The 46,137-nt window shown below is 60.8% G+C and carries 37 protein-coding genes and 5 pseudogenes; 21 read left to right on the top strand and 21 right to left on the bottom strand.

All coding sequences use genetic code 11. From position 1 onward, the window contains the following. Positions 1–269: 269 nt before the first annotated feature. Both AC07FD_RS32300 and AC07FD_RS32295 read left to right on the top strand, forming a co-directional pair. Positions 270–455 (top strand): annotated as a pseudogene (locus AC07FD_RS32300) (IS630 family transposase); the annotation flags it as partial. Positions 456–555: 100 nt separating this feature from the next. Beyond that, entirely contained in the window at positions 556–945 is a 390-nt protein-coding gene (locus AC07FD_RS32295; RefSeq protein ID WP_478353133.1) for an MAPEG family protein, read from the top strand. A gap of 480 nt (positions 946–1,425) precedes the next feature. On the opposite strand, the gene AC07FD_RS32290 is transcribed toward AC07FD_RS32295, so the two are convergent. Both AC07FD_RS32290 and AC07FD_RS32285 read right to left on the bottom strand, forming a co-directional pair. Next, entirely contained in the window at positions 1,426–2,136 is a 711-nt protein-coding gene (locus tag AC07FD_RS32290; RefSeq protein WP_478353132.1) for a glutathione S-transferase family protein, read from the bottom strand. 49 nt (positions 2,137–2,185) lie between these two features. Then, the gene (locus AC07FD_RS32285; protein ID WP_478353131.1) at positions 2,186–2,944 is read right to left on the bottom strand and encodes an SDR family NAD(P)-dependent oxidoreductase; all 759 of its coding nucleotides are present in this window, start codon (positions 2,942–2,944) and stop codon (positions 2,186–2,188) included. Positions 2,945–3,107: 163 nt separating this feature from the next. On the opposite strand from AC07FD_RS32285, the pseudogene AC07FD_RS32280 reads away from it, so the two are divergent. After that, positions 3,108–4,005: pseudogene (locus AC07FD_RS32280) on the top strand (AraC family transcriptional regulator). A gap of 235 nt (positions 4,006–4,240) precedes the next feature. Here the strand turns inward: AC07FD_RS32280 and AC07FD_RS32275 are convergent. Together AC07FD_RS32275 and AC07FD_RS32270 are read right to left on the bottom strand one after the other, a co-directional pair. Next, the gene (locus tag AC07FD_RS32275) at positions 4,241–4,702 is read right to left on the bottom strand and encodes an aldehyde dehydrogenase family protein (protein ID WP_478353139.1); all 462 of its coding nucleotides are present in this window, start codon (positions 4,700–4,702) and stop codon (positions 4,241–4,243) included. Between the two features lie 81 nt (positions 4,703–4,783). Beyond that, the gene (locus tag AC07FD_RS32270) at positions 4,784–5,902 is read right to left on the bottom strand and encodes an NADH:flavin oxidoreductase (protein ID WP_478353138.1); all 1,119 of its coding nucleotides are present in this window, start codon (positions 5,900–5,902) and stop codon (positions 4,784–4,786) included. A 103-nt stretch (positions 5,903–6,005) separates the two neighbouring features. Between AC07FD_RS32270 and AC07FD_RS32265 the strand changes: the two genes are divergently transcribed. Continuing rightward, complete coding sequence (locus tag AC07FD_RS32265) at positions 6,006–6,416, top strand: winged helix-turn-helix transcriptional regulator (RefSeq protein WP_478353130.1); 411 nt, start codon at positions 6,006–6,008, stop codon at positions 6,414–6,416. A gap of 656 nt (positions 6,417–7,072) precedes the next feature. Here AC07FD_RS32265 and AC07FD_RS32260 read toward each other — a convergent pair. The 7 genes and pseudogenes from AC07FD_RS32260 to AC07FD_RS32230 form a co-directional block, all read right to left on the bottom strand. Beyond that, positions 7,073–8,095 carry a Gfo/Idh/MocA family oxidoreductase gene (locus AC07FD_RS32260; protein WP_478353129.1) on the bottom strand — a complete coding sequence of 341 codons (1,023 nt, stop codon included), beginning with the start codon at positions 8,093–8,095 and terminating at the stop codon, positions 7,073–7,075. Positions 8,096–8,133: 38 nt separating this feature from the next. Next, positions 8,134–8,934, bottom strand: a complete 801-nt coding sequence (locus tag AC07FD_RS32255; protein ID WP_478353128.1) for a TIM barrel protein — start codon at positions 8,932–8,934, stop codon at positions 8,134–8,136. Between the two features lie 36 nt (positions 8,935–8,970). Continuing rightward, complete coding sequence (locus AC07FD_RS32250; protein ID WP_478353127.1) at positions 8,971–9,930, bottom strand: sugar phosphate isomerase/epimerase family protein; 960 nt, start codon at positions 9,928–9,930, stop codon at positions 8,971–8,973. Continuing rightward, positions 9,927–10,931: a Gfo/Idh/MocA family oxidoreductase gene (locus tag AC07FD_RS32245; protein ID WP_478353126.1), complete on the bottom strand. Its 1,005-nt coding sequence runs from the start codon at positions 10,929–10,931 to the stop codon at positions 9,927–9,929. The genes AC07FD_RS32250 and AC07FD_RS32245 overlap by 4 nt, the downstream gene beginning before the upstream one ends. Before the next feature lie 117 nt (positions 10,932–11,048). After that, a pseudogene (locus tag AC07FD_RS32240) lies at positions 11,049–11,934 on the bottom strand (ATP-binding cassette domain-containing protein). Between the two features lie 8 nt (positions 11,935–11,942). Further along, entirely contained in the window at positions 11,943–12,998 is a 1,056-nt protein-coding gene (locus AC07FD_RS32235) for an ABC transporter permease (RefSeq protein ID WP_478353125.1), read from the bottom strand. Between the two features lie 69 nt (positions 12,999–13,067). Continuing rightward, on the bottom strand, positions 13,068–13,943 hold the full coding sequence (locus AC07FD_RS32230; protein WP_478353124.1) for a substrate-binding domain-containing protein: 876 nt from the start codon (positions 13,941–13,943) through the stop codon (positions 13,068–13,070). A gap of 405 nt (positions 13,944–14,348) precedes the next feature. Here AC07FD_RS32230 and AC07FD_RS32225 point away from each other — a divergent pair, with 405 nt between their 5' ends. Beyond that, positions 14,349–15,392: a LacI family DNA-binding transcriptional regulator gene (locus tag AC07FD_RS32225; protein WP_478353123.1), complete on the top strand. Its 1,044-nt coding sequence runs from the start codon at positions 14,349–14,351 to the stop codon at positions 15,390–15,392. Positions 15,393–15,868: 476 nt separating this feature from the next. Here the strand turns inward: AC07FD_RS32225 and AC07FD_RS32220 are convergent, their stop codons facing one another. Genes AC07FD_RS32220 through AC07FD_RS32210 form a run of 3 tightly spaced genes read right to left on the bottom strand, consistent with a single transcriptional unit; the run spans position 15,869 to position 18,670 of the window. Next, positions 15,869–16,717, bottom strand: coding sequence for an alpha/beta fold hydrolase (locus tag AC07FD_RS32220; RefSeq protein WP_478353122.1), 849 nt, complete (start codon positions 16,715–16,717; stop codon positions 15,869–15,871). Positions 16,718–16,767: 50 nt separating this feature from the next. After that, the gene (gene fabF / locus AC07FD_RS32215; RefSeq protein ID WP_478353121.1) at positions 16,768–18,045 is read right to left on the bottom strand and encodes a beta-ketoacyl-ACP synthase II; all 1,278 of its coding nucleotides are present in this window, start codon (positions 18,043–18,045) and stop codon (positions 16,768–16,770) included. A 46-nt stretch (positions 18,046–18,091) separates the two neighbouring features. Next, positions 18,092–18,670, bottom strand: a complete 579-nt coding sequence (locus AC07FD_RS32210) for a TetR/AcrR family transcriptional regulator (RefSeq protein ID WP_478353137.1) — start codon at positions 18,668–18,670, stop codon at positions 18,092–18,094. 85 nt (positions 18,671–18,755) lie between these two features. Between AC07FD_RS32210 and AC07FD_RS32205 the strand changes: the two genes are divergently transcribed. The 5 genes and pseudogenes from AC07FD_RS32205 to AC07FD_RS32185 all read left to right on the top strand — a co-directional run bounded on the left by AC07FD_RS32205 (position 18,756) and on the right by AC07FD_RS32185 (position 24,199). Further along, a complete protein-coding gene (locus AC07FD_RS32205; protein ID WP_478353136.1) occupies positions 18,756–19,859 on the top strand; it encodes an efflux RND transporter periplasmic adaptor subunit in 1,104 nt (367 codons plus the stop codon). Then, entirely contained in the window at positions 19,859–22,969 is a 3,111-nt protein-coding gene (locus AC07FD_RS32200) for an efflux RND transporter permease subunit (RefSeq protein WP_478353120.1), read from the top strand. The genes AC07FD_RS32205 and AC07FD_RS32200 overlap by 1 nt, the downstream gene beginning before the upstream one ends. A 144-nt stretch (positions 22,970–23,113) precedes the next feature. Then, entirely contained in the window at positions 23,114–23,728 is a 615-nt protein-coding gene (locus tag AC07FD_RS32195) for a TetR/AcrR family transcriptional regulator (RefSeq protein WP_478353135.1), read from the top strand. A 61-nt stretch (positions 23,729–23,789) separates the two neighbouring features. After that, positions 23,790–23,921 (top strand): annotated as a pseudogene (locus tag AC07FD_RS32190) (hydrolase); the annotation flags it as partial. An 80-nt stretch (positions 23,922–24,001) separates the two neighbouring features. Continuing rightward, positions 24,002–24,199 carry a hypothetical protein gene (locus AC07FD_RS32185; RefSeq protein ID WP_478353119.1) on the top strand — a complete coding sequence of 66 codons (198 nt, stop codon included), beginning with the start codon at positions 24,002–24,004 and terminating at the stop codon, positions 24,197–24,199. A gap of 75 nt (positions 24,200–24,274) precedes the next feature. Here the strand turns inward: AC07FD_RS32185 and AC07FD_RS32180 are convergent, their stop codons facing one another. Continuing rightward, a complete protein-coding gene (locus AC07FD_RS32180; RefSeq protein WP_478353118.1) occupies positions 24,275–24,943 on the bottom strand; it encodes a TetR/AcrR family transcriptional regulator in 669 nt (222 codons plus the stop codon). Between the two features lie 157 nt (positions 24,944–25,100). Here AC07FD_RS32180 and AC07FD_RS32175 point away from each other — a divergent pair, with 157 nt between their 5' ends. The 7 genes from AC07FD_RS32175 to AC07FD_RS32145 all read left to right on the top strand — a co-directional run bounded on the left by AC07FD_RS32175 (position 25,101) and on the right by AC07FD_RS32145 (position 32,233). Beyond that, positions 25,101–26,069 (top strand): shikimate dehydrogenase, encoded by a 969-nt coding sequence (locus tag AC07FD_RS32175; RefSeq protein ID WP_478353117.1) that lies wholly within the window; start codon positions 25,101–25,103, stop codon positions 26,067–26,069. Further along, positions 26,066–27,052: a TRAP transporter substrate-binding protein DctP gene (gene dctP, locus AC07FD_RS32170; protein WP_478353116.1), complete on the top strand. Its 987-nt coding sequence runs from the start codon at positions 26,066–26,068 to the stop codon at positions 27,050–27,052. Before AC07FD_RS32175 ends, dctP begins: the two co-directional genes overlap by 4 nt. A 74-nt stretch (positions 27,053–27,126) precedes the next feature. After that, positions 27,127–27,645: a TRAP transporter small permease gene (locus AC07FD_RS32165; RefSeq protein WP_478353115.1), complete on the top strand. Its 519-nt coding sequence runs from the start codon at positions 27,127–27,129 to the stop codon at positions 27,643–27,645. After that, positions 27,642–28,943 (top strand): TRAP transporter large permease, encoded by a 1,302-nt coding sequence (locus tag AC07FD_RS32160; protein WP_478353114.1) that lies wholly within the window; start codon positions 27,642–27,644, stop codon positions 28,941–28,943. The genes AC07FD_RS32165 and AC07FD_RS32160 overlap by 4 nt, the downstream gene beginning before the upstream one ends. A 12-nt stretch (positions 28,944–28,955) precedes the next feature. Next, positions 28,956–29,390, top strand: coding sequence for a type II 3-dehydroquinate dehydratase (locus AC07FD_RS32155; protein WP_478353113.1), 435 nt, complete (start codon positions 28,956–28,958; stop codon positions 29,388–29,390). A gap of 160 nt (positions 29,391–29,550) precedes the next feature. After that, positions 29,551–30,330, top strand: coding sequence for a cyclase family protein (locus AC07FD_RS32150; RefSeq protein WP_478353112.1), 780 nt, complete (start codon positions 29,551–29,553; stop codon positions 30,328–30,330). Positions 30,331–30,343: 13 nt separating this feature from the next. Continuing rightward, a complete protein-coding gene (locus AC07FD_RS32145) occupies positions 30,344–32,233 on the top strand; it encodes a bifunctional sugar phosphate isomerase/epimerase/4-hydroxyphenylpyruvate dioxygenase family protein (protein ID WP_478353134.1) in 1,890 nt (629 codons plus the stop codon). Between the two features lie 586 nt (positions 32,234–32,819). Here the strand turns inward: AC07FD_RS32145 and AC07FD_RS32140 are convergent. The 4 genes from AC07FD_RS32140 to AC07FD_RS32125 all read right to left on the bottom strand — a co-directional run bounded on the left by AC07FD_RS32140 (position 32,820) and on the right by AC07FD_RS32125 (position 39,693). Then, the gene (locus AC07FD_RS32140; protein ID WP_478353111.1) at positions 32,820–34,235 is read right to left on the bottom strand and encodes a tyrosine-type recombinase/integrase; all 1,416 of its coding nucleotides are present in this window, start codon (positions 34,233–34,235) and stop codon (positions 32,820–32,822) included. A gap of 331 nt (positions 34,236–34,566) precedes the next feature. Next, positions 34,567–37,440 carry a beta strand repeat-containing protein gene (locus tag AC07FD_RS32135; RefSeq protein WP_478353110.1) on the bottom strand — a complete coding sequence of 958 codons (2,874 nt, stop codon included), beginning with the start codon at positions 37,438–37,440 and terminating at the stop codon, positions 34,567–34,569. Further along, positions 37,409–38,014, bottom strand: a complete 606-nt coding sequence (locus tag AC07FD_RS32130; RefSeq protein WP_478353109.1) for a calcium-binding protein — start codon at positions 38,012–38,014, stop codon at positions 37,409–37,411. The genes AC07FD_RS32135 and AC07FD_RS32130 overlap by 32 nt, the downstream gene beginning before the upstream one ends. A gap of 572 nt (positions 38,015–38,586) precedes the next feature. Then, positions 38,587–39,693, bottom strand: a complete 1,107-nt coding sequence (locus tag AC07FD_RS32125) for a LacI family DNA-binding transcriptional regulator (RefSeq protein WP_478353108.1) — start codon at positions 39,691–39,693, stop codon at positions 38,587–38,589. 566 nt (positions 39,694–40,259) lie between these two features. Here AC07FD_RS32125 and AC07FD_RS32120 point away from each other — a divergent pair. The 4 genes and pseudogenes from AC07FD_RS32120 (at position 40,260) to AC07FD_RS32105 (ending at position 44,937) form a co-directional block, all read left to right on the top strand. Next, positions 40,260–41,222, top strand: a pseudogene (locus AC07FD_RS32120) (sugar-binding protein). 105 nt (positions 41,223–41,327) lie between these two features. Next, entirely contained in the window at positions 41,328–42,866 is a 1,539-nt protein-coding gene (locus tag AC07FD_RS32115) for a sugar ABC transporter ATP-binding protein (protein ID WP_095084325.1), read from the top strand. Between the two features lie 59 nt (positions 42,867–42,925). Beyond that, complete coding sequence (locus AC07FD_RS32110; protein WP_095083296.1) at positions 42,926–43,921, top strand: ABC transporter permease; 996 nt, start codon at positions 42,926–42,928, stop codon at positions 43,919–43,921. A gap of 116 nt (positions 43,922–44,037) precedes the next feature. After that, the gene (locus AC07FD_RS32105) at positions 44,038–44,937 is read left to right on the top strand and encodes an aldose 1-epimerase (RefSeq protein WP_478353107.1); all 900 of its coding nucleotides are present in this window, start codon (positions 44,038–44,040) and stop codon (positions 44,935–44,937) included. Positions 44,938–44,959: 22 nt separating this feature from the next. On the opposite strand, the gene AC07FD_RS32100 is transcribed toward AC07FD_RS32105, so the two are convergent. Then, complete coding sequence (locus AC07FD_RS32100; RefSeq protein WP_477281304.1) at positions 44,960–45,175, bottom strand: hypothetical protein; 216 nt, start codon at positions 45,173–45,175, stop codon at positions 44,960–44,962. After that, positions 45,172–45,927, bottom strand: coding sequence for a COG4280 domain-containing protein (locus AC07FD_RS32095; protein ID WP_478353106.1), 756 nt, complete (start codon positions 45,925–45,927; stop codon positions 45,172–45,174). Before AC07FD_RS32095 ends, AC07FD_RS32100 begins: the two co-directional genes overlap by 4 nt. Positions 45,928–46,137 lie beyond the last annotated feature (210 nt).

The raw sequence follows: 46,137 nt of genomic DNA, 5'->3' as shown, positions 1-46,137 counted from the left end.
GCTGCCGCGCGACGAGCTCACCTAAAATCTAAAATGCAACTGTAATGCTAGGTCCAGCGCCGAGCAGCGTTGGGCCGACCTGGCCGATCTCATTCTGATCGTTGCCCGCGAAATCCAGTTCCGCGGCTACAGCGACGAACGCGCACTGTCGCTGTCGCAGTCCGAAGGCATGGTGATGCGGTTTCTGACGGGCGAGGCCTCCGCCACGCCGAGCCGGATTGCCGCCGCGACCGGCCTGCAGCGCACCAGCGTCTCGCCGGTTCTGCGTGGCCGTCCTGACCGAGCGCAGGTTCAAGCGCGGCGTCTTCAAGGGCGTCGTCGATCTCGAGGCCGCCATCAACCGCTTCGTCGCCGATCATAACCAAGAGCCACGGCCCTTCATTTGGACCGCTGACCCAGATAAAATCATTGCCGCTGCAAGCCGAGGCCACCATATATTGGCTTCAATCCGCTAGGAGTTCGCTTCACGGCCTCAAGGTGTGGCTATCTTCGACCCGTTGCGGATCGAGATCCGGCGTGCGTTGATGAAAGGCTGAAGGGGCGGATGGGACAGTGATGACGGGCGATCTCTGGGCCTTATTCGCAGCCCTGCTGCTAGCTTCGGTGCAACTCACCATATCAAGCGTTGTGACGCTTCGTCAGCTCGGAGGGGCTTGGGTCGCAGGGCCGCGTGACGAACCGGCTGAGGTGACTGGACTGAGCGGCCGCTTCGTTCGGGCTCATCGCAACCTGCTTGAGATATTTCCGCAGTTCGTCGCTGCGCTGTTTCTCGTGCATGCAGCTCATGCCGCTGGATCACTGTCCGTCGTCGGAGCTTGGATGTTCGTCGTCGGCCGGCTGGCTTATGTTCCCGCATATGCCTTCGCGCCGTCAGGCGTGCGCCCCATCTGCTGGCTCGTCGCACAGGTGGGAATCTTCCTGATCTTGGCTGACCTGTTCGCGTGAGCACACGTCGGCTTTCCTCCCGTCTCGGTCCCCCGGAGGTCCGCTCCGGATGGGGACCATCCGCCAGATTCTAACCACTAGACTAGGGGGCGTCCGTGACAGTCGCCGTGACTGTGCTACATATCGCGATACCTATTGTGCTACAAATCGAGCTTGGTGATTGGCTCGATCCCGGCCAATGGTACGGCGGGTTCTTGGCCCCTTATTTTGAACCTCATGCTCTTGCGTGCCGTGATTTGAACCTGCGGGTTTCTTTCCTGAGAGGTTGAACGAGAGCAACCGATCGAGTGGGCGGATTTCCGGATAGCACGCCTTGCTATCCCTGGTTCTGCGACAGCCCGATTTGATGGCTTCTCTCGTCTCCCGCATGAGCACATCCTGCGAGGCATGGACCAAGGACGTCATTTCGGCAGGCCAGCAATGAAACCCCGGACTCTCCATTGAACTGGAGCAAGAATGGGTCTCAGGTCACTGCGTCCTCTATCTTTTGGAGTGAGCGAAAGGCCGCGATGTCTGGGAGCTTGCAAGCGCGGCCCCATGCTGGAGAAGGTGCTGCTGGAACAGGTCGGCGTAGTCCTCTCGAACGGCCGAGATAACGCTTTGCCGCGACGCCAAGGCGGCTCGCCACGCAAAAACGCGGGGCAGGTCGTTGAAGATCGCCTCCGAGACAGCCGGATCGATGCAATCGAAATAGCGGAAAACAGGTGCGAACACTGCATCGACCATGCTGAACATCGATCCGGAGAAGTACGGGCCTTTGCCTAGTACGGCTTCGATCCGCCGAAACCTGTCGTGGAGAACCACCCTTTTGGCATCGGCTGTCCGGGAATCAGGGTGGTTAAGCCACTGCCAGGTTTCGGAAAGGGCGGCCGTTCCGAATTCAACCCATGCCCGCTGTTGCGCACGGGATAGTGCATTCGGAAAATAGAGGCTCGCCCCTTCTTCGGCTTCTTCGATATACTCGCAGATCACCATGCTTTCGAACAGGATTACATCGGTTCCATCTGCCTGGCGCACCGTCAACAAAGGCACCTTGCCCGTCGGCGAAAGCGCGAGGAACCATTCCGGCTTTGCAGCGAGATCGATGTCGATTCTTTCGAAAGGAACACCTTTTTCAAGAAGAACGATCGCCGCTCGCTGAACGAACGGGCACAGCGGATGGCTGATGAGCGTGAGCTTGCCGTTGGGCATGATTGTCTCTCGATGTCGGGGGAGGAGCGGACCGGGATGGTGCTCCCGGCTAGAGCAGCTGTCCGCCGGAGATGTCGAAAGTGGTGCCGTTCGCCCACCCCATATCGTCGGACAGGATGGCCGCAACCGCGCCGCCGACATCGTCCGGCAGCCCGACGCGACCCAGGGCGATCCCCTGCGCGACGTAAGCGTTCACATCGTCGTTGTCGCGCACCGCGCCGCCGCCGAAGTCGGTCGCGATGGCGCCGGGCGCGATCGCGTTCACCCGGATCCGGCGCGCGCCAAGTTCGACCGCCATGTAGCGGGTCAGCACCTCAACCGCGGCCTTCATCGCCGCATAGAGGCTGTATCCCGGTAGGGTAAAACGCACGAAGCCGGACGACACGTTCAGGATGCGCCCGCCATCCCCGATCAGCGGCAGCAGCTTCTGAGTCAGGAAGACCGGTCCGCGCAGATGCGTGGTGACGAGCGAGTCGAACTGTTCCTCGGTTGCCTCATCGAAATTGGCAAAGAGGCCGTTGCCGGCATTGTTGACAAGAAAATCGAGCCGTTCGCGACCGAAATCGGCCTTGAGCGTGGCGGCCACTGTAGCGGCAAACGCCTGAAAGCTGGTGGTGTCGGTGACGTCGAGCGCGAGCATCGCGGCCTTGCCGCCCTGCGCCTCGATCTCTTGCTGCAGCGTGTCGGCTTCCGCCGCACCGCTGCGGTAGGTGCCGATGATATGGATGCCGCGCTTGGCGAGATGGAGCGCCATGTTGCGGCCGAGGCCACGGCTGGCGCCAGTGATGAGCGCAATTTGATCGGTCATGGTCTGCCTCTGTCTAAGGTCCGCGCCGGAAAGGAAAAACTGCCGACGCTCGATGATCCCGAGATAGTCGATTGGGAGATCGCCGACGCGCCCGATACGCTCAAAGAACTGCCTGATCGTCTCAACCGCTTTGCTCGCCGGCAGGGAAGTGGCATACTGCGGCATGGCCCACGATCTTGCGCAACATCTCGACATAGCCCTTCGCCATGCCCAACGGGGATTGACCGTCACGCCGCTGCCGCGGGTCGGTATCTGCGTCGAGCGTACATCCGTCGTGGCGCCATGCCCGTACCGATCGATGATCTGTTTCATTCTGCAGGGTTCGAAGCAGCTGGCCATCAAGGATGGTCTCCGAAGCTACAACAGCTCCGAATATCTCATCAGCGCTCTCGACCTGCCCCTAATCGGTCAACTCTGGGCCGCCGGGACAGCCCTATGTCGCTGTCTCGATGGACCTCGACCCCGCCTTGCTGGCGGAAATGGTGGCTGCCATGCCGGCGGTGCGGGAAAACGATCTCCAGGATATCGGCATCGCGATCAATCCGATGACCGCTCCGCTTCGAGAGACGTTGCTTCGCCTGCTGTCCTTACTTGACACGCCCGCCGATATCCCCGTGCTCGCACCCATGATCGAGCGGGAATTGATGTATCGTCTGCTGCAGGGTCCGCAGGGCAAGCTGTTGCGTCAGATCGCGCATCCGGACGGCGCGCTGAATCGTGTCCGACGGGCCGTCGGGTGGATCAGGGACAATTACAAATCTCGCTTACGCATCGAGGATTTATGCGATGCGAGCGGGATGAGCCGTGCCAGCTTGCACCGCCATTTCCTGGCAATGACCGGACTTAGTCCGCTCCAGTATCAAAAGCAGCTGCGGTTACAGGAAGCGCGACACCTGTTGCTTGCGGGCGAGCGCAACGCCTCCGACGTGGCGTTCGCGATCGGATACGAGAGCTCGTCGCAATTCAGCCGGGAGTACCTTCGCCAATTTGGCGCACCGCCGGCGCGGGACATTCGCCAGATCAGGCAGGCGATCAATGCGCCAGAAATGGCGCAAGTGTAATTGATTGTAGCTCGATTTTCCTGTCCGCACTTGTTCGTCGCTGACGAAGATCTTCCTTCTCGGCCCATCACGATCGGTAGGTGCCTGGCTGAGCGAACACCTCTCGGCTTTTCGGAAGCTTTGAGGTCCACCGATGCCATCGGGCCTACTCCCGGTCATTGCCCGACTGCTTGTATCCGCCGAAGGGAGCGGCCAGGTACAGACCGACGTTGTGGACGTAGATCTGACCGGCACGCTAGCGCCGCGCCGTCGCCTCGGCATCGCCCCGCTTGCCCTGCAGATAGGCAGCAAGCCCGTAGGTCGTGTCGGTGGCGATCCTCACGGCTTCCTCTTCGTCAGAATAGGCGATGATGACCAGTACCGGACCGAAGATTTCCTCGCGCGAGAAAGCCGGTCGCAAGCCCATCCGGGCGGCAAGCCCGCCGGTCACCAACGCGGCCCCTTCATCAACTCCAGCCTGGATCAGACGCTGGATCTTGGTCCACTGCGCCTCGGAGGCCACCGGCCCCATCTTCGCATTGGATGAAGGATGTCCGACCGACCAGCCTTCGGCCGCCGTGCGCGCATAGCCGATCGCTTCGGCGACCTGATCAACGTGAACCGGCATCCGCGATGGCGCGCTGCAGGACTGCCCGCAGTTGAGCATCATCTGGGCCACCCGGCCTTTGACAGCAGATGCGAGATCGGCGCTACGCAGGATGATGTTTGGCGATTTGCCGCCGAGTTCCTGATAATTGGAGGGACGGCAAGAAGTTATTGTCCAGCCGTCCCGCCCACATCAGACCAGTTCAGCCAAGGCGGCGGCGTCGAAGCCCTTCAAGGCCGTATGATCGCCGTTTTCGACCTTGGCGGCCCAGTTGGGATCGCTGAGCAGAGCCCGGCCCACAGCGATCAGGTCGAACTCATCCCGCTCCATTCGCTCGATGAGGCGGTGCAGGCTGGCTGAGGTTGAGCCCTTACCGGCAAAGGCGTTGGTGACGTCGTTGTCGAGGCCGACCGACCCGACACTGATCGTCGCCGCTCCGGTCACTTTCTTGGCCCAGCCTGCGCCGTTGAGACCGTTCTCGCCGTCGACCTCGGGAAACTCGGGCTCCCAGAAGCGACGCTGTGAAACGTGCAGGACATCGACGCCCGCCTCGACCAACGGCAGCAGCCAGTTCTCCATCTGTGCGGGCGTGTCCGCGACGCGCACGCTGTAGTCCTGCTGCTTCCACTGGCTGACGCGCATGATGATCGGGAAATCGGGACCAACTGCTTCGCGCACCGCGCTGACAATCTCACCAGCAAAGCGCGAGCGGTCCTTGATTGTCGGGCCGCCGTAGGGGTCGGTACGCAAATTTGTTCCCGCCCAAAAGAACTGGTCGATAAGGTAGCCGTGCGCGCCGTGAATCTCGACGGTGTCGAAGCCAAGCCGCTTGGCATCCGCCGCCGCTTTGGCAAAGGCTGCGACCGTATCGGCAACGTCTTCCTCGGTCATGGCGACGCCGCGGGGATCACTCGGGGCATCGAGGCCGGACGGGCTTTCTACCGGCGCATCGGGCTCCCAGCCGTTGATGTAGCGGGCGGCTCCGGTGTGCCAGATTTGTGGTCCCATGCGGCCGCCAGCACCGTGAACCGCATCGATCACGTTCCTCCACCCTGCCAATGCTTGGTCACCGTGAAAGAATGGAATCCCGGCATCATTGCGCGAGGCGGGGCGATCGACCACGGTGCCCTCAGACAATATAAGCCCGACACTGCCTTCCGCCCGCCGCCGGTAGTAGGCGGCACTCGCAGGGCTCGGCACGCCTTCAGGCGCGAAGAGGCGCGTCATCGGCGCCATTACGATGCGGTTTTTTAATTCAAGCGACCGGATGGTGAGGGGACGAAACAAGCTACTGGTATCGGGACGAGGCATGAACAGGAACTCCATTGTGTTCGATGGGCCCTACAGGTATATTATGTAGACCTAGCGTCAATTAGGCACCTCAAGTCGCCTACGTATATCGAAGGAAACCGGCATGCTTGACCTCGAACCGCTTTGCTTCTCGTCGGACTGCCCCAGCCGGGCCCTGTTCGATCAGATCGCTGATAAATGGTCGATGATGGTGCTGGCCGTGCTTGATGACGGTCCGCAGCGCTTCAACGCGATCCGTCGCCGGCTCCAAGGCGTGAGCCAGAAGGCGCTCACCCAGTGCCTCCGCCGGCTGGAGCGCAACGGCCTGATAGCCCGAGAGGTGATTTCGCTTTCCCCGGTCGCGGTGCAATATCAAGTCACGCCGCTAGGACGCACGTTGCGGGAGCCGCTTCGGGAACTGCACAAGTGGACACTTGTGAAACTGCCGGACGTAACCGCGGCGCGACAGACGTTCGACGCCACGGGTAGCGGAACGACAGTCGCTGACAGGTCGCTGCTCCAGTCATCCACATGAACGCAACGCTGACCGTCAGCGCTGGCGGAGCGACGCATGAAGTGGCGTTGTATTCGGGGCGATGGTTCTCCAGACCCGATAATGCCGCCTGCTACCGTTCAGGGTGTCCAGTATACTTTGCCTTACCAACGCTCCTATAAGCCCCTGTGCGCCAATTCGACACGACATTGATCGGACCAACGTTCCTGGCGCGGATCCAGCCTGGCCGCTCAACCGGTTCCATGCTTATGGCTGCCAACGGCCGCCCACGGCGCCAGAGGGACGTAGGACGCGATACATCCGCTGTGCACCGTGCACGACCATTCAAGAGATCAATTTTGCGCAAAACCTAACCCGCTCTCTCGCCAGACGCCTATCTATTGCGTCGCCGCAGTTCGTCGCGAAAGATGCGCCTGGCCTCTTTAAGGTTTCGATTGCCGAGGAGTCTGGCGAATCGAGCGACTGTCGCCTTCGAGACGCCTGTTTGCGCAGCGATCTTGTTCGCACTCTCAAAGGCCAGGAGCTCAGGATGTGCGAAGGCGGCCGCCGCCAACTTCTTGACTTGCGGCGGGAAAACGATCTCGCGACCAGCGACCCATCTTTTCAGGTCTGCGAAACTCGCCGCCCGATTGGCTCCATCTTCCGAAACGGACATGTTCCGACCTCCGCGCCATCCATCAGATTTCACTCATCGAGACGGTGCGCCTCTCGTCCACCGACTTGATGCATGCAAGAGCGATCGCAAGCGCGATGCGCGCATCCTGACCGGTTGGCCCCTTGACCACGCCGCTGCGAACTGCGCCAACAAAAGCTGCGAGCTGCGCGGTGTAGCCATGCACGAAATGATCGGTGTCACGCCGCCAGGTATCGCTGGAGACGCCATTCCTGTCGAAGAGGGTCATGCTCGAACGGCGCACGTCGCCCATGGTGATCATGCCGCCTGAACCGAAGACTTCGCCGCGAATGTCGTAGCCATACATGGCGGAGAAATTGGCTTCGGCTACGGCGATCGAACCATTGTCGAAACGGATGGTGACGACAGCCGTATCGTGAAAGGCCTTGTCCTTGAAGTCGGGACGCACGAGCGCATCGGCTATTGCCGTCACCTCGACGGGCCGGGCTTCGGGATTGAGCCAGACAAGCGTGTCGAAGTCGTGGATCAATGTCTCGTAGAAGATCGTCCAGCGTGGCGTCCTTTCCGGACTGCCGCCATAGGGGCCGGGATCGCGCGTCAGCGACCGGATCAACTGCGGGGTTCCCACCTTGCCCGCATCGATCGCGGCGCGCCCTTCGGCGAATGCCTGATCCCAGCGGCGGTTGAAGCCGACCTGCAGCGGCACGCGGGCACTGGACGCGGCGGCAACGACGCGATCGGCCTCTTCGAGGGTCAACGCCATCGGCTTTTCGCAGAACACGGCCTTGCCGGCCTCGGCCGCCTGAACGGCAAGACTGGCGTGGAAGCGCGCCGGCGATGCGATGACGACGGCTTCGACCGCCGGGTCGGAGAGCACCGCCGAGACGTCGGTCACGGCGGTCGGAACCTCCAGCTTCGCGGCAAGCGCTTCCGCCGCGCCCTCGGCCGGATCGGCGATCGCGATCAGGTTTGCGTCGACAAGCCGGCGCGCGATGGTTTCGGCGTGAAAGGAACCGATGCGGCCAGCCCCTATTAGGGCGACGTTCACAGGGCGTTGGGCAGGCATTTGATGCTCCGAAACTTGATCGATGAAAGAGTGGCTGACTAAACGGTGAAAGCCTGGCGGAAGCGGCTGAGCGCGAGCTCGTCGTCGCCCGACGGCCATGCCTCCATGCCAATGACGCCGCGATAGCCCATCGCGTCGAGGGCGCGGGCGATGGCCGGATAGTTGATTTCCCCGGTGCCGGGCTCTGTGCGTCCCGGAACATCGGCCACCTGGATCTCGCCGATATGGGGAAACGCCAGGCGGCAGAGTTCGATCAGATTCCCTTCGCCGATCTGCGCGTGATAGAGGTCGAGGTTGAGCTTGAGCGACGGCCGGTTGACGGACGAGACCAGCGAGATCGTGTCGGCGGCCTTGGCGAAAGGCGTTTTCGGGTGGTCGACGGCCTCGTTGAGGTTTTCGAGGACGAAGGTCACGCCTTCCTGCTCGCCAAGGTCGGCGATGCGCTCGAGCGTATCGCGCGCCTTGAGCCACATCGCGCCGGTCACCCCCTCGGACTTGACGACCGGAAGACCCTGGCCGTCGAGCCCGGTGCCGTGCAGATTGAGCCGCGGGCAGTCCAGTTCCTTGGCGACTGGGATCGAGAGTTTCGCTGTCCTGATCAGCTCGTCCGCGCCTGCGTCATCGGCTAGTGTCCCCGTGACATAGCCGGTCATCGAGGAGAACGAGGTGCCGGACCTGGCCAGCGCCGCGATGTCGTGCTTCGTCCAGTCCCAGATTTCAGCGACGAAGCCGAGTTCGGTGATCCGCTTGAGGCGGTCGACCACGGGCAGCGAGCGGAACACCATTTCCGCGCAAACCGCGAGCGTAAAAGGTCCCGAGGTTTCAGGGGCCGTTGTCATCATCAGTATCCTGGTTCGAGAGTTAGATTGTTGGTCTCAAATATCTTGTGGTTTGTAGTCGGCCGGAGCGGCAGGCATGACACCCTTGAGCAGCGCAACGGATTTTTCGAGCCCTTCCAGCGAGTTGAGGACCACGTCCTCGTGCTCGATGGAGAGCCAGCCGTCGTAACCGGCCATTTTCAGCCGGTAGCAGAACTGCCGCCACCATTCCTCGCCATGGCCGAAGCCGAGTGTGATGTAGGACCAGGAACGGGCGGGAATATCCATCAGGCTGCCGTTTTCGAGCAGGCTGGCAACCGCCTGCTTGGGAGCGTTGAGGAATGTATCCTTGGCATGGACGTGATAGATGGCATTCCCTAGTGCCTCCGCCGCAACCAGCGGATCGGCCCCCATCCAGAAGAGATGCGAGGGATCGAGATTTGCACCGATGATCGTGCCCACTTCGTTCCGTAGCTTGAAGAGCGATGGAACATTGTAGACGCACTGGTTGCCATGCAGCTCCAGCGCGATCTTCTCGACGCCGTTTTCCCTGGCCAGCGCGACAATCTCTGTCCAGAAGGGAAAGAGCTTTTCTTCCCACTGGTATTTCAGGATGGCTTGCGTTTCCGGCGGCCAGGAGGAGACGACCCAATTCGGCATGGTATCGGTAGCGTTTCCAGCGGGAAGACCCGACATGGTACAGACGGTCCCGATGCCCAGCTCACCCGCCACGCGAATGGTGTCCCTCAAACCCTCGCCCTGTGCCGGGTCAGTCGGGTGCAGCGTGTTGCCATTCGCATTGAGGCTGATCACCTGGAGCCCGCGATCCGAAAAGGCCTTCAGAAAATCGCGCTGCGCGGCCTTGTTGCCAAGCATGGACTTGAGATCGAAATGTGGAGCGGTCGACCAGCCACAGGTATTGACCTCGACGCCGGAGACGCCCAAGCGCACCGCATGGTCGAGCAGTTCGTGGAAAGGGAGTTCGCCGAGGCTGTCGGATACGAAACCCAGTTTCATGCGTAGAACTCCGGTTTTTCAATCATGGAAACGGGCTGCCTGCGCCCTTCGATGAGGGCTTTGACGCCCGCTTCGGCTACCACGGCGGCGGCATAGCCTTCCCAGCCGCTCGACGCGATGGCGGGGAATTCGCCCGTCTCGACAAAGCGCAGGAAGGCGCGGTTCTGGCGGCGATAGGCTTCAAAATAGCGGCCGCGCCAGTCTGCCTCGTAAGCCGCATGGGTGCCGAGCGCCCGGTCCAGTCGGGTATAGGCCACATGGTTCGTCGCGATGCTGGCCTTCTCGCCGACAAGTTCGGCGCGCACGTCATAGCCATAAGCCGCGTTATTGTTGATCTCGATATTGACGATCTGGCCATCGGTCGTTTCCAGAACCATGACGACCGGAGCGACCAGCCCATCAGAGCGCTTCGCCTGGAAGGCCGAGATTGCGGCATATTCCGTGCCCAGCACGTGTCGCACCACATCGAATTCGTGGGGAGCGGAATTGGAAATCGCCATGGCGCCGGTGAAATCGGCGGCAGGCGTTTCCACATTGCGGTGGAAATTATGCATCATCAGCGGGCGGCCCAGCGTGCCATCCGCAATGGCGCGCCGCATCTCGATATAGGACTGGTCGAAGCGCCGCATGAAACCAAGCTGCACAAAGCGCTGGCCGGCTTTCTGCTCGGCCTGCATGACCGCGAGGCATTCGGCGGACGATTGCGCAAGGGGCTTTTCGCAGAGCACCTTCTTGCCGACCCGGATGCAGGCGAGCGACAGGGGCGCATGGGTGAAATCGGGGCTTGCCACGATCACGGCATCCACATCGCCGCGGGCAATCACGCCTTCCGGATCGCTGGCAACATCCGCCGCGCCAAAGGCATCAGCAACCTTGCGGGCACGGGCCCCATCCGTGTCGCAGACCACCTGTAGGCTCGCGCCTGGAAGTTCCTCGGCGACGATTCTCGCGTGATCGGCTCCCATCAATCCTGTGCCGATGACGGCTATTCTCGTTGTCATACTATTCGCCCTGAAACCGGGTTTGAGAGAATTTGAGACCTGACCGCTGCTTGCAACCCGGTCGCTTCGCTTCGAGGGGAGTGTGGAGCACCTCCCGTGCCCGCGTTGCAGGTGGGCTTACAAAATAACGCCCTGCGGGAACTCAGCCGCCGGCAACTGGCGGAGTGTTCCCCCCGGCCCATGAGTTGGCGGCGGTGGTTTAACCACCTTGGGTTTCCATATTTCCTTCGATACTTGCTTCAAGATCCGCCATGGATTCGCCACCCGCCATGAGGTCGGCAATGTGCTCCCGCGTCTTCTCGCCCTTGCGGAAGTCGGCGGCGATGGCGCCACGGATAAGGACAGCGAAATGATCCCCGACAGCCATGGCATGCATGACCTGATGGGTAATGAAGACGACGGCCAGGCCACGGCGCTTGGCCTCGTTGACGATGCGAAGCACATGCGCCGCCTGCTTGACACCGAGGGCTGCCGTTGGCTCGTCAAGGATCAGCACGCGGGCCCCGAAATAGACTGCCCTTGCGATGGCCAGCGACTGCCGTTCACCACCGGAAAGCCCGCCGACCAGGCGATCACCGTCGGTGATCCGTGTAATTCCCATCTTCTGGACTTCCTCAACGGCGACGCGGTTGGCTCTTTTGCGATCGAACACCCTGAATGGACCGAAACCCTTCGTCGGCTCGGCGCCCATGAAGAAGTTCCGCCCGATGGACATCAGGGGGTACGTGCCGCCAAACTGATGAACCGTCGCGATGCCGCGCTCTTGCGCCTCGCGCGGGCGGGAGAAAACTGTTGTCTCGCCATCCATCAGGATTTCGCCGCGCGTGGGCTGACAGACACCAGACAGCGTCTTGATGAGGGTCGACTTACCGGCGCCGTTATCGCCGAGAAGGCACAGCACTTCGCCTTCACCCACTTTCAGACTAATATCGTTGAGAACGTCAATCGGACCGAAGGACTTGTCGACATTGCGCAGTTCGAGAACGGGTTTCTTATCGGACATTGTCGTTCTCACTTCTTCTTGGTCCCGGACCAGCTGGTCGCCAGATGACGGAAAGTGTCGTTCAGCAGAACCGCGATCAGAAGCATGACGCCGATAATGAGGAAGGACAGGTTCCGGTCGATCTCGGTAAAGCCGATTGCTTGAGTGACGATTGACAGGGTCAGCACGCCGAAGACGATGCCCATCACCGTTCCGAAGCCTCCAGTCAGCAAAACGCCGCCCACGACGACAGAGATGATTGTGTTGAAGATCAGCCCGAAGTTTGCCTGTGACGTGGCCGAACTGAAGGTCATGACCTGCAAGACGCCAGCAAAGGCGGCCGAGGTCGAGCACACCATGAAGAGCGCAATCTTCAGCCGCGCGACCGGAATGCCAGCATTCCGTGCACTTTCCTGATCGCCGCCCAAGGCGAAAACCCAGCTGCCCTTGGGCGAATAATGCAGGAAGAATGCGAAGGCGGCGATGAGGCCTGCCCACCAAAACACTGAGGAATTGAAGCCATAGACCTTGCCGCCAAAGAGCGATTTCGCCCACTCTGGAGGATGGTGGAAAGAATTCGTGTTGTTGATAAAGAAAATAGACAGAAAAAGGGTCAAACCGGCAACTGCAAAGAGCGTAGCCAACGTCACGATGAACGACGGTACCCGGGTACGCGTGACGATAAAGCCGTTAATGAAGCCTATGAGCGCCCCAATGGCCAAGGCCGCAGCCACACCGATTACCTCAGGCAGATGATAGTGTTCACAAACGATGGCTACCGTCATCGTCGCGGCAGGCAGGACCGCTCCGGTCGAGATATCAAGCTCGCCGGCGATCATCAGAAATCCGACCGGGATGGCGATCATGCCGATGAGAGACGCAAAATTCACCCAGGTCGTGAGCCCTGCGACGGACAGGAAATTACGGCTGTACCCGAAGATCGAAAAGAGGATGAAAACAGCCACAAATCCCATGAGAGCACCGGCAGCAGGACTGCGGAAAAAGGCCTTGAATGAAGAACCGGCTGATGAACCTTCAGCGCTTGTGGTGTTAACGGGATCATTGTTTGAGTTTGGTTCGGTCATTGGGCCTCAGTCCTCATGTTGCTTTGAATAGACCCGACCAACCGCGTGGCCGGGTCCCCACAAGCAGGCTCAGCGTGCGCCGAGCTTCACGCCCTCGATGGCCGAAGCTACATTGGAAGCATCGACGATAGCGGGACCGGTCAGAACAGGTTTCGTTGCAATCGCCGTACCAAACTTGAGGTTGGCGAACAGCATGGAGGTTGCAAGGAACCCTTGCAGGTAAGGCTGCTGGTCGATCGCGAAGGTCTGGGTACCCTTCGAGATGCGGTCCAGAACCGAGGCCGACATGTCGAAAGTTCCGAGCTGGATCTTGCGGGCCTGGCCCTGCTGTTCGATGGAATTGGCTGCAGCGTCAGCCGCCCATGCAGCCAGGGTAATGACCGCGTCGATCGAGGTATCCGCGATCAACTCGGACTTGATGGCTTCCGAGGTGCCGTTCATGTCCTGATCGAGGTTTGCAGGAACGCGCAGGATGAAGGTGTCGGCCCCAGCTGCCTTGGCACCGTCCTGAACGCCCTTGCAGCGAGTTTCCAAATTTACGGCGCCTGGGTTCTGAATATGGCAAAGGATCTTCTTGGCACCGTGTGAGGCAAGGTACTTGCCGCCTTCGACACCGGCGAGATACTCGTCCGAACCGAAATAGTTCAGTGCGCCGTAGTTGCCCATTTCGCTTTGACCAGCGTTAAAGGACACGATGACGACGCCCTTGTCTCGGGCAGCCTTCAGAGCCGGAGTTTCCGATTCCGGCAGCCAGTTCGGGATAGCGATTCCCTTTGCACCCTGGGCCACGGCCTGCTCGATCAGCGAGGCCAGGTCCGGGCCAAAGTTGTCGTAGTTCTGAGTCTGCATGAAGTTGACGGTGCCGCCATTGGCCTTGACCATCAGCGTCGCGTCATCGACACCCTTCTTGACCATGTTCCAGAAACCGTCCTGGGCCGAGCCCACGATGACAGCGATATCCTTGTCTCCGGCATAGGCGCTGGAAGCGAACATTGCGGCCATAACCGCTGCTGCGATCTTTTTGGTGAAATTCATGTCGAAATCCTCCCTCAGGTTAAAGCCACATCATTGCGGCTCGAGATATAGTTTTTGCCGATCGGCCGTTTAGGCGTGCAGGCACTCACACTTCCGCAATCCCCGCGCACAGGCGCTGGATTACATCCTTCAGTTTTTGCGATGGGCCTCCCCCAAAGCGTTGACGGCTTGAGATCGTCGAGTGCTGTCAACGACACTTGCATGCATCGTTGACATCTTTCAGGTCAACGCAGATCATAATAACTTCAAAAATTCGTCTCAAATCACTTCGCAACATTCAGTTCATGAAATGATTTGAAGGTTTCTTCGCCTAAAATGGAATTATTTGATATGAAGAGGCCCACGATCCCAGACCTCGCGAAGGCTGCAAGCGTGTCTGTGTCAACAGTAAACCGCGTTCTTTATCAGCCGGGGTCAGTCCGGACCTATACTCGGGAGCGTGTGTCGGCAGCTGCCGAAGAGATCGGGTTCTACGGGCTGGGTACGATCAAACATGCTGTTAAAGCGCCGCAAATCACGCACCGACTGGGCGTTCTCCTGCAGCGCAAGGAGCGGACTTTCTATCGAATCTTGGGCGATGCGATCACCCAAGCCGCCGAGGCCTATTCGGCGGGCCGTATCGACTTGACGCTGGAGTTTCTTGAAGACTTAACCCCTGAAAAGGTCGCGTCGCACATCATATCCTTGGGTGAACGGTGCGAAACCCTTGCGATCGTTGCGCCACAGCACCCGGTTGTCGCCGATGCCATCGACAGCGTTCTGGAGAAAGGAGTCCCGGTTGTTTCCCTCATCGGTCCACTGACGGCAAAAGGGAATATCAGTTTTGTCGGCCTCGATAACTGGAAGGTGGGACGTGCTGCGGCGTGGGCTTTCGACCGGATGGTGCGGTTTCCCGGAAAGATCGGCATACTCGTCGGAAGCCATCGGCTGCGCAATCAAGAGATGAACGAAAGCGGGTTCCGTTCCTACTTCCGCGAACACAATTCTGGCTTCACGTTGCTTGAACCGCTGCCGACTTATGAATCCGCAGTGGTTGCGAGAGAGCACGTGGAAAAGCTACTGACAGACCATCCGGACATGTGTGGACTGTTTATTTCCGGCGGAGGTGTTACCGGCGCCATCGCTGCACTTCGTGCCACCCCCAAGCGAGACGACTTTGTCGTGGTGGGTTATGAACTCTTTGAAGATACGCGTGCCGCATTAATCGATGGCACGATCTCCCTGATCATATCGCATCCCATCGAACGCTTCGCGTTCGAGACGATCGCAACTCTGATGAAGGCGAAAAGCGCCGGTCGCGACGCAGGCGTATTCCGGGTAACCTTCGGGTTCGATATGTACAGTCCAGAGAGCGTTTGAAGATATTCGGCATATTCTCTTCGCCCCAAAATGGTCGCTCTCAATACCTTGCTGGGGATGTTCTGTAGTAAGGGACGGCATCAGGATGTAGCAGCCCACTGTCAGCGCAACCGTTGAGAGTTAGGAAAAGTCCTCCGGGCCCACCAACGACAACCGCCTCCAAGCCCGATGCGAACAGCAGCTCTGCGCCCAATGTCGGCCGTTGAGCTGAGCTTCGCACTTGCCTGAAAGCCGACATGGCCGGCCCGGTTATCGCGGCGGACTGAACGCCCTGACTGGTGCCGGGCAGGATCCGGCCATGGGTTGGACCGCCGGCGTTGCAGCGAAGGTCGCCGCGACGGTCTAGACATGACAACGGTAGGGCTCGAATTTTCTTGCATCTCATGATGCAGCAAAGCTCATGTCCGCGACGCGTCCCCTGCTGGGCCAGCCGAGGCGTCGCCATCTCCCGTCATGAGGCTGTCGAGGTTCGGCAGCTAGCTCCCCAGTATGATGCGTGCCAGGCCCAATGGATTCTCCACCGCTGAAAAGTGTCCGGTATCCTTGAGCGTGAACATGCGCGCGTCGGGGAGCAGTGCCCTGGTCCGCTCCCTTTCGTTGGGGCGCGACCAGTCGCTGTCGCCATAGATGAGCGTTACGGGCGTTGAGACGAGCCGATACCGGTCCCGCGCCTCGCTCCAGGATCGCCAACCTGCCAGCACTTTGCGCGCGATGCGCTTATATCCAGGGCGTTGCGCTACCCGGCCGAACTCGGCCAGAAGCTCGGAAGGCAGTTTACGCCGATCGTGATATCCGCCACCCATGATCTTGCCGAGTATCATCTGATTTTCCATCCACGCATTGAACTGGCCAAGAATTGGGATCTGCAAACTTCCGATGATGAGGTTCGCGAGCCAGTTGCCACGTCGCAGGCCATCGCCATAACGGGTTTCGTAGTCGTAAGGATTGCTGGCGAAGACGCGCTCGACCCGCTGCGGAATGGCGGCAGCGACCGTCAGAGCCAACGCACCCCCGATCGATTCACCAACAAGCGTGACGCCGGTGAGGTTGAGCTTCTCGATGAAGCCGATGACACTTTGCCTGAAATACGGCTCATCGAAGGGTGCGAGCGGGTCGATCGGCGAATGACCGTGTCCAGGCAGATCGATGGCATAAACCGTATACGACTTGGCGAGGAGGGGCGCCAAGTCGCGAAAATATTCAAGCTGTGTGCGGATCGTATGCACAAGGATCAATGGCGGGCCATTGCCGCTCTTTTCATAACGCAGACTGAGCGCGTCCGATATTTGCAAGAGGCTTGGCTGGGATTTGGTGGACGTTAGCATTTCATATCTCTTCTTTGTTTGCGACGGCAAATGAGGAAAGGGCATCTCAATCAACCGGCGCGCCAATCCCACCGTTGGAACAGCGCGCTGGCGTTGACCCCTCCGAAGCCAAAGCCGTTGGAGATTGCGTACTCCATCTTCATTGGCCGGGCCCGGTTGGCGACGAAGTCGATCCCTTCACCCGCTGGATCAGGGGTGTTCAAATTGAGTGTAGGCGGTGCCACCTGATCCCTGAGCGCCAGGATCGCGAAGATCGCGCCAAGCCCGCCGGCGGCTCCAAGCAAGTGTCCGGTGGCCGCCTTCGTGCCGCTGACCGCTATGCCGTAATCTTCCCCGAAGACGCTTTTGATCGCGGCGATTTCCCCCAGGTCGCCGACTGGCGTGGAAGTCGCGTGCGCATTGAGGTGGCTGATCTCGCGTGCCGAAATACCGGCCTGGGCAATCGCGATCTCCATGGCTCGACGCGCGCCATCGCCGTCCTCGGGACCGGAAGTGACGTGATGGGCGTCCGCCGTCGTGCCGTAGCCGACGAGCTCGGCGAACGGCTTGGCGCCGCGCGCAAGCGCGTGGCTCAACTCTTCGATCACAAGAATGCCGGCGCCTTCGCCCATGACGAAGCCGTCGCGCGACATGTCGAACGGGCGGGATGCCTCCTCAGGACGATGATTGAAGGACGTGGAAAGAGAGCGTGCCGCGGCAAACCCACCGAGACTGACCGTATTAATGCAGGCTTCCGTTCCGCCGCACACCGCGATGTCAGCTTCATCGGCGCGGATAAGACGAGCCGCGTCGCCGATCGCTTGAATGCCGGCCGCGCATGCCGTCACTGGCGCGCCGAGCGGACCTTTGAAGCCGTGACGGATCGAAATCTGTCCTGCCGCCAGGTTGACCAGGAAGGATGGCACCGTGAACGGTGAAAGACGTCGAACACCGCGCTGATCGACCGTTCGCACCGCTTCGGTTATGGCGGGGAACCCCCCAATCCCCGAGGCGATGATTGTTGCGGTGCGGACCCTGTCATTTTCCGAGACCGGCTTCCAGTTCGCCTGGGCAATCGCCTCTTCCGCTGCCGCCAGTGCGAAGAGAATGAAGCGATCCACCTTGCGCTGGTCCTTCGGCGCCAGGACGGTATTGGGATCGAAGCCGGCTTCGGGATCCTCTTCCAGGGAAGGAACCGTGCCGCCTATCTTCGCCGGCAGGTCTCCCACGACATCGTCCGGCAGCCTGCGGATGCCCGAGCGACCGGCCAGCAGACGCGACCAGGAGGCTTCCACATGTGCGGCAAGGGGCGTGACCGCTCCCATGCCCGTAACAACGATCCGTCGCATCTATTCTCCTATCACTTGGGTGCGTCGCCGGCGCTGCGTGCGGCTTTCAAGCCGCGACTGCTTCGCGAACTTGATCGGACGCTGCACCCAGAAAAGCCTTGGCGAGGTCGGGATCATTGACGGCGCGCGAGAGGACAACCGCACCGACCATTGTCGAGAGAACGGCCATGGCCTTGTCGCCGGGTTCCTCGCCGCCGGCTTTGCCAACCCATGAGCCGAGCATCTTGAGGTATTCTCGGATGCCGGCCTCAAATGATGCCTTCACCTCGGCGCCTTGCCTGGCAGCATCCGAGCCAAGCGCAACCACCGGGCAGCCGTCCATCCTTTCCTCGCGATGCCCTGCGCTGAGATAGAAGTCGATCACGGCGCCAAGCGGATCCTCAGGGCTCGCCGCGGCCGCCATCGACCATCGGTTCGCAGCGCTCTCCAATGCCCGTCTGGACGCCTGCGCGACCAAGTCGTCCTTGGACGCGAACTGCTTGTAGAACCCGCCTTGGGTCAGCCCGGCGCCCTCCATTAGATCCTTGACGCCGATGCCATCGAATCCGCGCTCCCGAAAAAGCCGGCTGGCTACATCGATCACGGTTTGCCGGTTCTGTTCAGCTTGGCTGCGAGTCACACGCATCATCCGTCTCCTTTTTTGATTGCGTTCGTAATCTATATCAGCTATAGAGTACGAATGCAATCTATTTTCACAGAAGGCGATGGGCATGAAAAAGCGATTTGTTATCGGATTGGGGAGCATCTTGGTCGTGGGGCTAGGGGTGGCCGCATTCATTACGCTTCGCACGCAGACGGCCACTGCCGCGGCTGACCCGAGGCAGGAACCTCCGATGGTCAGGCTGGTGACGGCAGCGGGGGTCACCGGATCTGACCGCAGCTTCACGGGCACAATTGCGGCGAGGGTTCAGAGCAATCTTGGGTTTCGCGTCCCCGGCAAGATCATCGAGCGGCTTGTGAACGTCGGCGAACAGGTCAAGGCAGGCCAACCGCTGCTGCGGATCGATGACACCGATCTCGTTCTTGCGCTCACCGCGAAGCGCAACGCTGTCGCTGTGGCACGCGCTGTCCTGGTTCAGACGAGCGCCGACGAAAAGCGCTATGCCGTCCTGGTCCAGAAGGAATTGGCTGCAACTCCGCAGCGTTACGAGCAGGCGAAGGCAGCACTTGATACCGCGACCGCACAGCTCGCGGCCGCGGAAGCGGAAGCGAAGGTCGCGCAGAACGAGGCGGCCTATTCCATTCTGGATGCGAACGCAGATGGAACGGTTGTTGAAACGCTTGGCGAGCCGGGACAGGTTGTCACCGCGGGACAGACCGTGGTTCGGATCGCGAACGCCGGTCCCCGCGAAGCGGTTGTCGCGCTTCCCGAAACGATCCGGCCGGCGATAGGCTCGGTAGCCGAGGCGGGGATGTACGGGGCCGATGGGCAGCATACGGCGCATCTGCGACAGTTGTCGGATGCTGCCGATCCCCAGACCCGCACCTATGAGGCCCGCTATGTGCTCGACGGTGAGGCCGCGGCAGCACCGCTTGGCGCGACGGTAACCATTCGGCTTGCAAGCCAGGCGAGTGAACCGGAAGTCCAGGTGCCGCTTGGAGCCGTGCTGGATGATGGCCAGAAGACCGGCGTTTGGATTCTGGACGGCGCAACCTCGACCGTACATTTTCGGCCCGTCAAGCTTGTTCGTTTGACCAGCGAAACCGCCGTGATCTCCGGGTTGAGTTCCGGTGATTCGATTGTTGCGCTGGGCGCTCATCTCCTGCAGGAGGGCACCCGCGTCAGAACCGCTTCCGGAAGCGGGAGCAACTGATGAACCTCAATCTTTCCGCGATCGCCGTTCGCGAGCGAGCCGTAACCCTTTTCTTCATCATTCTGCTGGTCGCCGCCGGCGCCTACGCCTTCCTCATGCTTGGACGTGCCGAAGACCCCAACTTCACCATCAAGACCCTGACGGTTACGACGGTATGGCCGGGCGCAACGGCGCGCGAGATGCAGGACCTCGTCGCCGAACCGCTGGAGAAGCGGCTTCAGGAGCTGACCTGGTACGATCGTGTGGAGACGACAACACGGCCAGGCTATGCGTATCTGACGGTCACGCTGAAGGACAGCACACCGCCATCCAGCGTGCAGGAGGAGTTTTACCAGGCCCGTAAGAAGCTCGGCGATGAAGCCCGCAACCTGCCGCCCGGCGTGTTCGGTCCCTTCGTCAACGACGAATACTCCGATGTCAGCTTCGCCCTTTATGCCCTCAAGGCGAAAGGCATGCCGATGCGGGAGCTCGCCAGGCAAGCCGAGACCATTCGCCAGGACCTTCTGCATGTGCCTGGCGTCAAGAAGATCAACATCCTCGGCGAACGTCCCGAGCAGATATTTGTCGAGTTTTCCTATGCTAAGCTCGCAACCCTCGGCGTGTCGGCACAGGACATCATTGCCGCCTTGCGGCGGCAGAACACCGTCACGCCGGCGGGCTCGATCGACACCAAGGGGCCGCAGGTCTACATCCGGGTCAACGGCGCCTATGACAGTATCCAGACGATCGCCGACACGCCGATCGTCGCCGCGGGACGGACGCTGAAGCTCTCCGACATCGCCGAGGTCCGGCGCGGCTATGAGGATCCTGCCACCTACGTCATCCGTCACCAGGGCGAGCCGACCATCATGCTCGCGGCGGTGATGCAGGAGGGCTGGAATGGTCTTGAACTCGGCAAGGCGCTGGAGGAGAGATCGGCGGCGATTGCACAAACGCTGCCTCTCGGGATGACGCTGGCCAAGGTCAGCGACCAGGCGGTGAACATCGGCTCGTCGGTGAACGAGTTCATGCTCAAATTCGCGATGGCGCTCGGCGTGGTGCTGCTGATCGCCCTGATCAGCATGGGTTGGCGCGTCGGCATCGTTGTGGCGGCCGCCGTTCCTCTGACGCTTGCGGTCGTCTTCCTCATCATGCTGGAAACCGGCCGGTTCTTCGACCGCATCACGCTCGGCGCCCTGATCCTGGCACTTGGACTTCTCGTCGACGACGCCATCATCGCCATCGAGGTGATGGTGGTGAAGATGGAAGAGGGTATGGACCGCATCAAGGCGGCGGCCTATGCGTGGAGCCATACTGCGGCGCCGATGCTGTCAGGCACGCTCGTGACGATCGCCGGCTTCCTTCCGGTGGGCTTTGCGCGCTCGACGGCCGGCGAATACGCCGGCAACATCTTCTGGGTCGTGGGGTTCGCCCTCATCGTCTCCTGGGTCGTCGCTGTGGTCTTCACCCCGTATATGGGCGTCAAGATGCTGCCCGCGATCAAACCGGTCGAGGGCGGCGTCCACGCCATATACGATACACCGAACTACCGGCGCCTTCGCCGGCTCATCACCTTTGCCGTGCGCCACAAGTTTGTGACCTGCGCTGCCGTCGGCATCGTCTTCGCACTTTCGGTTGTCGGCATGAGCGGTCTCAAGCAGCAGTTCTTCCCGACATCCGACCGCCCCGAAGTGCTGGTCGAGGTTCGCCTGCCGGAAGGCACCAGCATCGAGACGACGACCGCCACGGTCGAGAAGCTGGAACACTGGCTTGGCGGCCAACCCGAGGCCAAGATCGTGACCAGCTATGTCGGCCAGGGCGCTCCCCGCTTTTTCTTCGCCATGGCGCCGGAACTGCCGGATCCAGCCTTCGCCAAAATCGTCGTGCTGACACCGGACGCGGAGGCGCGCGAGGCCTTGAAGCGCCGGCTGCGTGAAGCGGTTGCGACAGGGCTTGCCCCTGAAGCGGGCATCCGCGTTACGCAACTCGTGTTCGGACCTTACACCCCGTTCCCTGTCGAGTTCCGGGTCATGGGGCCAGACCCGCAGCAATTGTACACCATCTCCGAGAAAGCCCTCGACGTCATGCGAGGCGTCCCAGATGTGCGCCAGGCCAATCGCGACTGGGGCAATCGCACGCCAGTACTGCGCTTCATCCCGGATCAGGATCGGCTGAACCTCATCGGCCTTTCGCCGACGGAGGTGGCTCAGCAGCTCCAGTTCCTCCTCACCGGCATCCCCGTCACGCAAGTGCGCGAAGACATTCGCAATGTCCCCGTCGTGGCGCGCAGCGCCGGCGGCGAGCGGCTGGATCCATCGCGGCTGGCGGATTTCTCGCTGATGAGCCGGGATGGCCGCCAGATCCCGCTCGATCAGATCGGCCATTCGGAAGTCCGTCTGGAAGAGCCGATCATGAAGCGCCGCGATCGCACGCCGGTCATCACGATCCGCTCGGACATCAACGAGGCGACCCAGCCTCCGGAGGTTTCCAAGCAGATCATGACGGCCCTTCAGCCGCTGATCGCATCCCTTCCGGCCGGCTATAGCATCGAATTGGGCGGATCTATCGAGGAGGCGACCAAGGCCAACACCGCGCTGGGTAAAGTCTTCCCAGTCATGATAGCCGCCATGCTGATCGTCATCATGCTGCAGGTGCGATCCTTCTCGACGATGGCGATGGTCGTGCTGACCGCACCGTTAGGCTTGGTTGGCGTCGTGCCGATGCTGCTCGCCTTCAACCAGCCGTTCGGATTCAACGCCATTCTGGGCCTGATAGGATTGGCCGGCATCCTGATGCGCAACACGCTGATCCTGACGGAACAGATCAAGGAGAACCGTACCGGCGGCCTTGACGACTATCACGCCGTCATCGAGGCCACGGTGCAACGCACAAGGCCGGTGATTCTGACCGCACTTGCCGCCGTGCTGGCCTTCATCCCCCTCACGCACTCCGTCTTCTGGGGTTCGATGGCCTATACGCTAATCGGCGGCACGGCGGCCGGCACGGTGCTGATCCTGCTGTTCCTTCCAGCGCTCTATGTCGCGTGGTTCCGGATCAAGCCGACCGCGGATGAGGTCCAGGAGGTTTCGATACAGGAACCGGCGGTGCCAGCAGCAATGGCGGCTGAGTAGGGGCCGGTTATCGCAGGACACGTTCAAGTTCCCGCCGTTGGCTTTGCCCGACCAAGGCAAGGCCAACGGCTCGAACTTGCCACTTACCGGTGATCGTCCATGCCAGTCCGGCAGGTTCGTGCCTCATCAATTCTGGAGACATCCATGAATCGTCCGCTCCGAGCGCGAACTGATCCCGATGAAATGCGCGCACACATTCTGGAGGTGGCGGACGAGCAGTTTCGCCGCATCGGCTACCATAAGACGTCGGTGGCAGACATTGCCGCGGAGCTCGGCATGAGCACAGCAAACGTCTACCGTTTCTTCCCCTCCAAGAGTGCGATCGTCGAAGCCATTTGTGGCCGGGTAGTCAACGAGGTCGCCGAGATCGCCTTTGCGATCGCACGCACGAGCGCGCCAGCCTCCGAGAAACTCAACCGGCTTCTGACCGCCGTTCACCACCACGGCAAGACTACCCTGATCAAGGAAAAGCGCATGCACGACATGATTGTCGCCGCCATGCAGGAGAACCGGGCGATCATCAAGGCGCATATCGAGCGGCTGATCTCAATCTTCGAGGCGACCATCCGCGAGGGCATCGAAGCCGGCGAATTCAAGGTCGAGGATCCCGCCGAGGCGGCACGCGCGGTCAAGACCGCGTTCATACCGTTCTTCCACCCGATTCTGATCGAGCACTGTCTTCAACATGGCGAAGACATCGAAGCGGGCCTGCGCGAGCAGGTTCGCTTTATCCTGAAAGCTCTCGGCAAGTCGTACTAGCGGCGTGCCGAAACAAACGTCATGCAATATGCAGCAACCAGGCCGACGCGGCCTTGCGTCGCGCGACTGGGCCCGGACCGAGCACGCTGCAGAGTTGACTGACGTGCTCAAGCACCACGCCGCTGGGAGCGGCATCGCGTTCCAACGGAAGCAGCTGCTGCTCAACACGCCGGTGTCAAGCGCCGAGGGCTAGAACATTCAGAACAATGCGTCGTAAGGAAGTGGAAACACTCATCGGGCCTCGTCATCCCACACTGCTGGGCGGTTCTTGTCATGTCAGAAATAGAAGCAATGAACGGAAAACTGAACCCGCTGGCCTTGGCACCAGCATTTGATGCTGACCAGGGAGTGCAGGGGATGTTCTCATATCCCGGCGGGCTTGCCGGCAAATGCGAACTCAGTCTGATAGGAACCACGACCCTGGAGCACGGAGTTGTCCATCTTCGCTATCGGGTTTCAAAACCGAAATAGAGAGGCAGCCTTTTTTGCGCTGGTGCCATGCTAGCTGGTTCTGCCTACCATCTGATGTTACTTCGTCCTCAAGGATCAGCGACGTAAGCGCCGGTCTGGCTTGAGCGCAAGGCCGACAACCATCTCGACCATATGTTGCTTCAATGCATCCTGGCCTTTGGCGCCAAACAGGTCATGACCGAAGATGCGCGAGAAGGTGGCACGGTTGGAAACATTGAAGAAGCTCGACGCGCTGATGTGCCAGTGCAGTTCGAGCGGCGTCACGTCGTCACGAAACAGCCCCGCCTCGCGGCCACGCCGGCAGATCGCCTCCAGCTTTTGGATGGCGCCTGCATTGAGCAGACGTATCAGCTCAGACTGCCCCATGTATTCCGCGTGGTGGATGTTTTCGATCATGACGATCCGGATGAAGTCCGGATGTCGGCTGTGGTGGTCGAAGGTGAACTCGGCCAGTCTCGTTAGCGCTTCGATCGGGGGCAGATCGTCGAGCTCGAGCTCTTGTTCGCCGGCCCGGACCTCGCGATAGGCCTCTTCCAGAACCTTGCCGTAGAGCCCTTCCTTGTCGCCGAAATAATAGTAGATCATGCGCTTCGACGTATTCGTCTTGGCCGCGATCTCGTCGATGCGCGCGCCTGAGAGACCGTTGGCGGCAAACTCCGTCATCGCGACGGCAAGGATGTTCTTGCGCACCCCCGCCGGATCCTGCTTCCAGCCGCTTCGCCCGTTTGCCGGTTTGTCGTCCATGACAGACTAGTTCTCCCAGTGCAGGCTTACTCCAGCACCAGCTATTAGCAAATTAACTGTCTCGTACAAACTTGTTGACGAAATTAACCAGACGGTACAAAATTCATGTGATGCCGGGAGGAACTTGCCAGGAGCAAGGCGGCGTCCGGGAGGTCGATTGGCGTCAGTTTCTGCCAGCATCGAGACCGATCGGCATGCGGCTGCCGATCCGCGGCCCACATTGGTCGGCTTGATCGGGCGCGGCATCCAGCTGTCGCGAACGCCGGCAATGCATGAGGCCGAGGGCAGGGCGCGGGGTATCCCCTATGTCTATCGCCTGCTCGATGTCGATCGCATGGGCGACGGCGTCTTGCGGCTGGAGGACATACTCGCATTCGCCGCGCATTTCGGCTTCGACGGGCTGAACGTCACCTTCCCATACAAGCAGGAGATCATTCCGCTGCTCGACGAATTGTCGGAGGCGGCGGAGGCAATCGGATCTGTAAACACCGTCGTGCTGAGCGACGGTCGCCGCATCGGTCACAACACCGACTTCTGGGGCTTCAAAGAGAGCTTCCGGCGCGAGATGTCAGAGGTGGCGCGTGACGCCGTTTTGCTGCTTGGCGCAGGCGGAGCCGGGGCGGCGGTTGCTCAAGCCCTGCTTGAAACTGGAGTCGGACAGTTGCGGCTCTTCGATATCGGGGAAGCGAGAGCCGCCGCGCTGGCTGTGCGGCTCGCATCGCGGTTCGGCGCCGACCGCGTGAAAGTTGCCTCCGACCTCGTAGCGGCAGCGGCACGCGTCGACGGGATCGTCAATGCAACGCCGGTCGGCATGGCCAAAGTGCCGGGCATCCCCCTCCATCCGGCGTTGCTGAGACCAGATTGCTGGGTTGCCGACATCGTCTACTTCCCGCTTGAGACGGAGCTGCTCGCAGAAGCGCGGCGGCGGGGTTGCCGCACGCTGAGCGGCGAGGGCATGGCGGTCCATCAGGCGGCGCGCGCTTTCGAACTTTTCACCGGCATTGTGCCGGACATCGATCGAATGAGGGCTACTTTCGCGGCCTTCGGCGACGCGCCTGCTCCGCGACGAGCAGGGGTTGGCGAACCCCATCAGACACATGGAAATGAAACAGGGAGGAAGACATGACGTTGAACGCAACCCGACGCCAGTTTCTGGTCGGCACCGGTCTCATCGCGACCGCCACTGCCTTTCCGGCCTTTGCGCAGGACAAGCCGAAGCTGCGCTTCTCGGCGGTGTTCTCGGAGCAGGACATCCGCGCCGAGATGATGAAGAAATTCGCTGACGCCATCAAGGACGACTTCACCTTCGAGGGCTACTACGGCGGCAATCTCTTCAAGCAGGGAACGGAGCTTGTCGCCATGCAGCGCGGCAACCTCGAAATGGGCAACATCGCCCCGCAGGACATCTCCAAGCAAATCCCGGCATGGTCCATCGTCACCGCGGGCTACCTGTTCCGTGATGCGGCCCACATGAGAAAGTTCTTTGCCAGCGACTCTGGCGCGGAGCTGAAGAAGATGACCGAAGACCAACTCGGCATAAGGGTACTTGGCCCCACATACTTCGGCGTCCGCCAGCTGGGCCTCAAGCCCGACAAGGAGATTAAGACGCCCGCCGATTTGGCCGGTGTCAAGCTCAGGATGCCAGGCGGCGACGCCTGGCAATTCCTCGGCAAGGCGCTGGGCGCCAATCCGACCCCAATGGCCTATGCGGAGGTCTATACCGGCCTGCAGACAGGCGCGATCGACGGACAGGACAATCCGCTGCCGAATGTCGAGAACATGAAATTCTACGAAGTGATGTCTCAGATCGTGCTGACGTCGCACCTCGTCGGTTTCGATCTGCTGACCGTCTCCAAGAAGGTGTGGGACGAGATGGGCGCCGAGAAGCAGGCAAAGTTCCAGGCGGCGGCCGATGCGGCCATCGAATTTTCGACGGGCAAGCATCTGGCGCGGGAAAAGGAGTTGGTCGAATTCTTCAAGGGCAAGGGCCTGAAGCTCTACGAGCCCGACGTCGCGGCCTTCCGCAAGCATGTGCAGGAGCAGTATCTGGCGTCCGATCTGGCGAAAGACTGGCCGGCGGGCATGGTGGAGAAGATCAACGCGCTCTGATGCGCTTCGGCTCCGGCGGTCAAAAGCCGGCTGGAGCCGGCCGCAGCTAAAGCAATAGCTATAAGGGACTCGTCTTGAACGCCACCCCCCGCTCCATCGCCGGCGGACTTTATCGCTTTGCCGAGGTCGTGCTCGCGGCCATGATGGCGTTGATGTTTGCCGTATTCATCCTGCAGATCGTCTTCCGTTACCTGCTCAACTTCCCGATCGGCTGGACCAATGAACTGAGCGTGATCCTGTGGATCTGGCTGGTGCTTTGGGGCGCCGCCTTCGTGATCCGCGAGGAGGAGGAGATACGCTTCGATCTCTTCTATACATCGGCCGGACCAAGGGTCCGCCGCATCATGTTCCTGGCCGCGGCCGCCGCGCTCATCGTGCTCTACACTGTCTCCTTGCCGGCAGTCTTCGACTACGTGACCTTCATGAGGGTGGAGCACACCGCCTACCTGAAGTTCCGCTTCGACTGGCTCTTCTCCATCTATCTGATCTTCGTCGTCGCCACGCTCGTGCGCTACCTCTGGCTTTCCTGGCAGGCCGCCTTCGGTCCGGCTCCGAAGCGGCCGGATCCGACGGAAATGGGGTCTGGCACGTGAATATTGCCAGCCCCTTCTCCCTTTCGATCATCGCGATCACCGCACTCGCCTTTCTCGGGCTGCCGATCGGTCACGCCATGATTGCCGGCTCGATCCTCTATCTGCTGCTTGCCGGGCTCGACATGGGTACCGTCGCCGAGCAACTGCTGAATGGCATGTACGCCAACTACATCATACTCGCGGTTCCCCTCTTCGTGCTGGCCGCCGAGCTGATGAACATCGGCTCCATGACGGAGCGCCTGCTTCGTTTCTGCAATGCTATTGTCGGCCGCTTCCGCGGCGGCCTCGCCTTCGTCAACATCGCGCAGGCGATCATCTTCGCGGGTATGTCAGGCTCGGCCATCGCTGACGCCGCCGGCCCCGGCAAGCTGATGCAAAAGATGATGACCAAGGACGGCAAATACCCGCCGGCCTACGCCGCCGCGCTCTCCGCCGCGACGGCGGTCATCGGACCGATTATCCCGCCCTCCATCCCGATGGTCGTCTACGCCCTCGTCTCCGACGCCTCGATCGGCTACCTCTTCCTCGGTGGCGTCGTGCCGGGCCTGCTGATGGCGGCGGGACAAATGATCATCGTCGCCTATCATGCCCGCGTCCGCGGCTTTCCGGTCGAGCCGCCGATGCCGCTTCGCGAGTTGCCGCGCATCACCTGGCAGGCACTGCCCTCGCTGATGATGCCGGTGGTACTGCTCGGCGGCATCTACAGCGGAGCAACGACGCCGACGGAGGCGGCTGCCGTCGCCGGCGCCTACGCGTTGCTGGTCTCGACCGTCCTCTATCGCAGCGTCAGCTTTGCCGATTTCTACAGCTCGGTGCTGGTCAGCGCCCGCACCAGCGCCTCGATCGGCATGCTGATCGGCGGCGCGCTGGTGTTCAACTATGTGGTCACCGTCGAGAACATTCCGCAGTCGGTGAGCTCGCTGCTGCAGGCCTGGCAACTGTCGCCGACCGGCTTCCTGATCCTCGTCAACATCCTGCTTCTGCTGCTGGGCTGCGTGCTGGAGGGAACGACCATCCTGCTGGTCATCGTGCCGGTGCTCATCCCGACCGCGAGAGCCCTGGGCATCGATCTGGTGCATTTCGGCGTGGTCGTGGTCGTCAACATCATGCTTGGCCTGGTCACTCCGCCCTATGGCCTGCTGCTCTTCATCATGACCAGGATCGCCGAGGTGCCGTTCAGGGACCTGGTGCGCAATATACTGCCGTTTCTTGGCGCGATGATCGGCTCGCTGGCGCTGATCACGTTCTTTCCGGGGCTCGTGCTCTGGCTGCCGCGGCTGCTTGGCTATCAGGGGTGAGGGGGTAGAGCGATGAAGCCGATCTTCGTGATCAATGGCCCGAACCTCAATCGCCTCGGCACACGCGAACCAGAGATCTACGGCAGGACGACGCTTGAGGAGATCGAGGTCACTTGCCGAGAGGTGGCCGGTGAACGCCCTCTCCGCTTCCACCAGTCCAACTTCGAGGGCGAGATCGTCAACTGGATCCATGAGGCGATTGATGACGGTGCCGGCATCGTCATCAATCCTGCCGGCTTCTCCTTCACCTCGATTGCCATCCTCGACGCGCTGAAGATGTTTAATGGGCCGATCATTGAGTTGCACATCTCGAACATTCATCGCCGCGAGGAAATCTATCACCGCTCGCTGGTCTCCAAGGCCGCGACCGCGGTCATCGCCGGCCTCGGGCCTCGCGGATACGCGACCGCCGTGAAATCGCTGAAGGAGTTGATCGACGACGCTTAGCGGGCCGTCATGCCGTTCGAGGGATCGCCCGCGGGACCAATGAACGAACTGGTTAGTACAGTAAGTGCGTGGATTTTGAACCAAACAAAGGGGAAGGAGAAATCGCATGTGCCCTCGAGGATGTCTTCATTCGATCTGTGAAAATGCGACGCGCAGAGGCTTGCTCAAAGCCGGATTCACGCTGGGCCTTGGCGCGGCAGCGGCTGCCGCGCTTCCGGCGGTGCGGCCGGCACAGGCGGCGCCGATCAGTTTCACCGATACCGTCGACCTCTCGCACGCGCTCTATGAGGGCTTTCCAACCTTCAGCGGTGAAAAATGGTTCACCGTCGAACATCTTGTCACCTTCGCCAAGGACAAGGTGAACCTCAATCGCTGGACGATCGTCGAGCACAGCGGCACGCATATGGACGCGCCGATCCACTTCTCCGCCGATGGAATGACTGCCGATCTGATCCCGATCGCGGACCTGATCGTCCCGGTCGCCGTCATCAACATCGCGGCACGCGCCGCCGAGAATGCCGATACCGCATTGACGCCAGACGACATCAAGGCCTGGGAATCGAAGAACGGTCCCTTGCCGGAAGGCTGTTGCGTGGTGATGAACTCAGGCTGGCACAAACTGGTCGGCGATCCAAAATTCACCGGCAACGACGACAAGAAGCGAAACCATACGCCTGGTTTTCACGTCGAGGCCGCGCATTTCCTGATCAGTGAACGCAAGGTCAAGGGCATCGGCGTCGACACGCTTTCCCTCGATACCGGTCTCAACTCTAGCGGAGCATTTCCGGTTCATTACGAATGGCTGGGCAGCGGCCGCTGGGGCGTGGAATGCCTGGCAAATCTCGATGCGATCCCGCCATCCGGCGCGCGTCTCTTCCTTGGCATTCCCAAGGTGAAGGGTGCGACCGGCGGGCCAACGCGGGTGATTGCCCTCATGTGACGCGCCGACAATGATGAAGACCTCCATCGCCACCGTCTCGATCAGCGGCGACCTTCGCGAAAAGCTCGCGGCGATAGCCGCGGCCGGGTTCGATGGCGTGGAGATCTTCGAGAACGACTTCCTTGCCTTCGACGGCACACCCGCCGAGGTGGGCCGCATGGTGCGCGATCACGGGCTGGAGATCACCCTCTTCCAGCCGTTCCGCGATTTCGAGGGATTGCCGGAGCCTCAGAGGATGCGCGCCTTCGACCGCGCCGAGCGCAAGTTCGACCTGATGCAGCAGCTAGGTACCGATTTGATGTTGGTCTGCTCGAACGTCTCGCCGCTGGCGCTTGGCGGCATAGACCGGGCCGCCGCCGATTTCCGCGAGCTCGGCGAGCGCGCGGCACGACGCGGGCTGCGCGTCGGCTATGAGGCGCTCGCCTGGGGGCGGCACATCAACGATCACCGCGATGCCTGGGAGATCGTGCGTCGCGCCGACCATCCGAACATCGGCCTCATTCTCGATTCCTTCCACTCGCTGGCGCGTAAGATCGACGTCGAAACGATCCGTGCCATTCCCGGCGACCGCATCTTCATCGTGCAGCTCGCGGACGCGCCGCTGATCGACATGGATCTGCTTTACTGGAGCCGGCACTTTCGCACCATGCCAGGCGAGGGTGACCTGGCAGTTGCCGACTTCATGCGCGCGGTGGCGGCGACCGGCTATGATGGACCGTTGTCGCTGGAGATCTTCAACGATCAGTTCCGCGGCGGTTCGCCGAAATCGATCGCAGTCGACGGCCGACGCTCGCTGGTCTACCTGATGGACCAGGTGCGTCGCGCCGAACCCGCGCTTGCGATCGACGTGCCTGCCATGCCCGACCGCATCGCCGTGTCCGGCGTCGAGTTTATCGAGTTCGCTGCCAATGAGCAGGAAGGGGAGGAACTGGCCGCTCTCCTTTCGACCATGGGCTTTTCGTTGTCGGCTCGTCACAAGAACCGCGACGTGACCGTCTGGAGGCAGGATGACAGACGTGACATCAACATTGTCATCAACACCGGCCATGATGGCTTCGCTCATTCCTCTTATGTCGTGCACGGCACGAATGCGTATGCGATGGGCCTGAGGGTCGCCGATTCCGCCGCCACGGTCGGGCGGGCGCGTACGCTGGCGGCGGAGATATTCGCCGAGCAGCGGGGGCCTGGCGAACTCATCATTCCTGCCATCCGCGGCGTCGGCGGCGGCATCATCTACTTCATAGACGATGCACTCGAAAAAGTTTGGCACGTCGAGTTCGAACCCGTCGCGTCGGGCGTGCATGGCGGAGCAGGCCTGATCCGGATAGATCACGTAGCGCAGACGATGAACTACGGCGACATGCTGACCTGGCTGCTTTTCTACACGTCTATCTTTCAGACAAGGAAGTCGCCGATGGTCGATGTCGTCGATCCGGGCGGATTGGTCCGCAGCCAGGTTGTGGAGAGTGATGGTGGCGGGATGCGCCTGACCCTCAACGGCGCCGAAGGCCGCAAGACACTGGCGGGGCATTTCATCGCCGAAAGCTTCGGTTCCAGCGTCCAGCACATCGCCTTCGCTAGCAAGGAGATATTCGCCACTGCTGCTCGGCTCGAAGTTCTCGGCTTTCGCGCCCTGGAGATATCCCCAAATTATTATGATGACCTGGCCGCCCGGTTTGGCCTCGATCCTGATTTCACGGATCGGCTGCAAGGCAGCAACATCCTTTATGATCGTGACGAAGCAGGCGAATACTTCCAGCTCTACAGCCGCAGCTATGGCGAGGGCTTCTTCTTCGAGATCGTTGAGCGCCGCGGCGGCTACAAGGGTTACGGCGCCGCCAATGCGCCATTCCGCATCGCCGCCCTGAAGCGATTGCTGCCACCAAGCGGGATGCCAAGGTAGGAGGCTGGAGAGACAGTTAGGCGTAGGGTGCTCAGTGACCTCCAGCGATCGCGTGCGTCTGCCGCCGCATCGCTGAGCAGTCAAGGTTCCCGTCTAACCTGGGTCCTCCTGTTCACCCTGGATCCCTCCTATTCATAAGAATGGGCCAAGTTCAAACGGGCTAGTAGAGGCAGACGGGGCTTGCCCGATGTCGCCGACTTCAGCACCGCACCGGCCAGCTTCAGCGCGACGAGGCTATCCGCTCCACTCGACACGGCCTTCTTGCCCGATGTCGCCACCGCGATTAAGGCAGCGGTCTCATTGGCGTAGGCGTCGAGATAGACGCAGTTCTTTCAGTCCCAAATTGCCAATCGGCCGGTAGAGGCCTATGCTTTGATATCGGTCGCCGTTTATCCGGATGCAGCCGACAGGGAGAGGTCACGTGCTCTTGCCCGTCAGGGAAAAGAGCCATGCCTCAATCTAACCTTCGCAACCATGTTTTGAAGAATCTCGCTCCTGAGGATTTCGCGATTCTACAGCCGTCGATGAATCACGTCGAACTGGCCATAAAAGCATCGCTGGAGAACGCATATCAGCTTATACGGTGTCAAATCTGGCGGCATTCAATGGTTCGCACTCTCGCTTCCGTCTTTGAGCTTGCGCTCCTGCCCTTGGGACGAAACTGTATCACCCGCGCGGATGGTGCCTCGCCACGCATCAGCGCAGCGATGTGGTTGCCCACTCCATTCGCCGCATCGATCAGCAAGCTATCCACGCGTTTCAGAATATAGCCGCCGGTCATCCCGCTTAGCCGATGCCCCAGCATCGCTGCAATCGTCGGAATCGTCGCCCCGAGTTGTTCGGCAACGCCCGCGAAGCTATGGCGCAAACTATGCAAAGTCACGGCATCGAGCGGGCCGGCCTCGGGAGGCCTTTCCCCACAGCGCCTGGCCGCGGCGGTCTCAGCCGAAAGGCGCGCCGTTTTCTGAACCATCTCCCAGAGCCCAGGTAGCCCCTGGTAACCCGCTTGCTCAGGCTTGGCAGCAAACACGTAGTCCGAAATAGGCGTCAAACCATCGATCATCGCAAATGCAGCTTGGCTGAGCGGGCGCAACGATGGTCCGGTCTTGGTCTCGCCAAGGGCGAGGCAAGTTCCCAGAGCATCTACTTCGTCCCAGCGCAACTGTTGACATTCGCCACGCCGGACACCGCTCAGCGCAATGAAGCGAATGGCAGCGATTCCAATCTGGCTGTGCCTGGGTGCGCCGTGGCGGTCGCGTTTCTGCTCAAGTGTATAAAGGGCTTCTGCCAGCGCGCGATACTGATCGCCGGTTAGAAGTGCCTTCTTCTGCGCATCCGCAAAACGACGAACCCCGCGTACCGGATTCTGCTCGACATGCCCATTATCGATACCCCAGGCAAAGATCGCCCCAAGAAGCCCTAATGTGCGAGTCAGCGCACCCTTGCCGCCTTTGACGATCGACCGACGCCGTGGCCCGAGCTTTTCGTCTCTGACGGTCTTTCCGGTTACGAGGCCTGTCTTAAACAGTTCCATCTCCATTCGCGTAACCGCTCTGGCCTTGAGCTGTCCCAGTAGAGGCTTGATATGCGCGTCAATGCGGGATCGATCCGTTGACAGCGTGCTTTCTTTCTTGGGGAGTCCCTTACGGCCAAGAACCAGGCCGGCTGAGGCGGCCTCCATGTAGAGTTCGCACAACTGAGAAACGGACATTGCATTTCGCAATTCGTGCCGAAGCGTCGCCGGATCCTTGCCTTCCACGACCTTGGCCAACTCGATCTTCGCAAGGTCCCGTGCGCGCTCTGCGGTAAGTGGGCCATAGGCGCCAATCTTCAGCCAACGCTGGCGTCCACTGTGGGTACGGAATTTGACCACAAATGTCTTTCGGCCAGATGGGAACACTCTGACTCCGAACCCTCTGAGCTCGGTATCCCAATAAAGGGTTCCTGTCTTGGTGCCATCTGACCGAAGGCTCTCGATTGCGCGTTTGTTAAACTTGGGCATCTTGCCTCCGGGGTTCTTTGTGTTGCAACCATACTGCAACCAAATGGGAGCAAGCTCAAGGCAAATAATGGATAAGCTCGGCGAGCTGACGCACGCTATCATATTGAATTGTTAGGACGTTCGGATACTCTAGCGTATCCTAGCGAAAGCGATATAGCGCCCTCCGAAGGCAGAGGTCACAGGTTCGAATCCTGTCGGGTGCGCCAACAGCCTGAGGGTCCGTTCCGGGCACATAGGTTACGGTTTATACCGGAGACATGGGTAACACTTTTGGCCCGAAGGGGCGGGCACCATTCCCCCATCCCAGCCCTCAGATAATGGTTCCCTTCCCTCACATCACAACAAAATCCGCATTTGTCATCGCAAGGTTCGCCGCCACCGTGGCGAAATGCTTCGAGCCGCCGGCGGCATCGCCGTTGCTGTCGTAGTAGAGCCAGCCGGTGTCCGTGTTGTAGATGATGTGCTGGTTGGCATCGGTGGCGGTGCCCGAGGCGTTGGCGGCGAACTGGTCGGCGCTCAGCGTGCCGTTGCCGGCAAGTGCGGCAAAGATCGCGTGATCGAGCACGATGGTGTCGTCGACCACCGAGAAGTCGGTGATGGTGTCGACATTGACGACGAGGCTGAGTGCGGTGGTGAACAGGAAACTGTCATGGCCCTGCGCGCCGGTCAGCGTGTCGTTGCCGCTGAGGCCGTTGATGATGTTGTCGCCGGAATTGCCGATGATGACGTTGTCGTTGTGGTTGCCGGTGCCGTTGATGGAAGCCCCGCTGCTAAGGTTGAGGTTCTCCAGTTCCTGGCCGGAGAGATTGAAGTTGACGGAACTGTTGACCGTGTCGGTGCCCTGGCCGTCGAGCTCGATCGCCCGGTCGCCGGCATTGTCGACCCAGTAGGTGTCGTTGCCGATGCCGCCTTGCATGGTGTCGGCGCCTTCCTTGCCATCCAGCGTGTCGTTGCCGCCCAGGCCGGTGAGCGTGTTGACCCCCGAATTGCCGGTCAGCGTATTGGCCAGACTGTTGCCGGTGGCGTTGATCGAGGCCGCACTGCGTAGCGCGACGTTCTCGATATTGCCCGTGAAGTGGTTGCCATTGCCGAGGTTGATAGAGACATAGCCATTGACAATATCGGTGCCGTTGGCGCCGGCAGTGCTTTCACTGACGATATCGCCGACGTTGTCGACGAAGTAGGTGTCGTTGCCGATGCCGCCTTGCATGGTGTCGGCGCCTTCCTTGCCATCCAGCGTGTCGTTGCCGCCCAGGCCGGTGAGCGTGTTGACGCCCGAATTGCCGTTCATCGCGTTGGCTAGGCTGTTGCCGGTGGCGTTGATCGAGGCTGCACTGCGCAGTGCGACGTTCTCGATATTGCCTGAGAAATGGTTGCCATCGCTAAGGCTGATCGAGATATAGCTGTTGACGATATCGTTGCCGTCGGCGCCGGCGGTGCTTTCACTGACGATATCGCTGGCATTGTCGACATAGTAGGTGTCGTTGCCGATACCGCCTTGCATGGTGTCGGCGCCTTCCTTGCCGTCCAGCGTGTCGTTGCCGCCCAGACTGATCAGCGTGTTGACACCCGAATTGCCGTTCATCGCGTTGGCCAGGCTGTTGCCGGTGGCGTTGATCGAGGCTGCACTGCGCAGTGCGACGTTCTCGATGTTGTCTGTGAAGTGGTTGCCATCGCTGAGGTTGATCGAGATGTAGCTATTGACGATATCGGTGCCGTTGGCGCCGACGGTGCTTTCACTGACGATATCGCCGGCATTGTCGACGAAGTAGGTGTCGTTGCCGATGCCGCCTTGCATCGTATCGGCGCCCTCCTTGCCGTCCAGCGTATCGCTGCCGTCAAGGCCGATCAGCGTGTTGACGCCGGAATTGCCGGTGATGACATTGGCGAAGGAATTGCCGGTGCCGTTGATGCTTGCAACGCCTGTCAGCGTCAGGTTCTCCAGTTCCTGTCCTGAAAGATTGAAGGAGAAGGTACAGTTGACTGTATCCGTGCCTTGGCCGTTCAATTCAACGACATGGTCGCCGGCATTGTCGGCCCAATAGGTGTCATTGCCGGCGCCGCCGACCATTGTGTCGGCGCCACCGCCACCGTCCATTGTGTCGGCGCCACCGCCACCGTCGAGAATATCATTGCCCCCGAAGCCGAGTAGCGTATCTCCGCCCTCGACAGGCTTGGTGAACCACCAGGGATCGTTGTTGTGTGCTCCTATCAAAACGTTGTCCAGGTTGTTCCCGGTGAGGGTATCCGCAAACCAGGAACCGACGAGATTCTCGATCGACGCTAATGTGTCTCCGGCAGCATCCCCAGCTGTGCCTTTACCCGTCATTAGGCTGACCGCTACCGCCGATTCCGACGTGTCATAGAAAGCAGTATCGGAACCGCCGCCGCCGTCGAGATGATCGGCTCCGATTTCACCGTGGAGACTATCGTTCCCGTTGCCGCCATAGATGTTATCGTTGCCAGCATCGCCTATAATGGTGTCGTCGCCACCATAACCGTACATGATGTCATCGCCGCCGACGGCTCGGCCGAAAACTTGCTCGTCTCCAGTGAGAAAATTGTTGTCTTCATTTCCCTGAACAAGGTCGTTGAAAATAGCTCCGTCCTGAATGGTTAAGGAAAAGAAATCCGAGACAGTAAGATGAGGGACACCATTAATAACAAGCTGCACGCCTCCTCGGTCGCCTGCGCTAACAAAAAGCTCACCACTATGCCTGTCGTAAGAAATATGAACTAAAATGGGTCCGCCATATTGCGAAGATGGTGTGTCGAACGAAAGTACATCATTATTGTAAATTATATTGTATTTCTGCATCGCCTTTTTTTGTGTAACATTTATGTCCACTTGCGAGGCTGCGTCGAAAGAAAAACCGAGCCAGTCCTTTCCCAATTCAAAATCCAGTATGGTGTCATGCTCGGCTGTAGAACCCACGGCGCCGATGCTCAAGAAGCCGTCTTCGCCTACGCCACCTGATAACTGAGCATTAGAATTGTAGTCTGCGTAATTATAGTTATAATATATCTCATCGTTTCCATTATCGCCGAAAGCTGAATTTGCTTTTGCATTTCCTCCAGCTGTAATGATAATATCATTACCGTCCCCACCATGGAGTTTATTCCCAGCTGATCCGTGACTTGAAAGAATGTCATCTCCGCCGTTGCCGAATGCCTCACCGCCTGCATAGCTTGCGTAATAAATCATTTAGATTTCCGAACTGTATATTGTATTTAGCAAAATCGCCTACAAAAACTACCTGCTCGAAACTTGTTATTGAAAATATGCCGATATTCATAGTTCCGCTACCGGCCGCGAGCCTGAAATCATATGAGAAAACGTCCCCAACACCACCTTCGGCTCCTTCAACCTGCAGCGTATCAACGCCTCCGCCGCCAGTAACTGAGCCGCGTGCACGAAGCTGTGGTATCAATGCGATACCACAAGTATCGTTACCTTCCCCGAGGTCGACCACGTCGACGTCTACAATCTCTCCTCCACCAAACGCCAAGCTGAAACCGAAGGTGTCGTCGCCCGATCCGGCATCGATCGTGTCGCTGCCCATAGCATCGGTGATGGTGTCATTGCCGGAGCCACCAAATATTGCCGTGGGGCCAAACGATACGTCTCTGATATAATCGTCACCGTCACCGCCATATAGATAGCTACCGCCTCCTTCCATATAATCATTACCGCCCAGACCGAACACGGTGTCTCCATCGCTCCCGTCCAGGTTGTGGTCATCCCCATCGGTGCCGTAGATCGTTGCTGGCTGCGTCATCTCGTTTTATCCACCGCTGTATGGGATCGAATTTCAAAATGCAGACCGGAAGGATACAATTAGCTTTGGCTGCGGTAGTATCCAAGGCCCCGTTGCTCGATATTTCAAGAACAATCTGCATGCCTAATAGGAACTACGACAAGCGCTGACGACCTTTGGAATCAGGGCCCGGTAGGCGCTCCATACCGACCGCCAGAGGTTGCGCTTTTCTGGAATGCTCCAGGGTTACGACGAGGCCCTCCTCACCCTCATTGATCGCGATGCTGCTAACCGGGCCGAATATGGCTTGGAAGCCTCGATGAGAGTCTGTTCGCCCATCTTCTGCCGAGGACGTGCGCGATGTCGCCGAAGAGCCGGCTGACAGCGCGCCAGCGACCCCGACCAGGTAGTCGCGGCATTGCTCATGGATTTCGTCAGTACGGGACATCGTGCAGGCAATCGCAGGCATTAACTGTCCGCTTGGTAATCCGACCAGCCGCCTCAGAGGAATGCCAAACAACTGCCCTCCGAATGTAGAGGTCACAGGTCGAATCCTGTCGGGTGCGCCAGACGTCCAAACACCCTTGCTTCCGTTAACCCACCACCCCCCGCACACTCTCCCGCTCCACCAGCGGACACTCCAGCTTGGTGATCGGATAGCGTCCCCGCCCAGGCGCTGCCGGCGCCTCGAGTTGTTCGATCGCCCATTGCCCCATCGCCATGTGCGGCAGGATCGAGGTCGTCAGCGGCGGGAACAAATGCCGGGCGATTTCCTCGTCGTCGTAGCCGACGACGGAAATATCCCCAGGGATGTGCAGGCCGGCTTCCTTCAGCGCTTCGTAGCAGCCGATCGCGGTGCGGTCGTTCTGGCAGAAGATGGCGGTCGGCCGGTCCTTCAGCGCCAGGAGTTTGACGGTCGCGGCATAGCCGGCGCTGGCCGACCAGTCGCCCTCGACAACCAGTTCCGGATCGAACGGGATGTCGGCGGTGGCGAGCCCCCGGCGATAGCCCTTCAGCCGGTCTTGTGCGGCCTGCATCCATGGTTCGCCGGTGATGGTGGCGATGCGGCGGTGGCCGTGGCTGATCAAATGGCGGGTGGAGCTTTGGCCGCCGGCGATCTCGCTCGGCACCACGGCGGGGAAGGCATAGTCCGCCGTATAGCAATTGAGCAGGATCACCGGGATGTCGAGGCCGTAGAGATAGTCGGGGGCTGATATCTCGCGGGTGAAGATGGTCATGTAGATCAGCGCCGAAATGCCCCGCTTGGTGAGTGCGGCGATGGCACGAGGTTCCATGACGGAATCGCCCAGCGTCTGCGCCACCAGAAGCACGTTGCCTGCGTTCCACGAAGCCTGCCGCGCGCCCTCTATGGCGACGACGGCTTCGGGGCTGGTGGCAAGCTGGTCGACGGCAAAGCCAATCACCCCGTCAAGCCCTTCGAACGAGGCCACGGGCGCCCGCAGGGCAGAGAAGGCTGGCGCCGCATAGCCGAGGGACCGCGCGGCCTCGATCACCCGTTCGCGCGTCTGCTGCGACAGCTTGATGCCGGGCGAATTGTTGAGCACGAAGGACACGGTCGCCTGCGAGCAGCCGGCGGCCCTGGCGATGTCGGTCATGGTGACGCGGCCCCTGGCGCTCTTCGCCGGCGGCTTGCGCCGCTTCGTCGTGTCGAGGGTTTCCGGATCCGTCGTCTCGCTCATGGCATCCCCAATCCTAGGCCTGTCTAGCGGCTGCCGGTGAGGCCGACAAGATGGCGTGACATTGTCGATTTATAGAAATTGTCACGTCATTTATATATATTAATGCTCGCGAGGTCCATCCTCCACACGGCCCCGCTCGGTCCGGAACCCAAAAGCCGCAAGGTTCGGCGCAGGCGCAGGCGACGCACCGACACCCCGGCCGGCATGCCACGAACCCTTCGGAAATCACCTCTCAACTAATACTGTTTACTAATACAAAAATGCGCTGTACCGTCAATCCATCGCATCCGGCCCGGTCGGTCCGGGAGCGGTGGGAGTGCGTGAAAACAGCCCGATGGCGAGCGGATTCTACCTCCGCAAGCTCCGTCTCGGACAAGTGATATGTCTGACAAATCGGACTATTTACGAACGAAGAATGAGTCTCTAAAGTCCATGATTGCAGCTGGAACGACGCCGTTGTTTCGGCGCCGGGACCCTTTGAGGAGGAGGGCGTCCAAGCTGCAGACGGCAAATTCAGGTGACTAAGATCGGTCAGTCGAACGACTGAGCCAAACGGGAGGTTGAACATGAAATCCTTGATACGAAATGCATCCGTAGCGGCAGCGGCGCTGCTCATCGGCCTGACGGCGACGGCCATCGCACGCGCCGACGACAAGCCGACGCTGGCCTTCGTCGTCAACGGCGCTTCCGATTTCTGGAAGGCCGCCGAAGCCGGCGTCAAGAAGGCGCAAGGCGAACTGCCGGACTACAATCTCGAGCTCAAATATCCAGAGCAGTCCTCCGTCGCCATCCAGCAGCGGCTGATGGATGACCTGGTGACGGCCGGCGTCAAGGGCATCATGGTCTCGGCCGTCGATCCCAAGACCTCGACCGACGGTCTGAACAAGATCGCCTCGCAAACGGCCCTGTTCACCACCGACAGCGACGCCCCGCAGACCAAGCGTGTCGCCTATATCGGCTCGTCCAACGTCGATGCCGGCAAGCAGGCGGCCGAGATCGCCAAGAAGGCGATGCCCAATGGCGGCAAGTGCCTCGGCTTCGTCGGCCTGCTCGGCGCCGACAATGCCTAGGAGCGTATCCAGGGCATGAAGGACGGCCTCGCCGGCACCAAGATCGAACTCGTCGACGTGCGTGGCGACGACATCGACCAGGCGCGCGCCAAGAAGAACGTCGAGGACGCGCTGGTCGCCAGCCCCGACGTCACCTGCATGGTCGGCTTCTACTCCTACAACACGCCCCGCATCTATGAAGCGCTGCGCGACGCCGGCAAGCTTGGCTCGATCACCGTCGTCGGCTTCGATGACGATCCGATCACGCTGGGCGGCGTCAAGGAAGGCACCGTTGCCGCGACCGTCGTGCAGCAGCCCTTCGAATGGGCCTATCAGGGCATGAAGCTGATGGCTTCCTATCTCAAGGGCGACAAGTCGGGCATCCCGGCCAATGCGTTGATCATCATCCCGACCAAGATCATCGGCAAGGACGATGTCGACGCCTATGCCGCCAATCTGAAGGCAATGTCTGGAAACTGAGACAGAGCAATTGCGCCGGTCCGGGGTTCGCCCCGGGCCGGCATTCGTATTGACGGGCCGGCGAAGGCCGGTCAGTCTGTAGCCCACCGGCTGCTGTCAGGCGTGATGAATTATTCCGAAACATCCATAACGGCGTCCACCCCGTTCCTCACGCTCGAGAACGTGCGCAAGACCTATCCGGGCGTCGTCGCGCTCGATGGCTTCTCCATGGAGGTCAGGCCGGGCGAGGTCATCGGCCTCGTCGGCGAAAACGGCGCCGGCAAATCGACCTTGATGAAGATCCTCGGTGGCGTCACCAGGCCCGACACCGGCACCGTCACGGTCGACGGCATCGCCCATGACGGGCTCTCGGTCGAAGCCAGCCTCGGTTCGGGCATCGCCTTCGTCCACCAGGAACTCAACCTGTTCGACAATCTCGACGTTGCCGCCAACATCTTCTTTGGCCGCGAACCGTTGCGCGCCGGCGCACTGAAGCTCGTCGACCGCGCCCGGCTGCGCACCATGGTGGCGCCGCTGCTGAAGCGCGTCGGTGCCAATTTTTCGGCCGACACGCCGGTCGCCGCTCTGTCGCTGGCCCAGCAGCAGATGGTCGAGATCGCCAAGGCGTTGTCGATCAAGGCAAGGCTGGTCATCCTCGATGAGCCGACATCGAGCCTGCCGCTCGCCGAAACCGACAAACTGCTTGACGTCATCAAGGCGTTGAAGGCTGACGGCATAAGCGTCATCTTCATTTCGCACCGCCTGCATGAGGTCGAGCGCGTCGCCGACCGCGTCGTCGTGCTGCGCGACGGCATGCTTGCCGGAACGCTGCAGAAGAGCGCCATCAACCACGACCAGATGGTCAAGCTGATGATCGGCCGCATGCTGAAAGAGCGCGAAAAAGCCTCCGAGGCCGCGCGGGCTCCCGGCGCCGTCGCGCTTGCCGCCAAGGCCATCCGCACTCCTGCCTATCCGAGCCGGCCTGTCGATCTCGATGTCAGGCGCGGCGAAATCCTTGGCCTTGCCGGGCTTGTCGGCTCCGGCCGCACCGAACTGGCGCGAGTGTTTTTCGGCATCGACAGCAGCCTTGGCGGCGCGCTCGAGCTTGGCGGCAAGCCGCTTGCGCTGGGCTCGGCGGCGGATGCCGTCGCCCACGGCATCTTCCTTGTGCCCGAGGACCGCAAGCTGACCGGCATCCTGCTCGATCTGTCGATCGCCCAGAACATCTCGCTGCCCAATCTGCCGGCGCATGCGCGCCGCTCGCTGGTTTCGGCAAGTGCCGAGACCGCCACCGCCGAAAAGCAGAAGAGCAATCTCGGCATCAGGGCGCCGTCGGTGCAGACACGCACCGGCACGCTGTCGGGCGGCAACCAGCAGAAGGTCGTGCTCGGCAAATGGCTGGCCATGAACCCGAAAGTGATGATCCTCGATGAGCCAACGCGCGGCATCGACATCGGCGCCAAGGCGGAAATCTATGGGCTGATGCGGGCGCTGGCCGACGCCGGCGTCGCCGTGCTGATGATCTCCAGCGACATGGAAGAGGTCATCGGCGTGTCCGACCGCATCGCCGTCATGCATGAGGGCCAGATCTCGGGCATTCTCGACAAGGACCAGTTCAGCCAGGAAAACGTGCTGCTGCTCGCGGTGGGCAAGCAGCCGAAGTAGTTTTTTGCCGTGGGGTCGCGGGAAGCGCGATCTGCTCGGGCGGCATTGGGGAGAAGACGATGAGCAAGAAAGATCTCGGCCTGCTGATCCTGATCCTGGTGGTGGGAACGGTGGTGGCGATCATCAACCCGCGCTTCCTGTTGCCGATCAATCTCGCCAACACTTCGAACCTGATCGGCCTGTTCGGCATCCTGTCGATCGGCCAGGCCTTCGTCATCATCACCGGCGGCATCGAATTGTCGGTCGGCTCGGTTGTCGCGTTGCTGGGAACGCTGTTCATCGACTTCATCGCCGTGCGTGAGCTGGACTGGCCGCTGGCCTTCGTGCTGATCATCGCGCTCGGCGCCATCATCGGCCTGGTGCATGGCTGGCTGATCACGCGGCTCAAGCTGCAGCCCTTCGTCGTCACCCTGTGCGGCCTGCTGATCTATCGCGGGGTCGCCCGCTTCTACACCGCCGACGGCACCGCGGGCTTCGCCTTCGGCCAGAATTTTCCTGACCTGGAATTCCTGACGGCCGGCCGCTCCTGGGGCGTGCCGAACAGCTTCATCGCGCTGATCGTCATCTCCATCGTCATGTGGGTGGTGCTGCACCGCTCGGTGTTCGGCCGCTACCTCTATGCCATCGGCAAGAACGAAGAGGCGGCGAAATATTCCGGCATCCGCACCGGCCGCGTCGTCATGGCCGCCTATGTCATCTGCGGCGTGCTGACGGCGCTGTCGGCGATCTATTTCGCCATGTACACGCGCTCGATCTCCCCGGCCAGCCATGGCCAGTTCTACGAGCTTTATGCCATTGCCGCGGCAGTGCTCGGCGGCTTCTCGCTGCGCGGCGGCGAGGGCTCGTTGATCGGCGTCATCCTCGGCACGGTGCTGCTCCAGGAACTGCAGAACCTCGTCAATCTGCTCGGCATCCCGTCCTCGCTCAATTTCGCGGTGATGGGTGGCGTCATCCTCATCGGCGTGCTGGTCGACCAGCAATGGGGCGTGTTCCGGGCAAGGCGGCTGATGGTCGACGCCGCTCGCAAGAACGTGGCCGGTGCGGCTGCGGAATAACTGCCCGGCACACCTCTGTATCGATGAAATGATTGCAGCCGTGGTGTTGTTCTGCGATCCACCGGACACACACATCGGGCCATTGCCTGATATCGATGACGGACGGATGGCAGACGATGGATGCAGTTCCTGAACCGTTGACGCTCAGGGCCGGGGCGCTCGAGGTCGATCTCGTGCCGCGCATTGGCGGCAGCGTGGGCGGGCTGCGCTGGCGCGGCATCGACCTCATGCGCCGGCTTTCCGATGACGATCGGCAAGCCGGCAACGTGCTTGGCGTCGCCATGTTTCCGATGATGCCCTACGCTAACCGCATCGCTGAAAATGCCTTCGAGTTCGCAGCCAAGCGCTGGCAGGTCCAGCCGAACAATCCCCCCGAAACAATCAACGTGCATGGCAGTGGCTGGAAACACGCCTGGACTGTTGCTGAGGCGGGCGACGCCCAGGCAACGCTGTCGCTGGATATCGCGGCCGGCGTCGAACCCTACTCCTACCGCGCGATGCAGGCTTTCGTGGTGTCCGAGGAAGGCCTCGGCGTGACCATGACGCTGACCAACACGGGGCCGGTTTCCATGCCGTTCGGTTTTGGCCTGCATCCCTGGTTTGATCGCGACCCGGACGTCACATTGCAGTTCGAGGCGACGCGATTCTATCTCGAAGAACCGCTGGGCATCGCGGGCGATCCGATCACGCTTGCACCCGAACTCGACTTCGCCGGTGGCCGGCCTTTGCCCGCCGGCTGGCGCAACAATGACTATGGCGGCTGGACGGGCGACGCGACGCTTCGGTTTCCGGCGCGCGGCGCAGGCTTGCGCATCAAGGCCGATCCCGTCTTCGGACACCTGATGCTGTACGCCGACCCGACAAAGCCGTATTTCTGCGTCGAGCCGCAGACCAATGCCTCCGGTGCTTTCAACCGGGGCGGATGGAACGATCCGGACGAAGGCGTCATCGTGCTCGCCCCGGGCGAAAGTGCGGCTGGCACGGTGTCGCTGATGCCTTTTGCGCTTGGGGCTTGAGGCAACCGCGGCAGCGCCCGCCCTACCGATTGGTCCCGCGTGCGGCGCGGCGAACGCTTTGCAACAGGATGGCGAGGCAGCCTATCAACAGCAGGGCGCCGCCGAGCAGCGGCGGCAGCGCCAGCAGCTTCACCGCCGCCGTGATGATGGCCACCAGGACCAGCGCCAGCAGCGCCAGACTGCCGTCATCGACGAACATGCCGAAGAATTCCTTGGCCGCAAGACGAATGACGTTCATCGGGCGAGCCCTCCGGTGAGTGTGGGGTAGGCACCGCGCAGCCAGCGCACCATGGCAAACGACGCCAGCGCGACGATGGCGAAAATGGCGAGCAAGGCGAGATCGGCACCCGGCCAGTCGGCGCCGATGCCTTCGCCGGTCCAGAAGATGCCGAAGCTGGTCAGCATCAGCCCGACGACGAATTTCAGCGCATTTTCCGGCACGCGTGCCAGCGGCCGATGGACCGCCAGGCCGATAAGCATCACCAGGACGAAAGCCGCCAGCGCGCCGAGGCTGGCGTAGAGCGTTTGCCCATGTGCGGCGCCGACCGCAATGACGATGAACACCACCTCGACGCCCTCGAGCAGCACCGCCTTGAACGACGCCAGCCCGGCGAGGTAGTCGGCGCGGCGGTCGTGGGCCTGCTGGTGCAAGGCGGCGGTTTCCTTGGAAAAGGCCGCCTCCTCGTCATGCAGGGCGATGACGCCGACGCTGCGCAGGATTGCCTTTCGCAGCCAGCGCATGCCGAACAGGATCAGCAGCACCCCGACGACGAACTGCAGCGTGGTGATGGGTACGAGCGCCAGCAGCGGGCCGAACGTCAGCACCAGGGTCGCCAGCAGCACCAGCGCCAGTGCGGCGCCGGTCAGTGCCGGGCGCCAGCTGCGCGTCACCCCGACGGCGAGCACGATGGTGAAGGCCTCGACGACCTCGACGAAGGACGCCAGGAATGCCGCCGTGATCGTCGAAAGTATAGGTGTCAGAGTCTGCATGGCGATTCCTCTGTCGTCTGGTTTCACCATGATCTTCCGGGAAGGTCGTTGCCCCGGGATCGCGATCCAGCACATGATGCGGTCAGCACCATACAGCGCTCCCGTGGCAGCGAAAAAGCAAGTGGAGCTCTATGGCTCTAGAGCGGGATGAGCTTATAGGAGTCGTAGGATTCCCAAATCATCGCGGTTCTGATTCAACATTCATGCTGA

It is taken from the genome of Mesorhizobium waitakense (assembly GCF_056431085.1).
This window is presented reverse-complemented; position numbering and strand designations above follow the sequence as displayed.

Excerpts from the sequence above, each read along its gene's own strand:
- AC07FD_RS32250 (WP_478353127.1), bottom strand. The coding sequence starts at position 9,930 with ATGAAACTGGGTTTCGTATCCGACAGCCTCGGCGAACTCCCTTTCCAC.
- AC07FD_RS32235 (WP_478353125.1), bottom strand. The coding sequence starts at position 12,998 with ATGACCGAACCAAACTCAAACAATGATCCCGTTAACACCACAAGCGCT.
- AC07FD_RS32245 (WP_478353126.1), bottom strand. The coding sequence starts at position 10,931 with ATGACAACGAGAATAGCCGTCATCGGCACAGGATTGATGGGAGCCGAT.
- AC07FD_RS32135 (WP_478353110.1), bottom strand. The coding sequence starts at position 37,440 with ATGATTTATTACGCAAGCTATGCAGGCGGTGAGGCATTCGGCAACGGC.
- AC07FD_RS32255 (WP_478353128.1), bottom strand. The coding sequence starts at position 8,934 with ATGACAACGGCCCCTGAAACCTCGGGACCTTTTACGCTCGCGGTTTGC.
- AC07FD_RS32270 (WP_478353138.1), bottom strand. The coding sequence starts at position 5,902 with ATGCCTCGTCCCGATACCAGTAGCTTGTTTCGTCCCCTCACCATCCGG.
- AC07FD_RS32195 (WP_478353135.1), top strand. The coding sequence starts at position 23,114 with ATGAATCGTCCGCTCCGAGCGCGAACTGATCCCGATGAAATGCGCGCA.
- AC07FD_RS32145 (WP_478353134.1), top strand. The coding sequence starts at position 30,344 with ATGAAGACCTCCATCGCCACCGTCTCGATCAGCGGCGACCTTCGCGAA.
- AC07FD_RS32180 (WP_478353118.1), bottom strand. The coding sequence starts at position 24,943 with ATGGACGACAAACCGGCAAACGGGCGAAGCGGCTGGAAGCAGGATCCG.
- AC07FD_RS32285 (WP_478353131.1), bottom strand. The coding sequence starts at position 2,944 with ATGACCGATCAAATTGCGCTCATCACTGGCGCCAGCCGTGGCCTCGGC.
- AC07FD_RS32205 (WP_478353136.1), top strand. The coding sequence starts at position 18,756 with ATGAAAAAGCGATTTGTTATCGGATTGGGGAGCATCTTGGTCGTGGGG.
- AC07FD_RS32210 (WP_478353137.1), bottom strand. The coding sequence starts at position 18,670 with ATGCGTGTGACTCGCAGCCAAGCTGAACAGAACCGGCAAACCGTGATC.
- AC07FD_RS32105 (WP_478353107.1), top strand. The coding sequence starts at position 44,038 with ATGGATGCAGTTCCTGAACCGTTGACGCTCAGGGCCGGGGCGCTCGAG.
- AC07FD_RS32185 (WP_478353119.1), top strand. The coding sequence starts at position 24,002 with ATGTCAGAAATAGAAGCAATGAACGGAAAACTGAACCCGCTGGCCTTG.
- AC07FD_RS32220 (WP_478353122.1), bottom strand. The coding sequence starts at position 16,717 with ATGCTAACGTCCACCAAATCCCAGCCAAGCCTCTTGCAAATATCGGAC.
- AC07FD_RS32110 (WP_095083296.1), top strand. The coding sequence starts at position 42,926 with ATGAGCAAGAAAGATCTCGGCCTGCTGATCCTGATCCTGGTGGTGGGA.
- AC07FD_RS32200 (WP_478353120.1), top strand. The coding sequence starts at position 19,859 with ATGAACCTCAATCTTTCCGCGATCGCCGTTCGCGAGCGAGCCGTAACC.
- dctP (WP_478353116.1), top strand. The coding sequence starts at position 26,066 with ATGACGTTGAACGCAACCCGACGCCAGTTTCTGGTCGGCACCGGTCTC.
- fabF (WP_478353121.1), bottom strand. The coding sequence starts at position 18,045 with ATGCGACGGATCGTTGTTACGGGCATGGGAGCGGTCACGCCCCTTGCC.
- AC07FD_RS32260 (WP_478353129.1), bottom strand. The coding sequence starts at position 8,095 with ATGCCTGCCCAACGCCCTGTGAACGTCGCCCTAATAGGGGCTGGCCGC.
- AC07FD_RS32265 (WP_478353130.1), top strand. The coding sequence starts at position 6,006 with ATGCTTGACCTCGAACCGCTTTGCTTCTCGTCGGACTGCCCCAGCCGG.
- AC07FD_RS32130 (WP_478353109.1), bottom strand. The coding sequence starts at position 38,014 with ATGACGCAGCCAGCAACGATCTACGGCACCGATGGGGATGACCACAAC.
- AC07FD_RS32115 (WP_095084325.1), top strand. The coding sequence starts at position 41,328 with ATGAATTATTCCGAAACATCCATAACGGCGTCCACCCCGTTCCTCACG.
- AC07FD_RS32295 (WP_478353133.1), top strand. The coding sequence starts at position 556 with ATGACGGGCGATCTCTGGGCCTTATTCGCAGCCCTGCTGCTAGCTTCG.
- AC07FD_RS32290 (WP_478353132.1), bottom strand. The coding sequence starts at position 2,136 with ATGCCCAACGGCAAGCTCACGCTCATCAGCCATCCGCTGTGCCCGTTC.
- AC07FD_RS32140 (WP_478353111.1), bottom strand. The coding sequence starts at position 34,235 with ATGCCCAAGTTTAACAAACGCGCAATCGAGAGCCTTCGGTCAGATGGC.
- AC07FD_RS32100 (WP_477281304.1), bottom strand. The coding sequence starts at position 45,175 with ATGAACGTCATTCGTCTTGCGGCCAAGGAATTCTTCGGCATGTTCGTC.
- AC07FD_RS32095 (WP_478353106.1), bottom strand. The coding sequence starts at position 45,927 with ATGCAGACTCTGACACCTATACTTTCGACGATCACGGCGGCATTCCTG.
- AC07FD_RS32225 (WP_478353123.1), top strand. The coding sequence starts at position 14,349 with ATGGAATTATTTGATATGAAGAGGCCCACGATCCCAGACCTCGCGAAG.
- AC07FD_RS32155 (WP_478353113.1), top strand. The coding sequence starts at position 28,956 with ATGAAGCCGATCTTCGTGATCAATGGCCCGAACCTCAATCGCCTCGGC.
- AC07FD_RS32125 (WP_478353108.1), bottom strand. The coding sequence starts at position 39,693 with ATGAGCGAGACGACGGATCCGGAAACCCTCGACACGACGAAGCGGCGC.